The sequence below is a fragment of the Aminobacter sp. J41 genome (assembly GCF_000526635.1).
Classification (GTDB): domain Bacteria; phylum Pseudomonadota; class Alphaproteobacteria; order Rhizobiales; family Rhizobiaceae; genus Aerobium.
In genome coordinates, this window is the sequence record NZ_JAGL01000021.1 from 1 (window position 1) to 56,207 (window position 56,207).

General features: G+C 64.3%; 56 protein-coding genes and 1 pseudogene (1 of these 57 running past the window's edge). 29 read left to right on the forward strand and 28 right to left on the reverse strand.

Annotated features, from left to right (window positions below; genetic code table 11):
- The first annotated feature begins 155 nt into the window (after positions 1–155).
- Entirely contained in the window at positions 156–1,133 is a 978-nt protein-coding gene (locus L630_RS0114210) for a peptidoglycan DD-metalloendopeptidase family protein (RefSeq protein WP_024848913.1), read from the forward strand.
- Between the two features lie 9 nt (positions 1,134–1,142).
- On the opposite strand, the gene L630_RS0114215 is transcribed toward L630_RS0114210, so the two are convergent.
- The 10 genes from L630_RS0114215 to obgE all read right to left on the reverse strand — a co-directional run bounded on the left by L630_RS0114215 (position 1,143) and on the right by obgE (position 10,837).
- Positions 1,143–1,667 (reverse strand): RNA pyrophosphohydrolase, encoded by a 525-nt coding sequence (locus L630_RS0114215; RefSeq protein ID WP_024848914.1) that lies wholly within the window; start codon positions 1,665–1,667, stop codon positions 1,143–1,145.
- A gap of 5 nt (positions 1,668–1,672) precedes the next feature.
- Positions 1,673–2,848, reverse strand: coding sequence for a divergent polysaccharide deacetylase family protein (locus tag L630_RS0114220; protein WP_024848915.1), 1,176 nt, complete (start codon positions 2,846–2,848; stop codon positions 1,673–1,675).
- A 111-nt stretch (positions 2,849–2,959) separates the two neighbouring features.
- Positions 2,960–4,294, reverse strand: coding sequence for a S41 family peptidase (locus tag L630_RS0114225; protein ID WP_024848916.1), 1,335 nt, complete (start codon positions 4,292–4,294; stop codon positions 2,960–2,962).
- A complete protein-coding gene (locus tag L630_RS0114230) occupies positions 4,284–5,588 on the reverse strand; it encodes a murein hydrolase activator EnvC (RefSeq protein ID WP_034330422.1) in 1,305 nt (434 codons plus the stop codon). Before L630_RS0114230 ends, L630_RS0114225 begins: the two co-directional genes overlap by 11 nt.
- Positions 5,589–5,689: 101 nt before the next feature.
- Positions 5,690–6,169: a 23S rRNA (pseudouridine(1915)-N(3))-methyltransferase RlmH gene (rlmH, locus tag L630_RS0114235; RefSeq protein WP_024848918.1), complete on the reverse strand. Its 480-nt coding sequence runs from the start codon at positions 6,167–6,169 to the stop codon at positions 5,690–5,692.
- Between the two features lie 36 nt (positions 6,170–6,205).
- Positions 6,206–6,652, reverse strand: coding sequence for a ribosome silencing factor (gene rsfS / locus L630_RS0114240; RefSeq protein ID WP_024848919.1), 447 nt, complete (start codon positions 6,650–6,652; stop codon positions 6,206–6,208).
- Positions 6,653–6,721: 69 nt separating this feature from the next.
- Positions 6,722–7,309, reverse strand: a complete 588-nt coding sequence (locus tag L630_RS0114245) for a nicotinate-nucleotide adenylyltransferase (RefSeq protein ID WP_084466052.1) — start codon at positions 7,307–7,309, stop codon at positions 6,722–6,724.
- A gap of 29 nt (positions 7,310–7,338) precedes the next feature.
- Complete coding sequence (locus tag L630_RS0114250; protein WP_024848921.1) at positions 7,339–8,628, reverse strand: glutamate-5-semialdehyde dehydrogenase; 1,290 nt, start codon at positions 8,626–8,628, stop codon at positions 7,339–7,341.
- Complete coding sequence (gene proB / locus L630_RS0114255) at positions 8,618–9,766, reverse strand: glutamate 5-kinase (protein ID WP_024848922.1); 1,149 nt, start codon at positions 9,764–9,766, stop codon at positions 8,618–8,620. The genes L630_RS0114250 and proB overlap by 11 nt, the downstream gene beginning before the upstream one ends.
- A gap of 36 nt (positions 9,767–9,802) precedes the next feature.
- A complete protein-coding gene (gene obgE / locus L630_RS0114260; RefSeq protein WP_024848923.1) occupies positions 9,803–10,837 on the reverse strand; it encodes a GTPase ObgE in 1,035 nt (344 codons plus the stop codon).
- Between the two features lie 99 nt (positions 10,838–10,936).
- Here obgE and L630_RS0114265 point away from each other — a divergent pair, with 99 nt between their 5' ends.
- The gene (locus L630_RS0114265; protein WP_024848924.1) at positions 10,937–11,800 is read left to right on the forward strand and encodes an endonuclease/exonuclease/phosphatase family protein; all 864 of its coding nucleotides are present in this window, start codon (positions 10,937–10,939) and stop codon (positions 11,798–11,800) included.
- Between the two features lie 2 nt (positions 11,801–11,802).
- On the opposite strand, the gene L630_RS0114270 is transcribed toward L630_RS0114265, so the two are convergent.
- From L630_RS0114270 to rplU, 3 genes and pseudogenes are all read right to left on the reverse strand, one after another.
- A complete protein-coding gene (locus L630_RS0114270; protein WP_024848925.1) occupies positions 11,803–12,393 on the reverse strand; it encodes a GNAT family N-acetyltransferase in 591 nt (196 codons plus the stop codon).
- A gap of 118 nt (positions 12,394–12,511) precedes the next feature.
- Complete coding sequence (gene rpmA, locus L630_RS0114275; RefSeq protein ID WP_024848926.1) at positions 12,512–12,781, reverse strand: 50S ribosomal protein L27; 270 nt, start codon at positions 12,779–12,781, stop codon at positions 12,512–12,514.
- 36 nt (positions 12,782–12,817) lie between these two features.
- Positions 12,818–13,195: pseudogene (gene rplU, locus L630_RS0114280) on the reverse strand (50S ribosomal protein L21); the annotation flags it as partial.
- A 274-nt stretch (positions 13,196–13,469) separates the two neighbouring features.
- Between rplU and L630_RS0114285 the strand changes: the two are divergent.
- Entirely contained in the window at positions 13,470–13,772 is a 303-nt protein-coding gene (locus tag L630_RS0114285) for an alkylphosphonate utilization protein (protein WP_024848928.1), read from the forward strand.
- A gap of 2 nt (positions 13,773–13,774) precedes the next feature.
- Here L630_RS0114285 and hemN read toward each other — a convergent pair whose 3' ends face one another.
- Entirely contained in the window at positions 13,775–15,115 is a 1,341-nt protein-coding gene (gene hemN / locus L630_RS0114290; protein ID WP_144708698.1) for an oxygen-independent coproporphyrinogen III oxidase, read from the reverse strand.
- A 148-nt stretch (positions 15,116–15,263) separates the two neighbouring features.
- Between hemN and L630_RS0114295 the strand changes: the two genes are divergently transcribed.
- Positions 15,264–15,992 carry a Crp/Fnr family transcriptional regulator gene (locus L630_RS0114295; protein WP_024848930.1) on the forward strand — a complete coding sequence of 243 codons (729 nt, stop codon included), beginning with the start codon at positions 15,264–15,266 and terminating at the stop codon, positions 15,990–15,992.
- Positions 15,993–16,007: 15 nt separating this feature from the next.
- Here L630_RS0114295 and L630_RS0114300 read toward each other — a convergent pair whose 3' ends face one another.
- On the reverse strand, positions 16,008–16,544 hold the full coding sequence (locus L630_RS0114300; protein ID WP_348602195.1) for a hemerythrin domain-containing protein: 537 nt from the start codon (positions 16,542–16,544) through the stop codon (positions 16,008–16,010).
- Between the two features lie 182 nt (positions 16,545–16,726).
- On the opposite strand from L630_RS0114300, the gene ccoN reads away from it, so the two are divergent.
- From ccoN to L630_RS0114360, 12 genes are all read left to right on the forward strand, one after another.
- Positions 16,727–18,343 (forward strand): cytochrome-c oxidase, cbb3-type subunit I, encoded by a 1,617-nt coding sequence (ccoN, locus tag L630_RS0114305; protein WP_024848932.1) that lies wholly within the window; start codon positions 16,727–16,729, stop codon positions 18,341–18,343.
- An 11-nt stretch (positions 18,344–18,354) separates the two neighbouring features.
- Positions 18,355–19,086: a cytochrome-c oxidase, cbb3-type subunit II gene (gene ccoO, locus L630_RS0114310; RefSeq protein ID WP_024848933.1), complete on the forward strand. Its 732-nt coding sequence runs from the start codon at positions 18,355–18,357 to the stop codon at positions 19,084–19,086.
- A gap of 15 nt (positions 19,087–19,101) precedes the next feature.
- Positions 19,102–19,254, forward strand: coding sequence for a CcoQ/FixQ family Cbb3-type cytochrome c oxidase assembly chaperone (locus L630_RS0114315; RefSeq protein WP_024848934.1), 153 nt, complete (start codon positions 19,102–19,104; stop codon positions 19,252–19,254).
- 1 nt (position 19,255) lies between these two features.
- Positions 19,256–20,110: a cytochrome-c oxidase, cbb3-type subunit III gene (gene ccoP / locus L630_RS0114320; RefSeq protein ID WP_024848935.1), complete on the forward strand. Its 855-nt coding sequence runs from the start codon at positions 19,256–19,258 to the stop codon at positions 20,108–20,110.
- Positions 20,111–20,338: 228 nt separating this feature from the next.
- Positions 20,339–21,889, forward strand: a complete 1,551-nt coding sequence (gene ccoG, locus L630_RS21495; RefSeq protein WP_034330427.1) for a cytochrome c oxidase accessory protein CcoG — start codon at positions 20,339–20,341, stop codon at positions 21,887–21,889.
- A gap of 5 nt (positions 21,890–21,894) precedes the next feature.
- Complete coding sequence (locus tag L630_RS0114330; RefSeq protein ID WP_024848936.1) at positions 21,895–22,389, forward strand: FixH family protein; 495 nt, start codon at positions 21,895–21,897, stop codon at positions 22,387–22,389.
- On the forward strand, positions 22,386–24,569 hold the full coding sequence (locus tag L630_RS0114335; protein WP_024848937.1) for a cation-translocating P-type ATPase: 2,184 nt from the start codon (positions 22,386–22,388) through the stop codon (positions 24,567–24,569). Before L630_RS0114330 ends, L630_RS0114335 begins: the two co-directional genes overlap by 4 nt.
- Complete coding sequence (gene ccoS / locus L630_RS22500; RefSeq protein WP_084466044.1) at positions 24,566–24,727, forward strand: cbb3-type cytochrome oxidase assembly protein CcoS; 162 nt, start codon at positions 24,566–24,568, stop codon at positions 24,725–24,727. The genes L630_RS0114335 and ccoS overlap by 4 nt, the downstream gene beginning before the upstream one ends.
- Before the next feature lie 101 nt (positions 24,728–24,828).
- Positions 24,829–25,281, forward strand: a complete 453-nt coding sequence (locus L630_RS0114345; protein ID WP_024848938.1) for a hypothetical protein — start codon at positions 24,829–24,831, stop codon at positions 25,279–25,281.
- Positions 25,278–26,264 (forward strand): tonB-system energizer ExbB, encoded by a 987-nt coding sequence (exbB, locus tag L630_RS0114350; RefSeq protein WP_144702652.1) that lies wholly within the window; start codon positions 25,278–25,280, stop codon positions 26,262–26,264. Before L630_RS0114345 ends, exbB begins: the two co-directional genes overlap by 4 nt.
- A 5-nt stretch (positions 26,265–26,269) precedes the next feature.
- The gene (gene exbD, locus L630_RS21500; RefSeq protein WP_034330429.1) at positions 26,270–26,728 is read left to right on the forward strand and encodes a TonB system transport protein ExbD; all 459 of its coding nucleotides are present in this window, start codon (positions 26,270–26,272) and stop codon (positions 26,726–26,728) included.
- Positions 26,725–27,720, forward strand: coding sequence for an energy transducer TonB (locus tag L630_RS0114360; RefSeq protein WP_051473281.1), 996 nt, complete (start codon positions 26,725–26,727; stop codon positions 27,718–27,720). Before exbD ends, L630_RS0114360 begins: the two co-directional genes overlap by 4 nt.
- A 101-nt stretch (positions 27,721–27,821) precedes the next feature.
- Here L630_RS0114360 and L630_RS0114365 read toward each other — a convergent pair whose 3' ends face one another.
- The 9 genes from L630_RS0114365 to L630_RS0114405 form a co-directional block, all read right to left on the reverse strand.
- Entirely contained in the window at positions 27,822–28,208 is a 387-nt protein-coding gene (locus L630_RS0114365; RefSeq protein ID WP_024848941.1) for a hypothetical protein, read from the reverse strand.
- A gap of 26 nt (positions 28,209–28,234) precedes the next feature.
- The gene (locus L630_RS0114370; protein WP_024848942.1) at positions 28,235–28,624 is read right to left on the reverse strand and encodes a response regulator; all 390 of its coding nucleotides are present in this window, start codon (positions 28,622–28,624) and stop codon (positions 28,235–28,237) included.
- Positions 28,625–28,649: 25 nt separating this feature from the next.
- The gene (locus L630_RS0114375; protein WP_024848943.1) at positions 28,650–29,129 is read right to left on the reverse strand and encodes a chemotaxis protein CheW; all 480 of its coding nucleotides are present in this window, start codon (positions 29,127–29,129) and stop codon (positions 28,650–28,652) included.
- Positions 29,126–31,462, reverse strand: coding sequence for a chemotaxis protein CheA (locus L630_RS0114380; RefSeq protein ID WP_024848944.1), 2,337 nt, complete (start codon positions 31,460–31,462; stop codon positions 29,126–29,128). Before L630_RS0114380 ends, L630_RS0114375 begins: the two co-directional genes overlap by 4 nt.
- An 18-nt stretch (positions 31,463–31,480) precedes the next feature.
- Positions 31,481–31,846, reverse strand: coding sequence for a response regulator (locus L630_RS0114385; protein ID WP_024848945.1), 366 nt, complete (start codon positions 31,844–31,846; stop codon positions 31,481–31,483).
- Between the two features lie 2 nt (positions 31,847–31,848).
- A complete protein-coding gene (locus L630_RS0114390) occupies positions 31,849–32,133 on the reverse strand; it encodes an STAS domain-containing protein (protein ID WP_024848946.1) in 285 nt (94 codons plus the stop codon).
- A 12-nt stretch (positions 32,134–32,145) separates the two neighbouring features.
- A complete protein-coding gene (locus L630_RS0114395; RefSeq protein WP_348602182.1) occupies positions 32,146–33,960 on the reverse strand; it encodes a methyl-accepting chemotaxis protein in 1,815 nt (604 codons plus the stop codon).
- Between the two features lie 55 nt (positions 33,961–34,015).
- On the reverse strand, positions 34,016–34,363 hold the full coding sequence (locus L630_RS0114400) for a RidA family protein (RefSeq protein ID WP_024848948.1): 348 nt from the start codon (positions 34,361–34,363) through the stop codon (positions 34,016–34,018).
- Positions 34,364–34,424: 61 nt separating this feature from the next.
- Positions 34,425–35,306, reverse strand: a complete 882-nt coding sequence (locus L630_RS0114405) for a LysR family transcriptional regulator (protein ID WP_024848949.1) — start codon at positions 35,304–35,306, stop codon at positions 34,425–34,427.
- 145 nt (positions 35,307–35,451) lie between these two features.
- On the opposite strand from L630_RS0114405, the gene L630_RS0114410 reads away from it, so the two are divergent.
- A complete protein-coding gene (locus tag L630_RS0114410) occupies positions 35,452–36,948 on the forward strand; it encodes a CoA-acylating methylmalonate-semialdehyde dehydrogenase (RefSeq protein ID WP_024848950.1) in 1,497 nt (498 codons plus the stop codon).
- 166 nt (positions 36,949–37,114) lie between these two features.
- Entirely contained in the window at positions 37,115–37,480 is a 366-nt protein-coding gene (locus tag L630_RS21505) for a hypothetical protein (protein WP_024848951.1), read from the forward strand.
- On the opposite strand, the gene L630_RS0114420 is transcribed toward L630_RS21505, so the two are convergent.
- Positions 37,481–38,134 (reverse strand): GntR family transcriptional regulator, encoded by a 654-nt coding sequence (locus L630_RS0114420; RefSeq protein WP_034330439.1) that lies wholly within the window; start codon positions 38,132–38,134, stop codon positions 37,481–37,483.
- Positions 38,135–38,236: 102 nt separating this feature from the next.
- Here L630_RS0114420 and L630_RS0114425 point away from each other — a divergent pair, with 102 nt between their 5' ends.
- The 10 genes from L630_RS0114425 (at position 38,237) to pyc (ending at position 51,333) form a co-directional block, all read left to right on the forward strand.
- On the forward strand, positions 38,237–39,130 hold the full coding sequence (locus L630_RS0114425; RefSeq protein WP_024848953.1) for a dihydrodipicolinate synthase family protein: 894 nt from the start codon (positions 38,237–38,239) through the stop codon (positions 39,128–39,130).
- Positions 39,131–39,166: 36 nt separating this feature from the next.
- Complete coding sequence (locus tag L630_RS0114430) at positions 39,167–40,411, forward strand: FAD-binding oxidoreductase (RefSeq protein WP_024848954.1); 1,245 nt, start codon at positions 39,167–39,169, stop codon at positions 40,409–40,411.
- A 5-nt stretch (positions 40,412–40,416) separates the two neighbouring features.
- Positions 40,417–41,418, forward strand: coding sequence for a 4-hydroxyproline epimerase (locus L630_RS0114435; protein ID WP_024848955.1), 1,002 nt, complete (start codon positions 40,417–40,419; stop codon positions 41,416–41,418).
- Between the two features lie 316 nt (positions 41,419–41,734).
- On the forward strand, positions 41,735–42,664 hold the full coding sequence (locus tag L630_RS0114440; RefSeq protein ID WP_024848956.1) for a branched-chain amino acid ABC transporter permease: 930 nt from the start codon (positions 41,735–41,737) through the stop codon (positions 42,662–42,664).
- Positions 42,665–42,667: 3 nt separating this feature from the next.
- A complete protein-coding gene (gene livM, locus L630_RS0114445) occupies positions 42,668–44,026 on the forward strand; it encodes a high-affinity branched-chain amino acid ABC transporter permease LivM (RefSeq protein WP_024848957.1) in 1,359 nt (452 codons plus the stop codon).
- A complete protein-coding gene (locus L630_RS0114450) occupies positions 44,026–45,351 on the forward strand; it encodes an ATP-binding cassette domain-containing protein (RefSeq protein ID WP_024848958.1) in 1,326 nt (441 codons plus the stop codon). Before livM ends, L630_RS0114450 begins: the two co-directional genes overlap by 1 nt.
- Positions 45,348–46,085 carry an ABC transporter ATP-binding protein gene (locus L630_RS0114455; RefSeq protein ID WP_024848959.1) on the forward strand — a complete coding sequence of 246 codons (738 nt, stop codon included), beginning with the start codon at positions 45,348–45,350 and terminating at the stop codon, positions 46,083–46,085. The genes L630_RS0114450 and L630_RS0114455 overlap by 4 nt, the downstream gene beginning before the upstream one ends.
- A 10-nt stretch (positions 46,086–46,095) precedes the next feature.
- Complete coding sequence (locus tag L630_RS0114460; protein ID WP_024848960.1) at positions 46,096–46,458, forward strand: DUF6867 family protein; 363 nt, start codon at positions 46,096–46,098, stop codon at positions 46,456–46,458.
- A 183-nt stretch (positions 46,459–46,641) separates the two neighbouring features.
- Entirely contained in the window at positions 46,642–47,742 is a 1,101-nt protein-coding gene (locus L630_RS0114465) for a branched-chain amino acid ABC transporter substrate-binding protein (protein ID WP_024848961.1), read from the forward strand.
- Positions 47,743–47,874: 132 nt separating this feature from the next.
- Positions 47,875–51,333, forward strand: coding sequence for a pyruvate carboxylase (gene pyc / locus L630_RS0114470; protein ID WP_024848962.1), 3,459 nt, complete (start codon positions 47,875–47,877; stop codon positions 51,331–51,333).
- 3 nt (positions 51,334–51,336) lie between these two features.
- Here the strand turns inward: pyc and L630_RS0114475 are convergent, their stop codons facing one another.
- The gene (locus tag L630_RS0114475; RefSeq protein WP_024848963.1) at positions 51,337–51,981 is read right to left on the reverse strand and encodes an SH3 domain-containing protein; all 645 of its coding nucleotides are present in this window, start codon (positions 51,979–51,981) and stop codon (positions 51,337–51,339) included.
- Positions 51,982–52,333: 352 nt separating this feature from the next.
- Between L630_RS0114475 and L630_RS0114480 the strand changes: the two genes are divergently transcribed.
- Entirely contained in the window at positions 52,334–53,452 is a 1,119-nt protein-coding gene (locus L630_RS0114480) for an MFS transporter (RefSeq protein ID WP_245263748.1), read from the forward strand.
- A 59-nt stretch (positions 53,453–53,511) separates the two neighbouring features.
- Here L630_RS0114480 and L630_RS22505 read toward each other — a convergent pair whose 3' ends face one another.
- Both L630_RS22505 and L630_RS0114490 read right to left on the reverse strand, forming a co-directional pair.
- Positions 53,512–53,670, reverse strand: a complete 159-nt coding sequence (locus tag L630_RS22505) for a DUF3309 family protein (RefSeq protein WP_034330441.1) — start codon at positions 53,668–53,670, stop codon at positions 53,512–53,514.
- A 92-nt stretch (positions 53,671–53,762) separates the two neighbouring features.
- Positions 53,763–56,207, reverse strand: the 3' portion of a protein-coding gene (locus L630_RS0114490; protein WP_024848965.1) for an efflux RND transporter permease subunit. Its footprint extends 732 nt past the window's final position; only the last 2,445 of its 3,177 coding nucleotides appear in the window; its start codon lies beyond the right edge, outside the window; its stop codon occupies positions 53,763–53,765.

Below are 56,207 nucleotides of genomic sequence, written 5' to 3' on the forward strand. Positions count from 1 at the left end.
CTCAGATTCAAAGTGAGAACGGATCGGAATCAACAAGTCTGATTTGAAGGCTCGCGGAACTTTGTCAGCAGTCTGAAGGCCGGCTCTGCCGGCCTTTTTTGTTGTCTGCATGCCGCCCCGCGTTACCTTTGGGAGTAAGGAACAGGGGAGACACCATGCTACCAGTTCGCCTGCTACTTGCCGCTACGGCCTTCGTTGCCTGGATGGGCACGGCCTATGCGACCTCACTGGAGGAGGGCAGGCGGCTCACCGAGGCCTTCATCGGCGGTCAGGCCGACACGCTCATCGACAGGATGACACCGCAGATGCGCGAAGCGGTTGTATCCGCTGAAGCTCTGCACGCGCTGCGCGACGAAGTCGAGGCGACATGGGGCGCGGAAAAGGACGCGTCCGAGCAACTTTTTCGCGAGAACGCCTATTCGATCTACATCCGCCGTGGCGTTCACGAGAAATCGGATGTACCGCTGATCACCCAATTTTCCTTCGACCGCGAAGGAAAGATCGCCGGCTTCTTTGTTCGCGCTGCCACTCCACCCGCTGCATCGCGTTTCGAGGATTACGAGACGAAAGCAAGGCTGCGGCTTCCCTTTAGCGGCGAATGGTATGTCTATTGGGGTGGGCGCACCGTCGAGAACAATTACCATGCCGCCGATCCCGGCCAGCGCTATGCGGTAGATTTCCTCGTCAAGGAGAAGAACTGGTCGCATGCGGGCGAGGGGAAGTCCCCGAGCGACTACTACTGCTGGGGCCGGCCGGTCCTGGCTCCCGCTGACGGAACGGTGGTGACAGCTGTCAACGATCTGCCCGACCAGATGATTGGCGCGGCCGATCCGCAAAATCCGGCCGGCAACCATGTCGTCATCGACCTTGGCAATGACGAATACCTTTTCCTCGCACACATGCGGCGAGGAACGATATCGGTGAAGGCCGGAGACAGGGTGACTTCAGGCCAGCCGATCGGGGTGTGCGGCAACAGCGGCAACACGTCCGAGCCGCACCTGCACATGCATCTGCAGACGACGCCGGAGCTTGGCAATGGCGAAGGGCTGCCGATGCAGTTCGTCAACTATCGGGCGGAAAATCCGGTCGAGCGGGGCGAGCCGCAGCGCGGGGAGCGAGTCTCGTCGCAGTAGGTTTCCCGATCAGGGCGCAAGGTGCCGGAATGCGGCGACCACCTGCTCATAGACCTTGCGCTTGAAGGGGACGATCAGCTCGGGCAGGTCCGCCATCGGCTTCCATGCCCAAGTGTCGAATTCGGCAGTATGCCCACCCGGCGGCGGATTGATCGCGATTTCGCTCTCGTCGCCCTCGAAACGGAAGGCGAACCATTTCTGTGCCTGGCCGCGGTACTTGCCTTTCAGCGCGATGCCCACCAGCTCCGGCGGCAGGTCGTAATTGATCCAGTCTGGTGCCTCGGCAAGCAGCGAGACGGTGCGCATGCCCGTTTCCTCGTAGAGCTCGCGCAGCGCGGCTGGCAGCGGATCCTCGCCTTCGTCAATGCCGCCCTGCGGCATCTGCCAGAGCTTGTCTGAGCCGGCCATCTCGCTGTCCGACAGAACGATGCGGCGCCCGGTCCAGACGAGATCGTCACTGTTCAGCACCATGACGCCGACGCAGCGGCGATAGGGCAGGCTCTCGGGGTCCACCGGCTTTCGGCTCTCGTTCATCGCATTCATTCCATTTCCGGATCGCGCGCCAGCGCCGAGACCGGGACGATCTCGATGCCGCGCCGCTTTGCTTCCTGCGCCCAGACGGAGACGGCGTCAACCGTGGCGCTAAAGGCAGAGCCGGTCGCGACCGCATATCCCTTGGCGCGGGCAGTACGCTCGGCATCGTCGAGCTTCGCCAGCACCGCCGCGTGCTCCCGCTCGGTGTCGATAGTAAGGTCAGCGGCGGCGTAGGGCACGCGCGTGACCAGCGCGAGTTCCGGCGCCAGCGTGCGGGCAGACGAGCCGTCGTCGAGATACATCAGGCCGCGCTTGCCGAGTTCGGCCATGAAGGGGGAGAAAGCGGCTCGATCAGTGACGAAGCGCCCGCCCATGTAGTTCATCACGCCGGTATAGTTGGTGATCCGGCCGAGCGTCGCGTAGAGCCGGTCCCGGTTCTCCTCGGGGCCGGCATCAACCGTCAGTGTATTGCGGCCGGGATCGACCGACGGATAGTCGAACGGCTCCAGCGGCACCTGCAGTACGATTTCGTGGCCCTTCTGGCGGGCTGCCTGCATCCAGCGGTCAAGGCTGTTGCCGCCGCTGGCAAAGGCAAGCGTCACCTCGGGCGGCAGCTTGCTGATCGCCTCCTGCGTGCCGGTCTGCGAGACGCCAAGACCACCGATGACGATTGCAACGCGCGCGCCGCGTGTGCCGGACCATGGCCGGGCATAGACGTCGAACGGACGGCGACCATCGGCGGCGCGGATCGGCAGCAGGCCGTGGTCCGATTCCTCGACGAGGTCGCGGTCGGGAAGATGGGCGACGCGCGGGTCCTGCCCGGTCTTCGCGGTCGGGTCGCGGACGATGATGCCGCCGTTGCCGATCTCATCAGCATTGGGAACCTTGATGATGGCGGGACCGGAAGAAGAGCCGGACGAGGAAGGATAGGCTGCAGGCGCCGCAGCAGCGCCGCTGGCGAGGTTTTCGACCGTTTCCGGTGTGGTCACCACTACCTGCGGCGGCGTGCGATAGGGACGCTCGCGAAAGGCGATGAGCGAGGAGGAAACGACAAGAGCGAGGCCAACGAGGCAGTAGATGATTTCCTCACGGCCAAAGCCGCGGCCGGACGAGGGCCGCTGGCGCTGCCCCGGCAGGCCCAGCGGCTTGTCGATTTCCCGATCTCGAAGACGCTCGTTCACGAAATGCGCTGCCCCCCAAGCCAGGCCGACTCGCGAATCCGCGCCGGAAGTCTGGTGAGACGCCGGCGCGGGTTTAACTCGGGCCGGTCCGGAGACCGGCTGACGCAACTCTTACTGCTGTTCCTGCTCCAGGACCGCGTGGTCCGGGTTCGGCGGGAACGCGGCGTGGCTCTCGACGCCACGCAGGAGGTCGTAGGCGTACTTGAGCTGGACGTCGTCCTTCGGATCCGGCGGGACATAGGCCGCAGAGCCCGAACCTTCCTCGCTCTCCAGCTGACCCTTGATGTGGCCGCGAAGCTCGGACTCGCCGCGCGAGACGTCACGACCGGCAAGATCCTCGGGCAGCGGCTGCTCGACCTTGATGTCCGGCGTGATGCCTTTGCCCTGGATCGAGGTGCCCGACGGCGTGTAGTACAGCGCCGTCGTCAGGCGCAGCGCGCCATTCTCGGCCAGCGGGATGATCGTCTGGACCGAACCCTTGCCGAAGGACTGGGTGCCGACGACCGTCGCACGGCGGTGATCCTGCAGGGCGCCCGCCACGATTTCCGAAGCACTCGCCGAACCGCCGTTGACGAGCACGATCAGCGGCTTGCCGTCGATTGCGTCGCCTGCACGGGCGTCGAAACGGGTGATGTTCTTCGGGTCGCGACCGCGGGTCGAAACGATCTCGCCGCGTTCGAGGAAGGTGTCGCTGACGCTGACCGCCTGATCGAGCAGGCCGCCCGGGTTCAGGCGCAGGTCGAGCACGTAGCCCTTCAGCTTGTCGCCGGGGATCTGCTTCTTGATGTCGGCGATCGCGTTCTGCAGGTCATCGTAGGTCTTCTCGGTGAACGAGTTGATCTTGAGATAACCGATGTCTTCCTCGACGCGGTGACGCACCGCGCGAACCTTGATGACGTCGCGGACAATCTTGAGCTTGATCGGCTCGGTTGCGCCTTCGCGCAGGATCGTCAGCTCGATCGGCGTCTTGACGGCGCCGCGCATCTTGTCGACCGCCTCGGACAGCGTCATGCCGCGGACCTCGACGCCGTCGATCTCGGCGATCAGGTCGCCGGCCAGCACACCCGCACGGGCAGCCGGGGTGTCTTCGATCGGCGCGATGACCTTGACGAGCTCGTTCTCCATCGTGACCTCGATGCCGAGGCCGCCGAACTCGCCGCGCGTCTGCACGCGCATGTCCTTCGCCGCTTCAGGATTGAGATAGGACGAATGCGGATCGAGCGAGCTCAGCATGCCCTGGATCGCGCTCTCGACCAGTTTCTGGTCTTCCGGAGGCGTGACGTACTGGGCGCGGACACGCTCGAAGATGTCGCCAAAGATTGCAAGCTGGCGATAGGTATCCGAGCCAGCTGCATTCGCCATCGTGCCACCGGCGCCGTGAATCAGGCTCATGGCGGAAGCGCCCACCAGCGCACCGGCACACAGAAGCGACAACTTACGTACCATTTTCTGTCCTTCCAACAGTGCTCTCCGTCCACCAAGGGGCCGGATCGACGGGTTTCCCTTCCTTGCGGAACTCGACATAGAGTTCCGGACCGGCATCTGACCCTCCGAAGGCGACGGCGCTTGCAACCCGCGTCTCACCCATCATGCCGACAGGTTCACCTGCTAGGACAGACTGGCCCGGGACCACGCTGATTCGACCCATTCCCGCCAGAACCACATGATAGCCGTCGCCGGCATTCAGTATCAAGAGTTGCCCATAGGAGCGGAACGGGCCGGCGTACAGTACCGAGCCGTTAACCGGAGCAGTAACGATTGCTGTCGAATGTGTCGCGAGCATGTCGCCCTGCAAGGTTCCGCCACTGCCGTCGGGCTCGCCGAAGCGGCGGTCGATGCGGCCGGCGACCGGCAGATTGAGCTGGCCGAGCATAGCGGAGAAGGGCGCTTTAGGCGCCGGCAGTTGCTGGGTCGGCGCGCTCCAGCGCGGCGATTCCGCGGCTTCGCGGCCTGCGGCGGCAGCCTTTTCCTCCGCTTGCCGCGCGGCGATCTCGATTTCGCCTTCGAGCGCGTCGATCAGCTCGCGCAGAGATACGGCCTGCGAGCCAAGCTCCTCGATGCGCGCCTTCTCGGCGAGAAGATTCTGCTCCGACGCCTCCTGCAGCTTCTGCTTTTCTTCAAGAAGAAGTGATAGGCGCTTCTGCTCCTCGGCCTGCTCGGCGACCGTCGCGAGCAGGCGCTTGCGCTCGCTGGTGATCGAGGCGACGAGGCGCGACAGCTCCTCGAGATCGCCCAGCAGGATCTCGGTCTCGCCGCGTAGTTCCGGCACGACGGCAGCGAGCAGGATTGACGAGCGGACGGATGAGAGCGCGTCTTCAGGCCGAACGAGAATGGCCGGCGGCGGGTTCAACCCCATGCGCTGCAGCGCGCCCAGCACCTCGGCCAGCACGCCGCGGCGTTCGTGAAGTGACGCCCGAAGTCCCTGCTCCTGGATGTGCAGGGCTTCCAGCTTTCCTGCAATGTCGTCGGCCTCGGTCGCCAGCTTGCGTTCGGTCTTGGCTGCCTGGACGAGCGCCGCGCTCAGCGAGGCGTGGTCCTTGCGGATCGCGGCGATTTCCTCAGCGATCTTCGCGGCCCGCTCTTCGGAAACCGAAAGCTCCTGCGTGATGCGGGCATATTCCTCGGCGGTCGCCGTGCGCTTCGCCTCGAGCTCGGTCGCGGCGGCGGTTGCTTCCTGCGCACGCACCTGCCCCACGCCGGCCAAAGGGGCCAGCGCGGCGCACGCCGCAGCGAATAGCATCTGCCTTGCCGTTCGGTTCATCGGTCCGCGCTTTGTCCTGCCGCCGAGACTAGAGCCCCATCGTTAACGAAACATCAACCAATCGCCGATGGGTGCGCTCATTAGCTGCGGTGGTAGGGGTGGCCGGAAAGAATGGTCGCAATGCGGTAGAGCTGTTCGGCGAGCATTACTCGCACCAGCTGGTGCGGCCAGGTTTGCGCGCCGAAGGAGAGCACATAGTCGGCGGAGGCGCGGCTTTCGGGCGCGTGGCCGTCCGGCCCGCCGATGGCAAAGACGAGATGCTTGCGCCCGGAATCGCGCAGGGAGGCGACCTTTTCGGCGAGTTCTTCGGAGGTGGGGTTCTTGCCGCGCTCGTCGAGGATGAACAGCGCCGCGTCGCCGCGGTGCTGGGCAAGGCTTGCAGCCTCTTCCCTCTTGCGCTCGTCTGCCGACTTGGCGCGGCTTTCGGCGATTTCGGACACGCCGGAGAATTCGAGCCCGATAGCCGGGCCCGTCTTGGCAAGACGGGTCAGATAGCGCTCAGCAAGTTCTCTCTCGGGGCCGGCCTTCATCCGGCCCACGGCGTGAATGCTCAAGCGCATGCCTGCCTTCTCCATCCACCCCCGCAGGGGTATGCGTCAGTGGACGGTGTCGTCCTCAAGATCCGGCGTAAGCCACATCTTCTCGATGTTGTAGAATTCCCGGACTTCCGGACGGAAGACATGGACGATGATGTCGCCGGCATCGATCAGGACCCAGTCGGCGCTGGTCAGTCCCTCAACGCGCGGATAACCGAGCCCGCCATCTTTCATGGCGGTCATGAGATGTTCGGAGATCGCAGCGACGTGACGGTTGGAGCGCCCCGACGCGATGACCATGTAGTCACCGAGACTGGACTTTCCCTGCAGATCGATTTTGACGATATCTTCGGCCTTGGAGTCTTCCAGACTGGCAAGGACGAGGTCGAGGGCGCGGGAGATTTCGGCGATGCCGTCAACTCCGGCCGTTGAAGGCTTGCTAGAGGCCTCCTTCTGCAATGCTGTTCTCAGTGTCTTTCCTTTCTGACAAGAACAACCTGTGGGCATATTAGGCCCAACAGGAACTAAATAGGCAGAGTCCCGGTCTGGTTTCAAGACCGCCTTATGGTCGCGGGTCTAGGGCCGCCCTTCGCCCCGCAGGGCCGTGGATGAGAGTGACGAGCGCGGACCGTGGATGAAGGTCCACGCTGGTGGCCGCAGGCGCGCCAGCGCCGCTGCATCCCGCTCGTTGATGCGGGCATAGTCGAAGGTCTTCGCCATCTTCGACGAAATCAGCGACAGGGTCGACCCCGGCCGGTCGACCACCGCGATCGGCACGCTCCTGACAATCTGCTGCCAGTTCTGCCAGCGGTGGAACTGAGCGAGGTTGTCTGCGCCCATGATCCAGACGAAGTCGACGCCCGGATTGCGCGACAGCACCAGCGCGATGGTGTCAGCCGTGTAGCGGACATTGAAGCTCGCCTCGAACGCGGTCACCTTGATGCGCGGGTCCTCGGCAAAGGCTTCCGACAGGTCGATGCGTTCGGCGAGCGGCTGGATCGCCTTGCCGGCCTTCAGCGGATTGCCGGGGGTGACCATCCACCAAAGCTGGTCGAGGCCGAGCGTGCGCAAGGCAATCTCGGCGACGAGCGCATGCCCGGCATGCGGCGGGTTGAACGATCCGCCGAACAGGCCGACCTGCATGCCTTTCTCGACATGCGGCATGCGCAGATAGCTGGCGGGGACGTTCGCGATCAACTGGGGCGGACCTGCCCGTTGCCGCGCACGCGGTACTTGAACGACGTCAGCTGCTCGACGCCCACCGGTCCGCGCGCGTGCATGCGGCCGGTTGCGATGCCGATCTCGGCGCCCATGCCGAACTCACCGCCGTCGGCGAACTGGGTCGAGGCGTTTTGCAGAAGGATCGCGGAGTCGATCTCGTTGAAGAAGCGCTCGACCGCGGCCGGGTCCTCGGCGACGATTGCCTCGGTGTGATGTGAGGACCAGCGCTCGATATGGTCGATCGCCTCGCCGACGCCATCGACCAGCTTCACCGAGATGATCGCATCGAGATACTCGGTCGCCCAGTCCTGTTCCTGCGCAGGCACGGCCGCGTCGAACAGCTTCATTACTTCGTCGGTGCCGCGGATCTCGCAGCCAGCGGCATGCAGCTTCTGCAGGATCGGCACGAGATGCGTGGAAGCTGCGGCACGGTCGACCAGCAGTGTCTCGGTCGCGCCGCAGATGCCGGTGCGGCGCATCTTGGCGTTGAGCGCGATCTCGACGGCCATGTCGACCTTCGCCGACTTGTCGATGTAGAGGTGGCAGATGCCCTCGAGATGGGCGAAGACCGGCACGCGCGCTTCGTTTTGTACGCGCTCGACCAGCGAGCGCCCGCCGCGCGGCACGATCACGTCTATGTTGCCGCCGAGGCCCTTCAGCATCTCGCCAACGGCGGCGCGGTCGGTGGTGGGCACCAGCTGGATCGCATCCTCGGGCAGGCCGGCGGCTTTGAGCCCCTTGACCAGGCAGGCGTGGATCGCCTTCGACGAATTGGCGCTGTCGGAGCCGCCACGCAAAATCACGGCATTACCCGCCTTGAGGCAGAGCGCGCCGGCATCAGCCGTCACGTTTGGGCGGCTCTCGTAGATGACGCCGATGACGCCGAGCGGCGTCCGTACGCGTTCGATGTGGAGCCCGTTGGGGCGGTCCCACTCGGCGATGGTCTCGCCAACCGGATCCTTGAGCTCCGCAATCGCGCGGATGCCGTCCTCGATCGCGCGGATGCGGCCTTCGTTCAGCTTCAGGCGATCCATCATCGCCGGCGACAGGCCGGCTGCCTCGCCATTGGCGATGTCAATTGCGTTCGCCTTGATGATCGCCTGCATGTTCTCGCGCACGGCATGAGCCATGGCGATGAGGGCGGCGTGTTTGCGCTCGGCGCTGGCGAGCGCGAGTGGCCGAGCGGCGGCGCGGGCCTTGCGTCCAACCTCCGCCATCACCGCAACCACTTCCTGGGTGTTGGTCTCGCGCTTATCCAGCATGATCCACCTCTACTTCCAGTGCCTGCGACGTCACCATGTCGTCGCGATGCACCATCGCCGCCCGCGCCTGATGGCCGAGGACGGCCTCGATTTCCGCGGTCTTCAGTCCGGCGATCCTTACGGCATCCGCCGCATCGTAAGCAACAAGCCCGCGTGCGATCTCGCGCCCGTCAGGGGCGAGGATCGCCACCGTGTCACCGCGCGAGAAATTGCCGGAGACGAGGGTGACGCCAGCCGGCAGCAGCGACTTGCCCGAGGCGAGTGCGCGCACCGCGCCCGCGTCGACCGTAACGCGGCCAGCCGGCTCCAGATTGCCCGCGATCCACGACTTGTAGCCTCGCACCGGGTGCGGCGAAGCGGCAAAGAAGGTCGCGCGCTCGCCTGCGTCGATCGCCTTTAGTGGGTTCATGCGCGCACCCAGCGTGATGATCATGCTGGTACCGGCAATTGTGGCGATCTTGCCGGCGTCGATCTTGGTGCGCATGCCGCCGCGCGAGAGTTCCGATGCCGCGCCGCCCGCCATCGCCTCGATCTGCGGCGTGATGCGCTCGACATAGGGAATGAACTTCGCGTCCGGATTGTTCGCCGGCGGCGCGTCGTAGAGGCCATCGATGTCGGACAACAGGACCAGCAGGTCCGAGTTCATCATCGTCGCGACGCGAGCGGCGAGGCGGTCGTTGTCGCCGTAGCGGATTTCCGACGTTGCCACGGTGTCGTTCTCGTTGATGACCGGCACCGCCTTGAGCTTCAGCAGCGTCGAGATGGTGGCGCGGGCGTTGAGGTAGCGGCGGCGCTCCTCGGTGTCGCCGAGGGTGACGAGAATCTGGCCCGACTTCAGCCCGCGTTCGCGCAGCTCCTCGGACCAGGCGCCTGCGAGCGCGATCTGGCCGACGGCCGCGGCCGCCTGGCTTTCCTCGAGCGGCAGCGAGCGGGCAGTAAGGCCCAGGATGGTGCGGCCGAGCGCGATAGCGCCCGACGACACGACGAGTACCTCAGTGCCCTCAGCGGCCAGCGCGGCAATGTCGTCGACCATGCTCGACAGCCAGTCCCGCTTGAGGCCCTTCTTCCGGTCAACCAGCAGCGCCGAACCGATCTTCACGGTGATGCGACGGAAATCCTTGAGCGGGCGGGCAGTCATGGTCTGGGGCTTTCGTGGCAGTGAGGGTAGGCTGAACTATTTCTTCCAGCGATCGTCTTCCTTGACCGGCGCTTCCTCGGCGCGGGCCTCCTCGACGACCGAGATCAGTGCGCGCAGCGCCTCATCGACGCCCTCGCGCGAGACGGCCGAGATCATCAGCGGCGTGCGGCCGCTCGCGCGCTTCAGCGACGCCGCCTTCTTCTTGCGGCTCTCATCGTCCAGCGTGTCGACCTGGCTCAGCGCCACGATCTCCGGCTTCTCGTCGAGGCCGTGGCCGTAGGCTTCGAGTTCGGCGCGAACCGTCTTGTAGGCCTTGCCGGGGTTCTCTTCCTGCGCCGAGACAAGGTGCAGCAGCACGCGGGTGCGCTCGACGTGACCGAGGAAACGGTCGCCGATACCGATGCCTTCATGCGCGCCTTCGATAAGGCCCGGAATGTCGGCGATGACGAATTCGCGGGCGTCGATGCGGGCAACGCCGAGGTTCGGGTGCAGCGTCGTGAACGGATAATCCGCGATCTTCGGCTTTGCCGCCGTCACAGCCGACAGGAAGGTTGACTTACCGGCATTCGGAAGGCCGACGAGGCCAGCATCCGCAATGAGCTTCAGTCGCAGCCAAATGGTGCGCTCCTCACCCGGCAGGCCGGGATTGGCGCGGCGCGGTGCCTGGTTGGTCGAGGTCTTGAAGTGCTGGTTGCCGAAGCCGCCATTGCCGCCGCGCGCAAGCAGGAAGCGCTGGCCAACCTCGGTCAGGTCGCAGATCAGCGTCTCGTTGTCTTCCTCGAAGATCTGAGTGCCTGCCGGCACCTTCAGCACAACATCGGCGCCCTTGGCGCCGGTGCGGTTGCGGCCCATGCCGTGCATGCCGGTCTTGGCCTTGAAGTGCTGCTGGTAGCGATAGTCGATGAGCGTATTGAGGCCGTCGACGACCTCCGCCCAGACGTCGCCGCCGCGCCCGCCATCACCACCGTCGGGGCCGCCGAACTCGATGAATTTTTCGCGGCGGAACGATACCGAGCCGGCGCCTCCGTCGCCGGAGCGGATATAGACCTTGGCCTGATCGAGAAATTTCATCTGAGTAACAGTCTGCTGCTTGCTCTGGTGTGAAGTGCCTGCTCTAGCCTAAGAGCAGCACGGAATCACGCCGAAATCGGCGCGGGTGGGGTGAATGGCATGAAATGCGTCAGCTATAACATCCAGTTCGGCTTTGGCGAGGACGCCATGTTCGACCTGGAACGTATCGTCGAACGCCTGCACGGCGCCGACGTTATCGCGCTTCAGGAAGTGACGCGCAACAGCCCCGCCAACGAGCACCGGGATCTTGTCGCGGATATTCGCGCCATGCTTCCCGATTATTTTGCCGTCTACGGCCCGAATTTCGAGGCCGAGGTTGCGTCGCGCTTCGAGAACGGCCGCGCCATCGACGTGCGCCTGCAGTTCGGCAACATGATCCTGTCGAAGACGCCGATCCTCGTCTCGCGCAACATCCTGCTGCCGCGCACGCGCAGCTACGACAAGGTCAACCTGCAGCGGGGCGCGCTGGAGGCGGTGATCGACACGCCGTTTGGCCCGACGCGCTTCTACTCGGTCCATCTCGACCATCGCGGCTCCGACGAGCGCCTGCGCCAGATCGACTTCCTGATGGACCGCGTGATCGGCTACCCGGTCGAGGGCGGCGGCGTCACCGGAATTTGCGAAATGGGCTACGCCGAGCCGCCGGTACCGGAGGGCTACGTGCTGATGGGCGACTTCAACATGCTGCCTGGCTCCGAGGAATACACCGCGGTGACGGGCCGGCCGGACCACGAGTTCGGCACGCCGATGGTGGCGCGCTACGCGGTGGATGCCGCGCTCTTGCCGAACGGCGATACCCGGCCGACCTGCGTCAATCTCGGTGACCCGAAGGACGCGAGCCTGCACAAGCGCCTCGACTACTGCTTCGTCCATCCGACGCTTGTGTCGCGCGTGAAGTCCGTCAGCGTCGATTTCGACGCCGTAGGCTCCGACCACAAGCCGGTCTGGATCGAGCTGGCCTGATTTCACAGCTGGCCCCAGCTTCTGAGGCTCACCCAGGTCCGGCGATCCAGCGCGTAGCGCTCGACGGTGACGCGGCCTGCAGACAACGATTCCAGCATGCCCTGTCCGGCGTACTGGAAGCCGCACTTGTGGATCACGCGGCGCGAGGCCGAGTTGGTGACGCGGCAGGAAGCATTCAGGCGCTCGATCGCGGTCGCGCGGAAGGCAAGGTCGACCAGCGCATGTGCCGCCTCGGTCGCGTAGCCGTTGCCCCAGTAGCGTTCACCGATCCAGTAGCCGAGCTCGAGGCCATGCTCTCCCGCATAGAGGCCCGCGCAGCCGATGAAGGCGCCGGTCTCGGCCAGGGCGATGGCGTAGGAACAGCCGGCGCGCTGGCGGGTACGGGATGCCTCGACGAAGGCATGCGCGTCCTCTTCGTCATAGGGATGCGGCATGCGGCCGAGCATGTTGGCGATGCGGCGGTTGTTCGCGAGTTTTGCCAGCTCCGGCACGTCATCGATGTGCGGCGGGCGCAGAACGAGCCGCTCCGTCACCAGGACGGGGCACTCGATCCTGGGACTTTCGTCTTCGACTTCTTCCTTTTCGGCAACCATGACTTTCCTCCAGACAAAGAAAAAGGGGAGATGGCGACCCATCTCCCCTGATCCTTTTCCGGACTGTCCGGACACCGGTTCCCGAGATGGGGCGCCGGTGTTCTGGTGCGGATCCGGCTTACTCCGCTGCTTCCTTGATCGGATTGACCGATACGTAGGTGCGACCGTTGGCTTTGCGCGCAAACGAAACAGCGCCCTCGGCAGTCGCGAAAATCGTATGGTCCTTGCCAATGCCGACGTTCACGCCCGGGTGCCACTTGGTGCCGCGCTGACGAATGATGATGTTGCCCGGAATGACGACCTCGCCACCGAACTTCTTCACGCCAAGGCGCTTCGATTCTGAATCGCGACCGTTACGCGAGGAACCGCCAGCTTTCTTATGTGCCATGGGATTACTCCTTCAGTTCCCGAATTACTCTGCGTCTGCTGCAGCTGCAGCTTCGGTCTTCTTCGAAGCCTTCTTCGCGGCGGCCTTCTTCGGCTGTGCACCAGCGGTCAGGATCTCAGTGACCCGGACGGTGGTGAGCTCCTGGCGATGGCCGCGCTTGCGGCGCGAGTTCTGGCGGCGACGCTTCTTGAATGCGATGACCTTCGGGCCACGGCCCTGCTCGACGACCTCAACGGCAACTGAAGCGCCCTCAACGAAGGGGGCGCCGATGGTGACGTTGTCGCCTTCGCCGTAAGCGAGAACTGCGCCGAGGGTGACGATCTCGCCAACTTCGCCTGCGACCTTCTCGATCTTCAGGACGTCGTCAGCGGCGACGCGGTACTGCTTACCGCCGGTCTTGATGACTGCGAACATTTTTTGCCTTTCGCTGTTCGTCCGGCCTTGATCACGAAGTGACCTGGCCGTCTTTTTGTCAGTCGGTTTCGGGTGAACGTCTTCGCGCCAGATAAACGCAACAAACGACCGGCGCGGAAATCTCCTCGCCGGATTTGCCGTCCCGATACAGGAGTTGGCAAATCGAGTCAAGGAAACATCGGCGTCGCTGCATTTGCCCTTTCGGCATCGAGAGGCTAAGGGCCGAACAACGGGGCCGTTTGGATCGCCCCCGCGACTATGAAAGGACAGCGAGATGGCCGACGACGAGGAATATGTCTACGACGAAGCAACCGGCGAGTGGCTGCCGGCTTCCGAGATCGCGGCGCGCAACGCTGGCAGCGCCGCAGAGGTCCGTGATGCCCTCGGCAATATTCTGGCCGATGGCGACGCGGTCGTCCTGATCAAGGACCTCAAGGTCAAGGGTGCGGGCCAGACGCTGAAGCAGGGCACGCTCATCAAGTCGATCCGCCTTACCGACAATCCGGAAGAGATCGACTGCAAGCACGACGCGATCAAGGGCCTCGTCCTGCGCACCGAATTCGTGCGCAAGCGCTAAACCTAGACCGCGGCGGAATGGCGGGCGGCGCCGGTCGAGAAGTAACGGTCGAACCGCGCCGCAGCCAGCCGCACCAGAGGCCGCTGCATCTGCGGCACGATATAGAAGTCACCGTCGCGCACGAGCAGGGGATCGTCTTCCTGCGCCACCAGCGCGGCCTCGGCGAGCACCGCACGCGCGGCGACGCCGAACTTCTCGACCGCTTCGCTGGCCGAGAAGCGGAAATCGCACATCAGCCGTTCGATCACCCAGCCGCGCATCACGTCGTCGTGGGTGAAGGCGACGCCGCGGGCGATCGCGAGCGTGCCGGCATCGACGCGGCGCTGGTATTCAGCTGTCGCCGGCACGTTCTGCGCGTAGCCCTGGCGGAAGCGGCTGATCGAGGACGGCCCGAGGCCGATCAGCGTCTCGCAATCATCGTCGGTGTAACCCTGGAAGTTGCGGCGAAGCGTGCCGTTGCGCGCGGCCACCGCCAGCGAATCCTGCGGCAGGGCGAAATGGTCGAGGCCGATGACTTCGTAGCCTTCCTCGGCGATGATGCGCGCGGCCGCGAGCGACTGGGCAAGCCGCTGCTCCGAGTTGGGCAGTGCAGCTTCGTCGATCATCTTCTGGTGCTTCTTGAACCACGGCACATGCGCATAGCCAAACAGGGCGATGCGGTCCGGGCGCAGCGACAGCACCTTGCGGATCGTCGCCTCGACGCTTTCGAGCGTCTGGTGCGGCAGGCCGTAGAGGACGTCGAGATTGACGGATGGCACGCCGCGAGCGCGCAGGCCGTTGACCACCGCCTTGGTGTCTTCAAAGCTCTGGTCGCGGTTGATCGCCTTCTGGACCCGCTCGTCAAAGTCCTGGATGCCGAGGCTGGCGCGGGTAAGCCCGATCGAGGCGAGCGCGTCGAGCTTTTCCTCGGTGATGTCGTTCGGGTCGATCTCGACGCTGATTGCGGCATCCGCGCTGAAGCGGAACTCGCCGCGCAGCGTGTTCATGATCGCGGTGAGGTCTTCGGGTGACAGCAGCGTCGGCGAGCCGCCGCCGAAATGAAGAGCGGCAACCTCGCCACGGCCCCCGACGAGCTTCCCGGCGATGGCGATCTCGGCGATGAGGCTCTTCACAAAGCTGGCGACCGGATCGTAGCGGTTCGTCTGCTTGGTGTGGCAGGCGCAGAACCAGCACAACCGGTCGCAATAGGGAACGTGGATATATAAGGAGAGGCGATCGCCCTCGGGGATCGCTGAGATCCAGCTGGAGACGGTGCCGGCATCGATTCCCGCGTGGAAGTGCGGCGCGGTCGGGTAGCTGGTGTACCTGGGCGCGGTATCTGGACGCATCGGCTTGCCTTTCATGTCCGTTCCATCCCACATTCACGTCAGGAAAGGCTCCCCGCGTTGACCTGGATCAAGGAAATGCCGGGGCAGACAAACTGACGCGGAGCTAGAACAAGGTAAGAGTGCTATAGGCCCGCGTGGGAGGGATGGCACTTGAAGAGCGACAATGGAATTGCGCAAGGACATCCATTCGGACGGCATCCCGCTCCTTTGCGAGTCATGCCAGGCCCGTCATCGCGGCGTGTGCGGTGCGCTTGAACCCGAGCAGCTGATCGCGCTCGCCAAGGCGTCCCACAAACACGTCGTCAAGGAAGGTGAAGAGCTGATCGGTGACGCCGAGCGTATCGACGTCTACTCGAACGTGCTCTCCGGCGTGGTGAAGCTGACGAAGACGCTTTCGGACGGCCGCCAGCAGATCGTCGGCCTCCAGTTCGCGCCCGATTTTCTTGGCCGCCCGTTCCGCAAGGAAAGCTCCATCAACGCGGAGGCGGCGACGGACGTCTCGCTGTGCTCCTTCCCGAAGGCGACGATGGATCGCATGATGCAGGAGCAGCCGGGTCTCGAGCACCGACTCCTGCAGCAGGCGCTGATCGAACTGGACGACGCGCGCGACTGGATGGTCACGCTCGGCCGCAAGACCGCCGCCGAAAAGGTGGCCAGCTTCCTGATGCTGATTGCCCGCAACATCGACCCGTCGCGCGACCCCGAGCGCCGCGCGGTAACCTTCGACCTGCCGCTCACCCGCGCCGATATCGCCGACTTCCTTGGTCTGACCATCGAGACGGTGAGCCGTCAGCTGACCCGCCTGCGCACCGACAACGTCATCCGCATCGAGAACAACCGCCACGTCTTCGTCGACGACATCAGGCGCCTCGAGGCCCGCGCCGGCAACTGACGTTCACCCGCCGGTTTAGTTGTGCTGCGGCCCGTTGCCGCGCTCGCCCAGCAGGATCGGAAAGATGTGCTCCCGCTCGAAGGCGATGTGGCGGCGCATCGACTCGAAGAAGGCGCGCAGCATGAAGCCCAGCGCCTCCGGATTGCTGATCGGCGCGCCACGCCCGATCGAGAGCAAGGTCTCCGTCAGGTCCTGAGCCGAGCACTCGTCCTCAATGTGCTCTTGCTTCAGCCTCTCCACCGTCTTCAGCCGCTGTTCGCGATGCGCCACGTCGTCGACAAAGGCCGGAAAGACGCAATCTTCCTCGAACCGGTGGCTTTCGCGCAGCAGCGGCACCAGCATCGACGCCACGATCAGGCACTGGCGGCGGTCGACGTGAGGCAGGCTGTCAGCGATGTCCTCGAGCTGGCGACACAGATCGAGCTTCAGGTCGTGCGAGCGGCCGACGTGATGGCAGGGCACCTCGCGGCCCGGCATGCACATGTGCGCCACCGGGCACCGGTGCGGCACCTCGCACATGTCGGGCGACATGCCCGTCCCTGCATTGTTCACGTTCTGCAACCTACCCTCCGGAATTTTTCTCTTATGCCGCTAAGGCTGTCGGAAGGATGAACACTCGGCCTTGACATGGATCAAGGCGAAACGCGCGGCAACGTTCAAATGGATGTCTCATGGATGGTCGTGCCCGTGACGGCGCGGCCCTTGCCTTGCAACGTCGCCGATGGGGACATGAAATGAGATACGGTGCAGAGATTGTGGGTGTGGGCATATTTGCCTTCATCGCACTGATTGGAGCCGCACTCGGCGTGGACGAACCGTTCCGCCAGCATATGTGGGTGCTGTTCTTTACGCTGGTCGCCTTTGGCGCGCTCCTGATGCGAAACACCAGTTTCGCTCCGAAGCAGCCGGTCGACCAGTCGGTCTACATGGACGGGCCGATCCGCTACGGTGCGATCGCCACTGTGTTCTGGGCCGTCGTTGGCCTGGGCGCGGGCGTCTTCGTGGCGCTGCAGCTGGCTTTCCCGGACCTCAATCTCGAGCCGTGGTTCAATTTCGGCCGCATGCGTCCGCTGCACACCTCGGGCGTGATCTTCGCATTCGGCGGCAACGCGCTCATCGCGACCTCGCTCTATGTCGTCCAGCGCACGTCCCGCGCACGCCTGTTCGGCGGCAATCTCGCCTGGTTCGTGTTCTGGGGCTACCAGCTCTTCATCATCATGGCGGCGACCGGCTATCTGCTGGGCATCACCCAGAGCCGCGAATATGCCGAGCCGGAGTGGTACGTCGACCTCTGGCTGACGATCGTCTGGGTTGCCTATCTCATCGTGTTCCTCGGCACGATCTTCAAGCGCAAGGAACCCCATATCTACGTCGCGAACTGGTTCTACCTGTCGTTCATCATCACGATTGCGATGCTGCACATCGTGAACAACCTTGCATGGCCGGTCTCCTTCATGGGTTCGCGCTCGTACTCGCTGTTCTCCGGCGTGCAGGACGCGCTGACGCAGTGGTGGTACGGCCACAACGCGGTGGGCTTCTTCCTGACCGCAGGCTTCCTCGGCATGATGTACTACTTCGTGCCGAAGCAGGCGAACCGTCCGGTCTATTCCTACCGACTGTCGATCATCCACTTCTGGGCGCTGATCTTCCTCTACATCTGGGCCGGTCCGCACCACCTGCACTACACGGCGCTGCCTGACTGGGCGCAGACGCTCGGCATGGTGTTCTCGATCATGCTGTGGATGCCGTCCTGGGGTGGCATGATCAACGGCCTCATGACGCTGTCCGGCGCATGGGACAAGATCCGCACCGACCCGATCATCCGCATGATGGTTGCCGCTATTGCCTTCTACGGCATGGCGACCTTCGAAGGCCCGATGATGTCGATCAAGTCGGTCAACTCCTTGTCGCACTACACCGACTGGACCATCGGTCACGTCCACTCCGGCGCTCTCGGCTGGAACGGCCTGATCACCTTCGCGGCGATCTACTTCCTCGTTCCGCGCCTGTGGGGCCGCGCGCGCCTCTACTCGGAGCGCATGGTCATCTGGCACTTCTGGCTGGCGATGACCGGTATCGTTCTCTACGCCGCCACGATGTGGGTGTCGGGCATCATGCAGGGCCTGATGTGGCGCGAGTACGACGAGCAGGGCTTCCTGGTCTACTCGTTCGCCGAAACGGTCGCGGCCATGTTCCCGTACTACGTCGGTCGTGCCACGGGCGGTCTGCTGTACCTCACCGGTGCGCTGATCATGGCCTACAACATCACCCGGACGATCCTAGGTCACCAGCGTGAGGAGGCGCCGATCGGCGGCGCCGCCCGTCAACCCGCGCTGCAGCCGGCCGAATAGGAGCAAGACCCATGTCAATTCTTGAAAAGCACCGCGTCCTCGAGAAGAACGCGACCCTGCTCTTCGCTGGCTCGCTCTTCGTCGTGACCATCGGCGGCATCGTCGAGATCGCGCCGCTGTTCTACCTCGAGAACACCATCGAGAAGGTGGAGGGCATGCGGCCCTACACCCCGCTCGAGCTGGCCGGTCGCGACATCTACATCCGTGAGGGCTGCTACGTCTGCCACTCGCAGATGATCCGTCCGTTCCGCGACGAGGTCGAGCGCTACGGCCACTACAGCCTGGCTGCGGAGTCGATGTACGACCACCCGTTCCAGTGGGGTTCCAAGCGTACCGGTCCGGACCTGGCGCGCGTCGGCGGCCGCTACTCGAACGAGTGGCACGTCCAGCACCTGATCGACCCGCGCTCCGTGGTGCCGGAGTCGGTCATGCCGACCTACGCCTTCCTCAAGGACCGCAAGCTCGACGTCTCAGACTTCGCGACGCACCTCGTCGCGCAGCAGACCGTTGGCGTGCCGTACACCGAGGAGATGGTCCAGAACGCGCAGGGCGACATCGAGGCGCAGGCTGATCCAAATGCCGACACCGCCGATCTGCTGGCCCGCTACCCGAAGGCCAAGGTTGGCGACTTCGACGGCAATCCGAACGAGCTGACCGAGATGGATGCGCTGGTCGCCTATCTGCAGATGCTCGGTACGCTGGTTGACTTCTCGACCTACGACGAAACGGCCGGCTATCGCTAAGGGAGGGCAGGATCGATGGATACCTATACCGCCATGCGCCAATTCGCCGACAGCTGGGCGCTGTTGGGAATGACGCTGTTCTTCGTCGGCGCCGTGCTGTTCGTCTTCCGCCCCGGCAGCCGACAGCTGGCCCAGGATGCCGCACAAATCCCACTCAAGGATGACTGAGATGAGCGAAAGAGAGATCGACGAGATCAGCGGCGTCGAGACCACCGGCCACAGCTGGGACGGGATCAAGGAACTCGACAACCCGATGCCGCGCTGGTGGCTGTGGACCTTCTACGTCACCATCGTCTGGGCCATTTGCTACACGATCGCCTTCCCGGCCTGGCCGCTCGTGACCAAGGCCACCGGCGGCATGCTCGGCTGGGCTAGCCGCAGCGACGTAAAGCAGGAGATGCAGGCAGCGGAAGCCGCCAAGTCGGAGTATATCGCGAAGATTGCGGAGCTGCCGGTCGAGGAAATCCTTGCCGACGACTCGCTGCGCCAGTTCGCGACGGCTGCGGGCGCGGCTGCCTTCAAGGTGAACTGCGTCCAGTGCCATGGCTCCGGTGCAACCGGTTCGGTCGGCTACCCGAACCTGAACGACGACGACTGGCTCTGGGGCGGCACGCCTGAGGCCATCTACACGACCATCTCCCACGGCATCCGCTACGGCGATGACGAGGAGACCCGGTTCTCCGAGATGCCGGCCTTCGGCGAGATGTTCTCGCGCGACGAGATCGGTTCGCTCGCCAAGTACGTCGTCTCGCTCAGCCAGGGCGGCGAGGTCGAGGGCCCGGGCGCACAGATCTTCGCCGACAACTGCGCGGCCTGCCATGGCGATAAGGGCCAGGGCGATCAGTCGGTCGGTGCGCCGAACCTGTCCGATCCGATCTGGCTCTATGGCAAGACCGAGCAGGAGATCATCTCCCAGATCCGCGCACCGAAGCACGGTGTGATGCCGGCCTGGCAGGCACGTCTCGGCGACGTGACGGTCAAGGAGCTTACGGTGTTCGTCCACTCGCTGGGCGGCGGCGAATAAGCAGCCGGATGAACGACAAGGGCCCGGAGCGATCCGGGCCCTTCTTCTTTGAGGCGCACCGCCACGAACCTCCCAGTGTGCCTCACCTTGCACCGCGCCACCATGTCGCGGCCGATCGGGCGTTCCGTCGCGGCGACCTGCCGTGCGCCTTGACGTAGATCAAGGCCCGGGATCTTCCCGTCGGGCAATGGGGCCGGGGTGGGAGGATCCTGCCGTCAGGAGTTTGCAATGTCCGGCATGGTTGAGGTTGAGCGTCACGAAGCTCAACCGGTCAATTCAGCTAAGGTTCGCCAGCCGCTCTACGAGGCGCGCAAGAAGATCTTCCCCAAGCGAGCGAACGGCAACTTCCGCCAGTTCAAGTGGCTGGTGATGGTCGTTACGCTCGGCATCTACTATCTCACGCCGTGGCTGCGCTGGGATCGCGGACCCTATGCGCCGGATCAGGCGGTGCTCGTCGACCTCGCCAACCGCCGCTTCTACTTCTTCTTCATCGAGATCTGGCCGCAGGAGTTCTTCCTCGTCGCGGGCCTGCTTGTGATGGCGGGCCTCGGCCTTTTCTTCATCACATCGGTCGTCGGCCGCGCCTGGTGCGGCTACACCTGCCCGCAAACCGTGTGGGTGGACCTCTTCCTCGTCGTCGAGCGCTTCATCGAGGGCGACCGCAACCAGCGCATGAAGCTTGATGCCGCGCCGTGGACGGCGCGCAAGGTCATGCTGCGCACGATCAAGCACACGATCTGGCTGCTGATCGCGGTTGCCACCGGCGGTGCGTGGATCCTCTATTTCGCCGACGCGCCGACGCTACTCGTGGACTTCTTCAAGGGCCATGCCGCTCCGGTCGCCTACATCACCGTCGCCGTCCTGACCGGCACGACCTACGTGTTCGGCGGCCTGATGCGTGAACAGGTTTGCACCTACATGTGCCCGTGGCCGCGCATCCAGGCGGCGATGCTCGACGAAAACTCACTTACCGTCACCTACAATGAGTGGCGTGGCGAACCGCGTACGCGTGGTGCCAAGCGCGCCGCTGCCGAGGGCATTGCGGCTGGCGACTGCGTCGACTGCAATGCATGCGTCGTCGTCTGCCCTATGGGCATCGACATCCGCGACGGCCAGCAGCTCGAATGCATCACCTGCGCGCTCTGCATCGACGCCTGCAATGGCGTCATGGACAAGCTTGGCCGCGAACGTGGCCTGATCTCATACGCAACGCTCGCCGACTACCAGCACAACATGGACATCGCCACCGGCAACGGCGCGCATGCGATCAACCCGACGCTGGTGCGCGACGAGAAGGGAAAGCTGAGCGATAAGCTGCGCCACTTCCACGTCCGCAAGCTGTTCCGCCCGCGCAGCCTGGCTTATTTCGCCGCCTGGTTGCTGGTTGGCGTGCTCCTCCTCTATGGCCTGGTCACGCGTGACCGCCTGGAGGTCAACGTGCTGCACGACCGCAACCCGCAGTTCGTGGTGCTGTCGGACGGCTCGATCCGCAACGGCTACACGGTCAAGCTGCTGAACAAGATTCCGGAGGTCCGCACGGTTACTCTGGCGATCGACGGCCTCGAGAACGGTGCAATGAGCATCGTCGGTGTCGACGAACCCGAGGCGCAGACCTTCACCGTCGAACTCGAACCGGATAGGCTGAAGACGCTGAAGATCTACGTCCGCCAGCCCTTTGAGAACGTTGCCGGCAAGAAGCAGAGCTTCTCCTTCCTCGTCGAGGATAAGGAGAACGCCGAAGCCGACCAGTATGTCGCCAATTTCGAGGCCCCGGAGTGAGCATCATGCAGAACCAACGCGTTTCCGCCGGACAGTTCACCGGGCGCCACATGATCGCCGTGATGGTCGGTGCCTTCAGCATCATCATCGCCGTCAACCTCGTGATGGCGACGATGGCGAGCCAGAGCTGGACCGGGCTGATCGTGAAGAACAGCTACGTCGCTGGGCAGGAATTCACCAAGAAGACCCAGGAAGCGCGCGCGCAGGATGCGCTCGGCTGGAATCCGTCGCTGACGATCAAGGACCGCGTGCTGACCTACGCGCTGACCGACAAGGAGGGCCGCGCTGTCACGCTGCGAGGCGGCACCGCCACCTTCTGGCGCCCGACCAGCGACCGCGAAGACGTCACCGTCGAACTGAAGCTGGATGGCACCGGCCTGTCCGCTCCGCTCGATGTGCATGATGGCGTGTGGATCATCTCGCTGGTGATCGACGCCGATCTCGACCACGCCTACCGCGACACGCGGCGTGTCCAGATATACGGAGGTACGCTGAGATGAGCTGCTGCGCACCCGGGCTTGACGGCGCGGCGGATGGCGCGATCGCGCTGCCTTCCGACGACGAGGTCCTGTTCAGTGCGCGCGATCTCGGCGACGGCGTTCGCCAGGTAGAGTTTTCCGTACCGCAGGTGCATTGCGCAGCCTGCATCGCAACGGTCGAGAATGGCCTGAAGGCGCTGCCCGCCGTCGAGGCCGCGCGCGTCAACCTTTCCACCAAGCGCGTCACCGTGCGCTGGAAGGGCGAGGATCTGCCGCCGCTCGTCTCGACGCTTGCCCGGCTCGGCTACGCGCCGAACCTGTCTGACGACGCGGCCGCCGGCCGCGACGGAACGCTTTCCGAACTCCTGCGCGCCGTTGCCGTTTCCGGCTTTGCCGCCGGCAACATCATGCTCCTTTCGGTTTCCGTCTGGTCGGGCGCCGAGGGCGCGACCCGCGACCTGTTCCACTGGGTGTCTGCGCTGATCGCGCTGCCGGCGATGCTCTATGCCGGCCGCATCTACTATCGATCCGCCTGGTCTGTGCTGAAGCATGGCCGTATGAATATGGACGTGCCGATCGCGATCGGTATCACCATGGCTTATGCGCTGTCGCTCTACGAGACGATCTACAGCGGCCCGCACGCCTATTTCGACGCGTCTGTGACGCTGTTGTTCTTCCTGCTGATCGGCCGCTCGCTTGACCATGTGATGCGCGAACGCGCACGCACGGCGGTGGTTGGTCTTGCGCGCCTGCAGCCGCGTGGCGCGCTGGTGGTCCTGCCGGATGGGGGGCGCGAATACCGTCCGGTCTCGGAGATCGAGCCCGGCATGACGGTGCTGGTCACAGCCGGCGAACGCATACCGCTCGATGCGGTGGTCACGGAAGGCCGCTCGGACCTCGACTGCTCACTGGTCAACGGCGAAAGCGCGCCGCAGACGGTGGCGGAGGGGGCGACGGTGCGCGCTGGCACGCTCAACCTCACCGGACCGCTGACGCTGCGCGCAATTGCGCCGGCATCCCAGTCATTCCTTGCCGAGATGCTGCGGATGATGGAGGCCGCCGAGGGCGGCCGTGCCCGCTACCGCCGCATCGCCGATCGTGTTTCGGCGATGTACGCGCCGGTGGTGCATCTCACCGCGCTCGTCACCTTCTTCGGCTGGCTGATCGCCACCGGCGACTGGCACCTTGCCGTTACCATCGCCATTGCCGTCCTGATCATCACCTGCCCGTGCGCGCTGGGTCTTGCCGTGCCGATCGTGCAGGTGGTTGCCGCGCGCCGGCTGTTCGAGAACGGCGTGATGGTTCGCGATGGTGCCGCGATGGAGCGTCTAGCCGAAGCCGACATGGTGGTGTTCGACAAGACGGGCACGCTGACGCTCGGTCAGCCGCGCCTCGTCAACACGCACGAGATCGATCCGGACGCGCTTGAAGCTGCGGCCGAACTTGGTGCACATTCGCGCCACCCGCAGTCGCAGGCGATCGCCGCTTTCAAGGGTGCGGGCGGCAAGCCGATCAAGTTCACATCCATTACCGAATACCCCGGCCAGGGAGTCGAGGGCCATACAGCGGGGGCAGTATGGCGCCTCGGTCGCGGGGGTTGGGCCGGGGAAGGCGAGGGGACGCTTATCGGGCGGGATGGCGTCTCCCTCGCTACCTTTTCCTTTGAGGACAAGCCGCGCGCCGACGCGCGCGAGGCAGTCTCGATCCTCAAGCGCGAGGTCGGGCCGGTGGTCATGTTGTCCGGCGACAACGAGGCCGCATGCCGCACCGTCGCCAGGGAACTCGACATCGACGTCTACGCTTCGGGGCTGATGCCGGCCGACAAGGTCGCTCGCATCGAGGAAGCGACGAGCCAGGGCCGCAAGGTGCTGATGGTCGGCGACGGCCTCAACGACGCGCCGGCCTTGGGGGCTGCCTACGTCTCGATGGCGCCGGCGACGGCTGCGGATGTTGGCCGCAACGCCGCTGATTTCGTCTTCCTGCACGAGAGCCTGAAGGCTGTGCCGGTCGCGGTCGAGGTTGCCCGCCGCGCGGGACGGCTGATCCGTCAGAACGTCGCCATCGCGATCGTCTACAATATCTTTGCGGTGCCGATCGCGATTTTGGGCTATGTTACGCCGCTGATCGCGGCGGTAGCCATGTCGACATCCTCGATCCTGGTCATCGCAAATGCTCTCCGGCTAGGAAAGGCTGGCAGATGAGCATGCTCATCTATCTCATCCCGGTAGCGCTGCTGCTCGGCGGCGGCGCGCTCGTGGCGTTCCTGTGGGCGGTGCGGACCGGGCAATACGAGGACCTCGACGGCGCAGCGGCACGTATCCTGCTCGATGATGAGGACGACAAGCCACTTTTAAAGTGAACGCGTGGGCGAAAACGGCGTCGCGCTTTCGCCCGCATTAAATCTTGATCAAAATTATCAAGAATGATAGTCCGGCCGTGAAGGGTTTACAGGACCGGGTCATGGCTATCGAGACATTGTATTCGCGGGTACGACTGGTTGCGCTGGCGCTTGCCGTGTCGGGTGTTCCGGCAATTGCGCAGGAAACGTCCCAGAGTGGCGGCGACAAGTCGTTGACCGTCGAGCTCAATGCCCTGCAGCCCAGCCAGCGCGGCTGCCGCTTCACCTTCGTGGCGACCAACAGGCTCGGCGCCGAACTCAAGAGCGTCGGCTTCGAGCTGGTGCTCTTCAACAAGGCTGGAATGGTGAGCCGCATCATCATCGTCGACTTCAAGGACCTGCCGGAAGGCAAGACCAAGGTCCGGCAGTTTGACTTTTCCGGTATCCAGTGCGCCGATCTCGGCCGTGTCCTCGTCAACGATGCGACGGACTGTGCCGGTGACGGCGTAGAACCGAAGGCGTGCATCCGGTATCTTAAGACAGACACCCGAGCCGAAACCGAATTCGGGGTATAAACGTGCAGATCATCAAGAATCTCGTCGCCGCCTCGCTGGCGGCTGGCCTCGCGCTGGCTCCGGTGGCCGGCATTGCCCAGGAGGCGCAGCCTCAGCAGGCTGAGCAGGCGCCGGTGACTGTTCCGGACGCTGAAGCCGCTCCGGTCGCGCCCGCGCCGGTGGCGGAAGCTCCGTCTGCGCAGCCCCTGGCGGCCCCGGCCCCAGCAGCAACCGCTCAGGCTGACGAGGCGGACGTGACGGTCTTCGATCAGGTCGTCGAGCGCGACGCCACGCTGCCGCACAATCTTTCGCCGTGGGGCATGTTCATGGCGGCCGACTGGGTGGTCAAGGCCGTGATGATCGGCCTTGCCTTCGCTTCGTTGGTCACCTGGACGGTGTGGCTCGCCAAGTCGCTCGAGCTCGCCGCCGCACGCCGCCGTCTGGGCGCGCATCTCGACCGCATCATCGGCTCGAAGACGCTGGATGAGGCCGCCGGGGCGCTTGAGAACCGCTCGGGTCCCGCTCCGCTTCTGGTGCGTGCCGCGCGCCATGAAATGCAGATGTCGTCCGACATGCTGCCCTACGGCGGCAGCGCTGGCCTCAAGGAGCGTGTCGCGTCGCACCTGTCGCGCATCGAGGCGCAGGCCTCGCGCCGCATGACCCGCGGCACCGGCGTGCTCGCGACCATTGGTTCGACTGCCCCGTTCGTCGGCCTGTTCGGCACGGTCTGGGGCATCATGAACTCGTTCATCGGCATTTCGGAATCGCAAACGACCAACCTCGCAATCGTCGCCCCCGGCATTGCCGAGGCGCTGCTGGCAACGGCGATCGGCCTTGTCGCAGCTATCCCGGCCGTCGTCATCTACAACGTGTTCGCGCGCTCCATCGCCGGCTACAAGCTGCTGCTGGGCGATGCGTCGGCCGCCGTCGAGCGCCTGGTGAGCCGTGACATTGATCGCCGCGCGCTGCCGCAGGCGGTTCGCGCAGTGCGCGCCGCGGAGTAGAACCCATGGCAGGCGGCATCCGCAAAGGCGCTGACGACGACGAGCTGTCGGAAAACCACGAGATCAACGTCACGCCGTTCATCGACGTGATGCTGGTGCTGCTGATCATCTTCATGGTCGCGGCACCGCTGGCGACGGTCGACATCAGTGTTGACCTGCCCAATTCCACGGCGACGCCGCAGCCGCGGCCCGACAAGCCGCTCTACGTGACTGTGCAGGAAGACCTCACCGTTTCGGTCGGCGAGAACCAAGTCGCGCATATTGACCTGCGCAGCGAGCTCGATCGCGCGACCAACGGCGACAAGGACGCCCGCGTCTTCCTGCGCGCAGACAAGTCCGTCGCCTATGGCGACCTCATGAACATCATGAACCTGCTGCGCATGGGCGGCTACACCAAGATCGCGCTGGTCGGTCTGGAAACCGTCGGCGCGAATGCGGAAGGCGCGGCCCAGGGGACGGAATGAGCGGCTATTCGGACATAGCCTGGTCGCGCAATCTGAGCCGCACCTCTGCGGGCCAGATCGCCCTGTGGTCGGTCGCGGCGCTTGCGATGGTCACGGTCCACGCCGGTGCTGCCTGGTTCGCGATGCAGGAACGTCCCGTGGTGATGGAAGACGACGCCGCTCCGGCGATCATGGTCGACCTCGCCTCGCTGACGATGGCTCCTGCCGCAGAGACCGAACAGGTGGCGGCCGATGCCGTCGACGCGGTTGAGGCGGAGAAGGTCGAAGCCGTCGAGCCTGCCGAGCAGGTCGAAGAGGTCGAGCCGGTTGAAGCCGAACCGGTAGAGGAGACAGCAGAAACCGTCGAGCCAGAGGTCGTCGAGGCTGAGCCCGTCGAGACGGCGATGGCCAACATGCCGGTCGATCCGCTGCTTGCAGATGAGGTCGAGCCGGTGGAGGAGCCTGAAGTCGCAGCCGTCGCCTCGGAGGTTGTCGAGCCGGAAGAGGTCGAGGAAGTGCTTCCCGAGGTCGCGATGATCCCGGAACCGCGTCCCGAGCCGAAGATCGAGCGCCCGAAGGTTGAAAAGCCGAAGCGCGAGAAACCGGTCGAAGAGCGCAAGAAGCCGCGCCGTCAGGAAGCCTCGCAGCAGCAGGTGAGGGCGCAGGTGAAGACGGCGCAGAACGCGCCGCGTGCCGCAGCCCCGCAGGCCGCCGCCGGTTCCGGCTCGTCAATGAGCCCGGCGCGCTGGCAGTCAAAGGTCATGGCGCATCTCGAGCGCCGCAAGCGCTATCCCGCCTCAGCCAAGCGCGCGCGCCAGCAGGGCATCGTCCAGGTGCGCTTCACCATCGACGGTGACGGCAATGTTGGTTCCGTGTCGCTGAGCCGTTCGTCGGGCGTTTCGGAGCTCGACGAGGAGGTGCTGTCGCTCGTCCGCCGTGCCTCGCCAGTGCCGGCTCCGCCTCCCGGCGTGGGCCGCACCATCGTGGTGCCGATCAAGTTTAGCCTGCGCTGACAGCGAACATCAGACAGAAAACGAGCCGGTCCGGAACTTCCGGATCGGCTCAAGTTTATCAGCCAGTCGCTGACGATTTATGTGAGCTAGGAAAACGGCTTCTAGAAGAAGTCGACCTCGCCTGCGGCTTCCTCGTCCTTCATCTGGATCTCGAGACCTGCGGAGCCGATGGAACGGACGAGTTCGCTGAGCTTCAGCGTTTCGGTCGCGGCGCTGGTGTCGATGTACCAGTGCGGCTCACTCGCTTCGCCGAGCGCGCGCAGAAAATCGGCCACGCCGGCAATGCGCTGCGCACTCAGGTCCGCATCCTGCATGGCGCGGACATAGTCCTCGTCGGAGGAACCGACGTCCCAGGTGGCGCGCGCAATCGCCGCCTGGTTGCGGTCGATGCGCGCCGAGATCTCCTCAAGCTCGGCATGGATCCTCGCCAGAACGTCGATCAGGCGCTCCGGATTTCCGCTTTGCGCAAGTTGCTGGGTCAGGATCATGCGAGGCTCGATTCCGGGTCTTGCTGTCAGTGCAGCTTGCCGACGATGGCCTCGAGGGCCCGGCGCAGCTGGTCGGTGTTGAACGGCTTCGTCAGGTAGTTGTTGAGGCCAAGCTTGCGCCCTTCCTCAAGCACGGCGCGGTCCGGGCTGCCGGTCAGAATCATGAACGGCACGCGCGAGGTCGGCTTGTAGGTACGGATGGCGTGCAGCAGCTGCAGGCCGTTCATCTTCGGCATGTTCATGTCCGAGATGATCAGGTGCGAAGGCTGCGTCATCATCATCTTCATGGCCTGTTCGCCATCCGACGCTACCTGGATGTTGCGGAAACCAAGCGACTCCAGAGCTTCACGCACGAGCAGGCGGCTGGTGGTCGTGTCGTCTACGACGAGAATCCTGAGTTGTGCTAGCAGCGACATTGCGCGAATTCCTTTGTATGTATCGTCAGTTCAACAGGCCCGACCCGGACTGGTTGTGGGTCAGGACGCTGTCGAGCGCGATCAAGCTGATCATTCGTCCTTCCATCGCGATCACTCCCTTCATGAAGGAGCGCGCGAGCTCCGAGGCGACATTCGGAGTTGCCTGGATGGACGAAGATTCGACCGTGAGAATGTCGGACACCGCATCGACCAGAAGGCCGATGGTCTGGCGCCCAACCTGCGTAATGATGATGACGTGGCGCGGTGTTGGATCAGCTGGCGTAAAGCCGAGTCGCGCAGCCAGATCAACGACCGGAAGCACCGCGCCGCGCAGGTTGATCACACCCTTCACATAATGTTCGGAGTGTGGCAGCGGCGTCGTCGGCGTCCAGCCGCGGATGTCGCGGACCGACATGATGTCGACGCAGAACTCCTGCTGGCCAAGACGGAAGGCGATGAGCTCGTTGTTGGCACCGGCCACGCTCTGTTCGTGCAACTGGGTCATGCTGCGTTCCTCTTGCGGTTGGCGTCGATGCGAGCCATCTCGGTGCGCGAGCCGGCGACAATGGCATCTACGTCAAGGATGACTGCAACGCGGCCATCGCCAAGGATCGTGGCGGCCGCCACGCCGAAGACATGGCCGTAATTGGTTTCGAGGCTCTTGATGACCACCTGCTGCTGGCCGATGATCGCGTCGACCATCAGTGCGCACTGCGACTGGTTCTCGGTCTCGACCATGACCGCGACGCTCTGGACCGGATCGGCCTCGACCTCGCGATAACCAAGCACGGCACCGACGTCGATCAGCGGGATGAACGAGCCACGGATCGCGATGACGCGGGCCTTTTCGCCGAGGCCGTGGATGTCGCTTTCCTTCGGCTGCAGCGTCTCGACGATGGTCGAGAGCGGCACAACAAGGGTCTGGCCGGCGACCGTGACGACCATGCCGTCGAGTACGGCCAGCGTCAGCGGCAGCGACAGAGTGAAGGTCGTGCCCTGGCCGGGGCGCGACGAGATCGAGATGCGGCCGCCGAGCGCCTGGATTGAGCGGCGGACAACGTCCATGCCGACGCCGCGGCCCGACACGTCCGAGATCTTCTCCGCGGTCGAGAAGCCCGGCGCGAAGATCAGGTCATCGATCTCGGCGTCGGTGAGCTGAGCGTCGGGCGAGATGATGCCCTTCTTGACGGCGATATCGCGGACGCGCTGGCGGTTGATGCCCGCTCCGTCGTCGGCAACCTCGATCACCACGCGGCCCGAGCGATGTGCCGCGATCATGCGGACGACGCCCTGTTCAGGCTTGCCCTTGGCGATGCGGTCCTCGGGCTTCTCGATGCCGTGGTCGATCGCATTGCGGATCATGTGGGTGAGCGGGTCGGCAAGGCGCTCGATGACGGTCTTGTCGACTTCGCAGTTTTCACCCTCGGTGATCAGGCGCACCGACTTGCCGGTCATGTCGGCAACTTCGCGCACCACACGCGACATGCGCTGGAAGATCGGGCGAACCGGCTGCGCGCGAATTGCCATGACGGAGTCCTGGATCTCGCGGGTCAGGTGCTCAAGGTCGTCGAGGCCAACCGCAACGTCGGAGAGGCGGGCAATGCCTGCCTCCATGACGCGCTGCGCCAGCATCGACTGGTTGATCACCAGCTCGCCGACGAGATCGATCAGGCGATCGACGCGATCGAGATCAACGCGGATCGTGGCGCTCGGAGCAGGGGCCGATGCGGCAGCCGCGGCGTTTGCCGCCGGCGCTGCCGGAGCCGCGGCAACAGCGGGAGCCGCCTCCTGAACTGGGGCTGCGACCGGTTCGGGCGCCGGAGCTGCCGGCTTGACCTCGAAGACCGGAGCGGCGGCAACCGGAGCAACGGCCTTTTCAGCCTGTTCCTCGGCAGCGACCTGCGCAAGGACTTCCTTCACGACCTTCTCGGCTTCTTCCGGAGCTTCGACGAAGCCGGAAATCAGCGGACGGACTTCCAGATCGCAGTCGAACTCGACGAACTCGAAGATTTCGCGAACGGCAGCTTCGGTGCCGTCGGTCTTCAGCTTGATGGTCCAGTCGAAATAGGCGCCTTCCGGATCAATCGCGTCGAGATGCGGCAGCGAGGAGTAGTCGCAGGTGACTTCCATCTCGCCCATGCGGCCGAGCTCGCGCAGCAGGCGCAGCGCGTCGTTCGCCTTGGCGTAGAGCTCCGGCTTCGGACGGAAGCGAATTTCGAAGCCCTCGGTGTGGGACGCGTCCTCGGCGAGCAGCTCATCGAAGTCGATCTTGACCGGTGCGAAGCCGAACTCGTCGACCTGCGGCTCTTCCGGCTGCTCGTCGGCGAAATCGAAGTGAACCGGGGTCGGCACGAAGCCGAACTCGTCGGGCACAAGTGCGGCGCCTTCGACCGGCTCGATTGCGACAGGGGCAGCCGCAGGCGCGGCCGCTGCCGGAGCCGCAGGAGCGGGCTCGATGCCGCAGGCCTTCTGCAGTTCCTCAGTCATCTGCGCGACACGAGCCTCGTCGGCCGCACCGCCATCACGGGAGATGCGAACGAGGTCGGACAGGACGTCCGCCGAGCGCAGCATCAGCTTGATGATCTGCTGCGTGATCTCGATGCGGCCACTGCGCATGCCGTCGAGCGTCGTCTCGAAGGTGTGGGCGAACCGCACCAGGGCGTCGAGGCCGAATGCGCCGGCGCCGCCCTTGATCGAATGAACCGCGCGGAACACCGCATTGATGGTCTCGACGTCGCCTTCCTCACGCTCGATGGTGAGAAGGCCGTCCTCGAGTTCGGCAAGCTGCTCCTCGCATTCCTGGAAGAAGGTCTGCTTGATGGCTGCCATGGTATCCATGGGGCGATTCCTCTGGCCTCAGGCTGCGACTCGGTTGATGGCGGAGACGAGCTTGACCGGATCGAACGGCTTGATGATCCAGCCGCTGGCGCCGGCACGGCGCGCGCGATCCTTCTTGTCGTCGGTGCTCTCGGTGGTCAGCACCAGGATCGGTATGGCCCGGTGCTTCTCGCTGCCGCGGACGGCCTCGATGAAGCCGAAGCCATCGAGCCGCGGCATGTTGATGTCGGTGATGATGACGTCCGGGGCGCAGGTCTCCAGCACCTCGAGGCCGTGGATGCCGTCTTCGGCCTGAACGACTTCCATGCCAGCATCGATCAGCGCCGCCTTCAGCATCTCGCGAATGGTCCGCGAATCATCGACGGTCAGAATGGTCTTCGGCATCGTCAGTGGTTCCTTGCCGTAAAGTTTGAAATTTCAAGACCGGCAATTTCGATGGCGTCCGTGAAAGCGGGCGATGGTTCGGAAATCGTCAGTTCAGAGCCGTCAGCGGTCCAAGTAGCGGCCGCCGACAGCAGGATCTGCAGGCACTGTGCGCCGACGCGTTCGATGTGCGATGCATTCAGCATCACATCCTTGCCGCGCAGAGCCAGCAGCTGGCTGGCCAGCGGCCCGGCGGCCTTGATGTCGAGCTCCGTCGGGAGCGTTATGCACTCAGCGGCATTCCCCATTGCCACTCTCCCTTAGAATTCTTCCCAGTCATTTGCGTCCGGTGCGGCGGCAAGCGCGGCTGCACCCTGGCTGCGGTAGGTCGTCTGGCGCGGCGAGGGCAGCGGCGCGACGGCCGGACGGGCCGGCTTCTCGACGCGGCGAGCCCTCTTCGCGCCTTCGCCAAGCATGAAGGCGGAGACATTCTGGGCGAGCGTCGCGGCCTCGTTGCGCAGCGAATGCACGGCAGCCGTCGTCTCCTCGACCATGGCCGCGTTCTGCTGCGTGCCCTGATCCATCTCGCTGACGGCGGTGTTGATGTCGGAAAGGCCGATCGATTGCTCGCGGGACGAAGAGGCGATGCTGGCGACCAGCTCATCGATCTCGATCACGCTTGCGATGATGCGCTCGGACACCTCGCCGGTTTCCGCCATCAGCTTCACGCCCTGCTCGACCTGTGCGGAGCTGGTGGAGATCAGGCCCTTGATCTGCTTGGCAGCCTCGGCGGAACGCTGCGCCAGCGCGCGGACTTCCGAAGCAACAACCGCGAAGCCGCGGCCAGCCTCGCCGGCGCGGGCTGCCTCGACGCCGGCGTTGAGCGCCAGCAGGTTGGTCTGGAACGCGATCTCGTCGATGACGCCGATGATCTGCGAGATTTCCTGCGAGGACTTCGCGATCTCGCTGATGGCGTGGACGGCGTTGCGGACGATCTCGCCCGAATGCTTGGCCTCGTCACGGGTCGACACCACCTTGGCGGCGGCCTGCGAAGCGCCCTCGGCGGCGCGCTTGACGCTTGCGGTCAGCTGATTGAGCGCGGCAGCGGTCTGCTCGAGACGCATTGCCTGGTGCTCGGTGCGCTGGGCGAGGTCATCGGCGGCATTGCCGATTTCGGACGAGCTCGAACCGATGCTGTCGGCCGACTGCGCAACCTGCGACAGTGTCGACGACAACGAGGCGATCGCCGCGTTGAAGTCGTCCTTGAGCTGGCCGAATTCCGGCGCAAGGTCGCCCTCAAGGCGGGTGGTAAGATTGCCGGCGGCGACGTTACGCAGCGCCGCGGTGATGGCTGCGACGGCCTCCTGCTGGCGGCGCTCAACTTCCTTGCGCTCGGCCTCGGCCTTCTGGCGCTCTTCTTCCTGCGCCTCAAGGTAGGTCGAGATGGCCAGATCCATGTCCAGCATGACCGCCTTCATCACGGCGGTGAGCGACTCGCTTACAGCCTCCGGCGTGGAGCGGCGCGCAAACAGCGTCGGCCACTGCTCCTGCACGATGGCTTTGATGAGATGTTCAAAAACCAGCGCGTAGCCGCCGATGTACCAACTCGGCTCGAGGCCGAGGCGCGCGTGCGCACGGCCGATTCGGGTGCTGGCTGCTTCGTAATCCGGGCCGAAATTTCCGTCGGCGATGACGTTCCAGTGCGACTCCTGCAGGCGCTTGGCCGTCGCCATGTGGGCATCGGACTTGAAGAAGTGCGAAATCTGCGGAGTCCGGCTGATCTTGCCATAGAACTCGGTCAGGGCAGGACCGATCGCGCGGGCGAGCGTCGGCTTCAGGTCCCGAATCTTCTGACGCATGGAAGAATCAAGAGCAATGAACGCAAGACGGTCTTCGAGCGACGTCCGGTTGGCATGCGAAACGGCCATATCCTGATAGTCCCGAGCCGCCGGGAAGCGGCTTAATGCTGAATGAAAGTTCGCATTCCGGCGAATCCGGATCGGGTGCGCGGCATCATGCCTTTGGTATCCCCACCAAGCCCCTCCTGAGGGAATAGAGAGGATTTGTTTCTCCATTCTTAACGCAAGCCCTTGGCGCGCAAGGGGTTGGGTGCCCAAGGGGAAGGCTGGCAGCATAAAAAAGAGGCCGGATGTGACCCGGCCTCTTCGGTGTCAGCGTGTCGAAAGGAGCTTACGCGTTCTGCGCGGCGACGACGATGATCTCGACGCGGTATTCCGGCGCTGCCAGCGGCACCTGGCCGGTTGCACGCGCCGGGGTGTTCGCCGGGTCGACCCAGGCTTCCCATGCCGCGTTCATCTCGGCGAAGTCGTTGATGTCGGCGAGCCATACCTGGGCCGACAGGATGCGCGACTTCGACGAGTTCGACAGAGCTAGCAGACGGTCGATCTCGGCCAGCGCGGATTCAGTCTGCTCCTTGACGGTCTTGCCCTCGCCAACCTGGCCAGCGAGGTAGACGATGCCGTTGTAGGCAACGGCCTGGCTCATGCGGGGACCGACTTCGTGACGGATGATGCTCATGAAACTCTCCTGATTGGGCGCCATCTACTACTTAATTTGAGGCCGCTTCCGCAACGGCTGTTCAGACGAAGCTGGATCTTTTGCCATCGACGGCATCGGCGATGAAGGCGGCGACGGTCTGGATGCGGCGCAGCGTGCGGACGGACTCGTGGTAGACCAGCCAGTAGGCGCGGCGGATCGGCGGCGTTACCGGCACCTGCACCAGTTCGTCGTGCATGCGGGCGATAAAGGTGTGGAGGATGCCGATGCCTGCGCCCGAGCGCACCGCCTCGACCTGACCGAGTGCCGAGGAGACCGCAAAGCTCGCGTGCCAGTCCGGCAGGATTTCCGGGCCATAGTCGAGCGACGGGCTGATGACGAGGTCGGGTACGTAGCCGATCAGACGATGCTGCCGCAGCTCCGCGCGGTTCGCCGGGAGACCATGCTTTTGCGCATAATCCCGTGAGGCGTAGAGGCCGAGTGTGTAGTCGACCAGCTTTGAGGCGACCAGCCGGCCTTCGGTCGGACGTTCCACGGTGATGGCGATGTCGGCCTCGCGTCGCGACAAGGAAAACGAGCGAGGCACCGGAACCAGCTGGATCGACAGCGAGGGAAAGCGCTGGGTGAGCGCGCCCAACCGCGGGGCCAGGAAGGCGACGCCGAAGCCGTCCGGAGCGCCAACGCGGACGGTGCCGGAAACGTCGTCGCTTTCTCCGGCGATCTCGGATCGCGCGGCGATCATGTCGGCCTCAATGCGCTCGGCGACGGTGAGGAAGCGTTCGCCCTGCTCGGTCAGCTCCGAACCAGTGGTGAGGCGGCGAAACAGTTTTGCGCCGAGGCTTTCCTCAAGCGCTGCGATCCGGCGCGAGACGGTCGCGTGGTTGAGCTCGAGCCGCCGCGCGGCACCAAGGATCTGACCGGCCCGCGCCACGGCGAGGAATATACGAACGTCGTCCCAGTTCATCGGCACCTCACGTCAGGCATTGCAGCAGATCATGTGCCGCGACGCAAGGAAATCGAATTTTTGCACAACGGATGCGAACTTCCTGACGTTGCATTGCCCGAGGGTAAGCATGACAATGCGGGTAACTTTCGAGGGAGAACGCACCATGATCGAAGTCGGTCACTTTATCGGCGGCAAGCGAGTCGCGGGCACCAGCGGCCGCAGCCAGGATTTTCTGCAGCCGCTCGACGGCACCGTGCGCGGCCGCGTCGCGCTGGCATCCGCAACCGAGGTTCGCGCCGCGGTCGCAAACGCCAAGGAGGCGCAGCCGGCCTGGGCGGCCACCAACCCGCAGCGCCGCGCGCGCGTCCTCATGAAGTTCCTTGAACTCGTCCACGCCGAGTATGACGAGCTTGCCGAGACGCTCGCCCGCGAGCACGGAAAGACCATCGCCGACGCCAAGGGCGACATTCAGCGCGGCCTCGAGGTTGTCGAGTTCTGCATCGGCGCGCCGCACCTGCTGAAGGGCGAGTACACCGACGGCGCGGGTCCCGGCATCGACACCTTCTCCATGCGCCAGCCGCTCGGCGTCGTCGCCGGCATCACCCCGTTCAACTTTCCGGCGATGATCCCGCTGTGGAAGATCGCGCCGGCGATCGCCTGCGGCAACGCCTTCATCCTCAAGCCGTCGGAGCGCGACCCGTCCGTGCCGATGCGCATTGCCGAGCTCTTCATCGAGGCAGGCCTGCCGGCCGGCGTCCTCAACGTCGTCAATGGCGATAAGGAAGCGGTGGACGCGATCCTCGACGATCCGGACATCAAGGGCATCGGCTTCGTCGGCTCGACGCCGATCGCGCAGTACATTTATGCGCGCGGCTGCGCCAACGGGAAGCGCGTTCAGTGCTTCGGCGGCGCCAAGAACCACCTCATCATCATGCCGGACGCCGACATGGACCAGACCGTCGACGCGCTGATCGGCGCGGGATACGGCTCTGCCGGCGAACGCTGCATGGCGGTGTCGGTCGCGGTTCCGGTCGGCCAGGAGACGGCGGATCGTCTCATCGAGAAGCTCGCCCCGCGCGTCGAGGGCCTCAAGGTCGGCCCGTCGACGGACTCTTCCGCCGACTTCGGGCCGCTGGTGACCAAGGAAGCGCTCGCCCGCGTCAAGAATTACGTCGACATCGGCGTGCAGGAAGGCGCGAAGCTGGTGGTCGATGGCCGCAACTTCACGCTGCAGGGCTACGAGAACGGCTATTACATGGGCGGCTGCCTGTTCGACCATGTCACGCCGGACATGCGCATCTACAAGGAAGAGATCTTCGGGCCGGTGCTGTCGGTCGTACGCGCCAATACTTACGAGGAGGCGCTGCGTCTGCCGACCGAGCACGAATACGGCAACGGCGTCGCGATCTTCACCCGAGACGGTGATGCGGCCCGCGACTTCGCCTCGCGCGTCCAGGTCGGCATGGTCGGCATCAACGTGCCGATCCCGGTGCCGATCGCTTACTACACCTTCGGGGGCTGGAAGGCCTCGGGCTTCGGCGACCTCAACCAGCACGGTCCGGACGCCTTCCGCTTCTACACCAAGACGAAGACCGTCACCGCGCGCTGGCCGTCCGGCATCAAGGATGGTGCAGAGTTCGTCATCCCGACAATGCGGTAATCCTCCGAAAAGACTTGAAGATGCGGGCGCCCACGTGGCGCCCGTTTCGCTTCAGCATGTTCCATTGCGCCGCGTCATAAAATCGTGATGGAACGGCACACCCGTCGCTGCCTTTCCACTCCATGACGACTCCCGCTATGCGGGTAGAGAAAGTGGAGGCGTAGCGATGAAACGCATTCCGATATTTGTGGCGATGATCGCGGCAGGCGTGACCCTGGGCGCCTCCCCGCTTGCCTCGGCGGACAACCAGCAGCCGCAGCAGGCACAGCCCGCACCCGCGGGTGAAGCAGCCGATATGATGTCGCTGTCCATGTGCGGCGAGCGCGAGCAGGTTCTCTCCGCGCTCAAACAGCAGTTCAGCGAGGACCCGATGGCCGTCGGCCAGGTCGACGATCAGGCGGTGATGGAGATCCTGGTCTCCGACACCGGCACCTGGACAATACTCGCGACCGGTACCGATGGCGTCAGCTGCATTCTGTCGGCCGGCGAGGGCTTCCAGAGCAACATGCTCGTGCGCGGTGTGGATATCTGATCAGCGGCGAGCGGCGGCTTCCGCAAGCTCGCGCAGCATGACCATGAGCTTTTCCGCTTCGAGTGCGGCGCGGATTTCGTCGCGGTCAAGCACCGCATGGATGAGTGCGACGTGATGGCCGGCGGCGCGGGCAAGTCCCGCCTCGCTGTGGTAGCGGTACCAGAAGCGGCGGCTGTGGGTCTGCAACGGGGCCGCGACGCGGGTTGCGAAGATGTTCTCTGATGCCTCGCCAATGATCTCATCGAGCATCTTGTCGGCTTCGAGGAAGGCGAGCACGTCCGCCTGGACGACCGCCGCGTGCATGGCGCGGGCGGCTTCTTCGAGACGCAGACGATTGGTCGGCGAGGCGTGTCGGGCGGCGGCGCGTGCCAGTACCGTTTCAACTCCCCGGCGTGCTTCCACGATCAGCACCCAGTCCTGTGCACGCAGCGGAGCGATCGCAAGACCCGCGCGAGGTCGGATCTCGATCAGCCCCTCCCAGGCCAGACGCTGGATCGCCTCGCGCACAGGTGTGCGGCCAAGATCGAGGCTGTCGATCAGGACGCGTTCGGTGACCACCGCAGCCGGCGGCAACTCCAGAGTGACGATCATTTTTTCAAGCGCACGATAGGCGCGCTGCGCAGCCGGCTCGGCCACCAGGTTGCGGGTAGGCACTGCTATCTCCTTTACTGCGCAATGATATATCAGAGTCGAGTTGTGCTTGACAGGCATATCAGCGGCGCGATATCGATCTGATATATCAGAGGAGGCATCCCCATGTGGTCTGGCGTATTTCCCGCGGTAACGACGAAATTCACGGACGTGGACAAGCTAGACCACGCTGAGATGGAGCGCTGTTTTGGGCTGTTGATGGAGGCCGGTTGCGATGGGCTGATCGTCGCCGGCTCGCTCGGCGAAGGGCCGATGCTGACCCATGGCGAGAAGCTCGACCTTCTGAAAATCGCCCGCAGCGTTGCCGGCGGCAAGCCGGTGCTGCTGACTGTGAATGAGGCTGCGACGCGCGATGCCTGCATGCTGGCGCAGGCCGCTCGAGTGGCGGGTGCCGACGGCATCATGCTCGTGCCATCTCCGATATATCACACCGATCCGGACGAGACGGTCGAGACGCTGAGGGCGGTCGCGGCGGCCAGCGATCTGCCGATCATGATCTACTCGAACCGCATCGCCTATCGCGTCGATGTCACCGTGCCGGTCCTTGAGCAGCTAGCCGGCGTCGAGAACATTGTTGCGATCAAGGAATCGTCTGACGACATCCGCCGCACAACCGACATCATCAATGCCTTCGGCGACCGCTTCGATGTCTTCACCGGCGTCGACAACCTCGCCTTCGAGGCGCTGGCGCTGGGTGCTGTCGGCTGGGTGGCGGGCCTTGTCACCGCCTTCCCGCGCGAAACAGTCGCGATCTACCAGCTGATGAAGCAGGGGCGCTACGACGAGGCGCTGAAGATCTACCGCTGGTTCCGGCCGCTGCTCGACCTCGATGTTTCGACCTACCTCGTCCAGAACATCAAGCTCGCCGAGGTGCTGGCGATCGGTTCGAACGACCGGGTGCGCATGCCGCGCAAGCCGCTGTCTGGGGAACGTCGCGCCGCGGTGGAGAAGATCATCACGCAGGCCCTTGCGACGCGGCCCGAACTGCCGTCATTCTGAGGCACCCCCAACCGCTTCCAGATTGCGTGCATCTCGATGAGTTACAATGAAATTGCGGTGGTCGGTGCCGGCGTCGTTGGCATCTGCGCCGCAACCTATCTCGCCGAAAGCGGCCAGCGCGTCGTCCTGTTCGACCGCACTGGCGTCTGCGAGGAAACCAGTTCCGGCAACGCCGCCGCCCTTGCCTTCTCCGACGTGCTGCCGCTCGTGCAGAAGGGCATGATGCGCAAGCTGCCGCAGTGGCTGAAGGACCCGCTCGGCCCGCTTTCCATCCCGCCGGCCTATCTCCCGAAACTGATGCCGTGGCTGTGGCGCTTCTGGCGTGCCTCTGCCGACGAACATTACGAGGCAAGCCTTTCGGCGCAGACGGCGCTGATGGGTGTGGCCGAGCGCGAGTGGATGGCGCTCATCAACCGCTCCGGAACGCGTGCCATGCTCAACGAGCACGGTTCGCTCGATCTCTATGAGAGCCAGGCCGAGTTCGCGGCCGAGCTGCCGGGCTGGGAAGCCAAGGCCCGCCACGGCATCGAGTTCCGCCATCTCGACATGGAGGAAGCGGCTGAGATCCAGCCGGGCCTGTCGCCGAGCTTCGTGCGCGCGACCTTCGTGCCGGGCTGGAAGAATGTCAGCGACCCGAAGCTGTTCAGCAAAGCGATCTATGCCTACGCCGAAACCACCGGCCGGGTCCTCTTCGACCGAAAGACGATCACCGGGATCGTCCCCGGCGTCCAGGGCGCGGCGGTGCGGTTCGATGACGGCGGCAGCGAGGACTTCAAGGCGGTCGTGGTCTGCGCAGGCGCCTGGTCGAAGAACCTTGCGGCCCAGCTCGGCGACCGCGTGCCGCTCGAAACCGAGCGCGGGTACAACACGACGCTGCCGCCCGGTGCCTTCGACGTGCGCTGCCAGCTGATCTTCCCGGCGCACGGCTTCGTCATCACGCCGCTGTCGACGGGCCTACGCGTTGGCGGCGCGGTCGAGCTCGGCGGCCTCAAGCGCCCGCCGAACTATGCGCGCTCGCGGGCCATGCTGGAAAAGGCGAAGCGTTTCCTGCCCGGCCTTCGGGCCGAGGGAGGACGCGAATGGATGGGCTACCGCCCGTCGCTGCCGGATTCGCTGCCGGTCATCGGCAAGTCGACCGCATCGCCGTACGTCACCTACGCCTTTGGCCACGGCCATCTTGGACTGACGCAGGCCGCCGCCACCGGCGCGCTGGTGCGCGACCTGGTGCTTGGCCGCACGCCGCCCATATCGCTCGATCCATACTCACCTCAGAGGTTCTGACCAACATGGCGCGCCACTCCTTCTTCTGCCTTGACGGACACACATGCGGTAATCCGGTTCGGTTGGTAGCAGGAGGAGGCCCGCTGCTGCAGGGCTCCACGATGATGGAGCGGCGCGCCCATTTCCTCGCCGAGTATGACTGGATCCGCAAAGGGCTGATGTTCGAGCCGCGCGGACACGACATGATGTCGGGCTCGATCCTCTATCCGCCGACGCGGCCCGACTGCGACATCGCCATCCTCTTCATCGAAACCTCCGGCTGCCTGCCGATGTGCGGCCACGGCACGATCGGCACCGTGACGATGGCCTTGGAGCATGGGCTCGTCACGCCGAAGGAGCCGGGCAAGCTGCGCCTCGACACGCCGGCCGGCCTCGTGCTGGCTGAGTACAAGCAGGAGGGGCAATATGTGGAGGAGGTGCGCATCACCAACGTGCCGTCCTTCCTCTATGCCGAAGGCCTCGAGGTCGAGTGCCCGGACCTCGGCATGCTCAAGGTCGACGTCGCCTATGGCGGCAATTTCTACGCGATCATCGAGCCGCAGGAGAACTTCCGCGACATGGCCGATTATTCGGCCGGCCAGCTGGTCGCCTGGAGCCCAATCCTGCGCGAGCGGCTGAATGCGGCCTACAAGTTCGAGCACCCCGAAAACCCCGCCATCAACCGGCTGACCCACATTCAGTGGACCGGCAAGGCGCAGACGCCTGAGGGCGACGCACGAAACGCGGTGTTCTACGGTGACAAGGCGATCGACCGTTCACCCTGTGGCACCGGCACCTCGGCGCGCATGGCGCAGCTCCACGCCAAGGGCCGCCTGAAGGTCGGCGACACATTCATGCACGAATCGATCATCGGCTCGATGTTCGCCGGCAAGGTGGAAGCCGAAACCGCCGTCGGCGGGCGCAAGGCGATCATTCCTTCGATCGGCGGCTGGGCGCGAATGACCGGCATCAACACCATTTTCATCGACGACCGCGACCCGTTCGCGCACGGCTTCACGGTGCTCTGAAAGCACCGCTTCGCACTTCCCTTGCGTCACGGCGCCGCGTCGTTTGATGTCGCACAGAGGACAATGAAACCAGATAATCGTGAGATGTTTTGGTTTCCAATTTCCTTTTGCGAATAACGCCTTAGCAATAGCTGAGGCGCAGGGAGTCAATCATCTTGTCAGTTCCCGACACGTGTGCAGAAACGCGCCGAAAGTGCGTGTTTTTTTACATGAAGCCGAATTGGGGAGTTGCAATCCGATAGCCGCGTAATAGGACTAAGGAACCAAAGAAAAAGAATGCGCCTCTCGCGGCGACATTCTCGGGGAGCACATACTGATGGAGTATTTTGTCCAGCAGCTTATCAACGGGCTGACGCTCGGCTCGATTTATGGCCTGATCGCGATCGGCTACACGATGGTGTACGGCATCATCGGCATGATCAACTTCGCCCACGGCGACATCTTCATGATCGGCTCGTTCATCGCCCTGACGATGTTCCTGGTGCTGACGTCGGTCCTGGGCTTCACCTTCCTGCCGGTTGTACTTCTGATCGTCTTGATTGTGGCGATGCTGTTTACTTCCGCATGGGGATGGACGGTCGAGCGCCTGGCCTACCGACCCTTGCGCGGCTCGTTCCGCCTCGCGCCGCTGATCACCGCGATCGGCATGTCGATCCTGCTGCAGAATTTCGTGCGCGTCACCCAGGGCGCGCGCGTCAAGCCGTTGCCGCCGCAGATCCAGGGCGGCATCACCCTTTTTGAAGGCAATGCGGAGACGGGCGCGATCGTCGTGCAGCTCTCCTACATGCAGCTGATCATCATCGTGACCACTGTCGTCCTGATGACGATCTTCTCGCTGATCATCGCGAAGACCCCGCTCGGTCGTTCACAGCGTGCCTGCGAGCAGGACCGCCGCATGGCGGCGCTGCTCGGCGTCAATGTCGACCGCACGATCTCGCTGACCTTCCTGATGGGCGCAGCGCTCGCGGCGGTCGCCGGCCTGATGTTCCTGCTTCTCTATGGCGTGATCGACTTCTACATCGGCTTCCTCGCCGGCATCAAAGCCTTCACCGCGGCCGTTCTCGGCGGCATCGGCTCGCTGCCCGGCGCAATGCTCGGCGGCCTGCTGATCGGCCTGATCGAGGTGTTCTGGTCGGGCTACTTCACCGTCGAGTACAAGGACGTCGCGGCGTTCTCTATCCTCGCCATTGTGCTCATCTTCCTGCCGTCAGGTCTCCTCGGCAGGCCGGAAGTGGAGAAGGTCTGAGCCATGGCAACCGCTACAGACAACCGTATTGCGGATTCCGTCCGCGACGCCTTCATCGCCGCGCTTCTGGTTGGGGTGCTGGGTTTCTTCTTCCTGGCGCTTCGCACCGAGATCGCGCCCGGCGGCCTTGCGCTGTCGACGCGCTGGGGGCTCTGGTTCTCGGCCATCGCGATCGTCTTCGTCATTCGCCTGGCGCTGAACCTGTTCCTCTTTAAGGCCAACCGGCCGGTGAGGACGGGTCCAAGCACCTTCGCGAAGATCGGGGCCAGCCTGCCTGACCTCAGCGGCTGGACCGGCACCATTATGCTGGTGGTGGCAATCGCGTTGCCGTTCCTGGTCACGACGTTCCTGCCGGCACAGCAGCGTCAGTTCATCGACCTGATGATCCTGATCCTCACCTATGTGATGCTGGGCTGGGGCCTGAACATCGTGGTGGGCCTTGCCGGCCTGCTCGACCTCGGCTTCGTCGCCTTCTACGCGATCGGCGCCTATTCGTTCGCGTTGCTCGCGCACTACTTCGATTTTTCGTTCTGGATGGCGCTGCCGGTCGCCGGCATTCTTGCCGCGTTCTGGGGCATGATCCTGGGCTTCCCGGTTCTGCGCCTGCGCGGCGACTATCTGGCGATCGTTACGCTCGCCTTTGGTGAGATCATCCGCGTCGTGCTGCTCAACTGGTACGACTTCACCGGCGGCCCGAACGGCATCTCGGGAATTCCGAAGCCGACCTTCTTCGGGCTCGACTTCGGCCGGGGCGAAGGCAATTTTGCCGCCGTCTTCGGCATGCCGTATTCGACGATCCACCGCTTCATCTATCTCTACTTCATCATCCTCCTTCTCGCCGTCATCACCTATTTCGTGACGAACCGCCTGCGCCGGCTACCCATCGGCCGTGCTTGGGAGGCGCTGCGCGAGGATGAGATCGCCTGCCGCTCGCTCGGCATCAACACCACCAACACCAAGCTGACGGCATTCGCCATCGGCGCGATGTTTGGCGGCTTTGCCGGTGCGTTCTTCGCCACCCGTCAGGGCTTCGTATCGCCCGAGAGCTTCACCTTCATCGAGTCAGCGATCATCCTCGCCATCGTGGTGCTGGGCGGGCTCGGCTCGCAGTTCGGCGTCGTCGTGGCGTCGACCGTGATGATCGGCGGCATGGAGATCCTGCGAAATCTCGGCTTCCTGAAGGGCGCCTTCGGGCCTGACTTTGACCCGGTTCAGTACCGCATGCTGATCTTTGGCCTGGCCATGGTGCTGATCATGGTCTGGAAGCCGCGCGGTCTGGTCACGACCCGCGAACCTACCGCCGTCCTCAAAGAGAAGAAGAAGATCGGAGCCGATCTGGTTGCACAGGGCGAGGGGCACTGATGAGCGTAATCTCGCAAGACATCACGAACGGCGAACTCGCCAACTGGGACAGGGATCCGGTGCTCAGCGTCGAGCATCTCACCATGCGGTTCGGCGGCCTCGTCGCCATCGACGACCTTTCCTTCAATGTCGGCCGCGGTGACATCACCGCGCTGATCGGGCCGAATGGCGCAGGCAAGACCACCGTCTTCAACTGCGTCACCGGCTTCTACAAGCCGACCGAGGGGCGCATCGTCATGCGGCACGGACCCGGACGCCAGCAGGAGGCGGTCGACGCCGTCACTGCCGGTGACGGAGCCTGGGCGCGCAGCGCGGAGGGGGCCGTGTTCCTGCTCGAGCGCATGCCGGACTTCGAAATCTCCCGGCATGCCAAGGTGGCGCGTACCTTCCAGAACATCCGCTTGTTCGGCGGCATGACGCTGCTCGAAAACCTGCTGGTTGCCCAGCACAACAAGCTAATGGCCGCATCCGGTTTCACGGTGGGCGGCATCTTCGGCATCCCCCGCTTCCGGCGCGAGGAGAAGGAAGCGGTCGAGAAGGCCGTCTACTGGCTGGAGCGCACCAAGCTGATCGACCGCGCCGACGATCCGGCCGGCGACCTGCCCTATGGCGACCAGCGCCGTCTCGAAATCGCCCGCGCGATGTGTACCGAGCCGCACCTGCTCTGTCTCGACGAGCCCGCGGCGGGCCTCAATCCGCGTGAATCGGCGGAACTCAACGAACTGCTGCAGTTCATCCGCCGCGAGCACAACACGTCGATCCTGCTCATCGAGCACGACATGGGCGTGGTGATGGAAATCTCGGACCACGTCATCGTGCTCGACTATGGCGTGAAGATTTCGGACGGCAGCGCCGAGTTCGTCCGCACCGATCCGCGCGTCATCGCCGCCTATCTCGGCGTCGAGGACGAGGAGATCGAGGACAAGCCGGAGATCGCCTCGCTTGTGGTCGAGGCACTGGGCGAGGAAGCGGCGGAAGAGGCCGGCATCGACGTTCCCACGGATGTAACCCCGGAAGACGTCGCGGCACTTGCCGAAACCGCGTCGCCCGAACAGGCCGCGCATCCCGGCAGGCGTCCCGGCGGCATTGAAGGGCCGCGAGAAGGCGGCTCCGACAAGCTGACCATCATCCAGGGCATTGGACCGGTCAACGAACGCAAGCTCAACGAACTCGGCATCTGGCACTTCGACCAGATCGCTGCTTGGACGCCGGAGGAAATCGAATGGGTAGGGTCCTACCTTGCCTTCCCCGGCCGGATCGAGCGGGAGAACTGGGTCGGACAGGCTCAGGAACTTGCACGTAAGAAGTCGGGGGCGGGCGAATGAACGCGCAACAGGAACAACCGCTCCTGAGTGTGAGGGGCGTGGAGACTTACTATGGCAAGATCGTCGCCCTGCGCGGCGTCGATCTCGACGTGATGAAGGGCGAGATCGTCACGATGATCGGCGCGAACGGCGCCGGCAAGTCGACGCTGATGATGACGATCTGCGGCGACCCGCGCGCCCGCACTGGCCAGATTATCTATGACGGCACCGACATCACCGGCATGCCGACGCACGAGATCATGCGGCTCGGCATCGCCCAGTCTCCGGAAGGCCGCCGCATCTTTCCGCGCATGACGGTGCTGGAAAACCTGCAGATGGGCGCGCAGCTGGTCGACCCGAAGTATTTCGACGACGACATCAAGCGCGTCTATGACCTCTTCCCGCGCCTCAAGGAGCGCGCGATGCAGCGCGGAGGCACCCTGTCGGGCGGCGAACAGCAGATGCTGGCGATCGCCCGCGCGCTGATGAGCCGGCCGAAGCTGCTTCTGCTCGACGAGCCGTCGCTGGGCCTGGCGCCACTGATCGTCAAGCAGATTTTCGAGGTCATCAAGGAACTCAACCGCAACGAGGGCCTGACGGTGTTTCTCGTCGAGCAGAACGCGTTCCACGCGCTCAAGCTCGCGCACCGCGGCTATGTGATGGTCAACGGCAAGATCACCATGAGCGGCACCGGCGCCGAACTCCTGAAACGCGAAGAGGTGCGCGCGGCCTACCTCGAAGGCGGAAGGCACTGAGGAGCGCGACATGGAAACAGTCGAACATCAGAACTCGCTGATCTGGGAAGTCACTTTCTGGGAATTCGCGCTCGTCACCGTCATCCTGGCGGGCGGCGCGGCGTTCCTCACCGGACGGGCGATGGGCCGGACCTGGCAGAGCGACAAGGTGCTGGTCATCTACATGATCCTGCTGGCGGCGGCGACGCGGTTCATCCACTTCGCGCTGTTCCGCGGAACGCTCCTTTCGCTCCATTACTACATTGTCGACCTGATCGTGCTGCTCGTCATCGCCTTCATCGGCAAGCGGATGATGCGGGCACGCCAGATGGGCCGCCAGTACAGCTTCATCTACGAACGGTCTGGTCCGTTCGGATGGCGGCGAAAGGCCTGAAAGCTAAAGGCGGCCGCTCTACTTCGGCCGCTTCATGAAAATCGGCTAAAACTTCTTCCCTAAGGGACAGAATTGAGATTTGATGCCGATCAAGCGGGGTGAAACCCGCGCTTTGCGGCAACCGGAACAGCAACACCGTCCGGAACCGCTACGGGAACATCAGGGTGTTTAAAGGGAGTAGTCATGAAGAAACTTCTTCTTGCAGGTGCAGCGCTGGGCCTTCTGATGTCCGGCTCCGCATGGGCAGATATCAAGATCGGCACGGCTGGTCCGATGACCGGTCAGTATGCGACCTTCGGTGCCCAGATGAAGGCCGGTGCTGAACTGGCGGTCGAGCACATCAACGCCGCTGGCGGTGTGCTCGGCGAGAAGCTGGTCCTGGAGATCGGCGATGATGCCTGCGACCCGCGCCAGGCGGTGAACGTCGCCAACCAGATGGCCGGTAACGGCGTGGTCTTCATGGCTGGTCACTTCTGCTCCGGCTCGTCCATTCCGGCATCGCAGGTTTATGCCGAGGAAGGCATCATCCAGATCTCGCCGGGATCGACCAACCCGACCTTCACCGATGAGCGTCCGGGCGACGGCATCTTCCGCATGTGCGGCCGCGACGACCAGCAGGGTGAAGTGGCGGGCAAGTACCTGCTCGACAAGTTCCCCGACAAGAAGGTCGCCTTCATCCACGACAAGACCGCGTACGGTCAGGGTCTCGCTGACGCGACCAAGGCTGTCTACGAGGCCAACGGCGGCAAGCCGGCCCTCTACGAAGCCTACACCGCCGGTGAAAAGGACTACACCGCGCTGGTCTCTAAGCTGAAGTCGGAAGGCGTCGGCGTTCTCTATGTCGGCGGTTACCACACCGAGGCCGGCCTGATCCTGCGCCAGATGCGCGAGCAGGGCATGGACACCATCCTCGTCTCGGGTGACGCGCTCGTGACCGACGAATACTGGGCAATCACCGGCGACGCGGGCGAAGGCACGCTGATGACTTTCTCGCCGGATCCGCGCAAGAACCCGGATGCGACGGACATCGTCGAGCAGTTCCGCGCCAAGGGCATTGAGCCGGAAGGCTACGTCCTCTACACCTACGCTGCCGTTCAGGCATGGGCGCAGGCAGCCGAGAAGGCTGGTTCGATCGACTTCGAGCCGGTGGTCGAGAAGCTCCATTCCGAGACCTTCAAGACCGTGCTGGGCGACTCCTCCTTCGACGACAAGGGCGACAGCCGCCTGCCGGGCTACGTCTTCTACGAGTGGAAGGGCGGCAAGTACGACTACGTAAGCGAATAATTCTGCTCTCATAGGCAGAAATGATGCCCGGCCCATGCGGCCGGGCATTTTATTTGGCACCTGCGCAACAACTATTGCGATGCAGCATTTTCGGACTAATCTCGGCCGGTCGACTTTGCCGGAGTGAAGTTCTTGAAGATCCGCAAGCTGCTTGTTGCCAATCGTTCCGAGATTGCCATCCGCGTCTTCCGCGCAGCCAATGAGCTGGGCATCAAGACGGTCGCCATCTGGGCCGAAGAAGACAAATATGCGCTCCACCGGTTCAAGGCAGACGAGAGCTATCCGATCGGCCGCGGCCCGCATCTGAAGAAGGATCTCGGCCCGATCGAGAGCTACCTGTCGATCGACGAGGTGATCCGCGTCGCCAAGCTTTCCGGTGCGGACGCCATCCATCCTGGCTACGGCCTCTTGTCCGAAAGCCCCGAATTCGCCGACGCCTGCGCCGAGGCCGGCATTGTTTTCATTGGTCCGAAGCCAGAGACGATGCGGCGGCTGGGCAACAAGGTGGCCGCGCGCAACCTCGCGATCGAGATTGGCGTGCCGGTGGTTCCGGCAACCTACCCGCTGCCCGACGACATGGACGAGGTCGCGAAGCTTGCCGCCGAGATCGGCTATCCGCTGATGCTGAAGGCGTCGTGGGGCGGTGGCGGGCGCGGCATGCGCGCGATCCGCTCCGAAGCCGACCTTGCCCGCGAGGTGATGGAAGCCAAGCGTGAGGCCAAGGCCGCATTCGGCAAGGACGAGGTCTATCTCGAGAAGCTGGTCGAGCGCGCGCGCCACGTTGAGGTGCAGGTGCTGGGGGACACGCACGGCAATGCCGTGCACCTGTTTGAGCGTGATTGCTCGATCCAGCGCCGCAACCAGAAGGTCGTCGAGCGCGCGCCAGCGCCGTATCTCAACGATGCGCAGCGGCAGGAGCTGTGCGGCTACGCGCTGAAGATCGCCCAGGCCACCAACTATGTCGGCGCCGGCACCGTCGAATTCCTGATGGATGCCGATACCGGCAAGTTCTACTTCATCGAGGTCAACCCGCGCATCCAGGTCGAGCACACCGTCACCGAGGAGGTGACGGGCATCGACATCGTCAAGGCGCAGATCCGCATTCTCGAAGGCGAGGCGATCGGGACGCCGGAATCCGGCGTGCCGGCCCAGGAGGAGATTGGTCTGCATGGCCACGCCCTGCAGTGCCGCATCACCACTGAGGACCCGGAGCAGAATTTTATCCCGGACTATGGCCGCATCACAGCCTATCGTTCGGCGGCAGGCTTCGGCATCCGCCTCGATGGCGGCACCGCCTATACCGGTGCGATCATCACCCGCTACTACGACCCGCTGCTGGTCAAGGTGACGGCATCGGGCGGCACGCCGGATGAAGCGATCGCGCGCATGGACCGTGCGCTGCGCGAGTTCCGCATTCGCGGCGTCGCGACGAACCTCACCTTCCTCGAGGCAATCATCGGCCACCCGAAGTTCCGCGACAATTCCTACACGACGCGGTTCATCGACGAGACTCCAGAGCTGTTCAGCCAGGTCAAGCGGCAAGACCGCGCGACCAAGCTGCTGACCTATCTCGCGGATGTCACCGTCAATGGCCATCCCGAGACGAGGGGCCGTCTGAAGCCGAACAGGGATGCCGCGCGGCCGCGCGTACCTTACATCGAAGCGCCGGTGCCGGAGGGTACCAAGCAGCTGCTCGACCAGCTGGGCCCGAAGAAGTTCGCCGAGTGGATGCGCAACGAAGAGCGTGTTCTCGTCACCGACACGACGATGCGCGACGGCCATCAGTCGCTGCTGGCGACGCGCATGCGCACGTTCGACATCGCCGGGATCGCTGGGGTCTATGCCCGTGCGCTGCCGCAGTTACTCTCGCTCGAATGCTGGGGTGGTGCCACCTTCGACGTGTCGATGCGCTTCCTCACGGAAGATCCGTGGGAGCGCCTGTCGAACGTCCGCGAGGCAGCGCCAAACCTTCTCCTGCAGATGCTGCTGCGCGGCGCGAACGGAGTCGGCTACACCAACTATCCGGATAATGTCGTCCGCTACTTCGTCAGGCAGGCGGCACAGGGCGGCGTCGACCTTTTCCGCGTGTTCGACTGCCTCAACTGGGTCGAGAACATGCGCGTCGCGATGGACGCGGTGATCGAGGAAGGCAAGCTCTGCGAAGCGGCGATCTGCTACACCGGCGACATCCTCGATCCGAACCGTGCCAAGTACGACCTCAACTACTACGTCAATCTGACGAAGGAGCTCGAGGCCGCCGGCGCGCACATCATCGCGGTGAAGGACATGGCGGGCTTGCTGAAGCCTGCGGCCGCGAAGGTGCTGTTCAGGGCACTGCGCGAGGCGACGGATCTTCCGATCCACTTCCACACGCATGACACCTCCGGCATTGCGGCCGCCACCGTGCTGGCCGCTGTGGAGGCAGGTGTCGATGCGGTCGATGCGGCGATGGACGCATTCTCGGGCGGTACCTCGCAGCCCTGCCTTGGCTCGATCGTCGAGGCCCTGAAGGGCGATCCGCGCGACACTGGCCTCGACACCGAGTGGATCCGCCGCATCTCGTTCTACTGGGAAGCGGTGCGCAACCAGTACGCCGCCTTCGAAAGCGACCTGAAGGGGCCGGCCTCTGAAGTCTATCTGCACGAGATGCCGGGTGGCCAGTTCACCAACCTCAAGGAGCAGGCGCGTTCGCTCGGCCTCGAGACGCGCTGGCACGAGGTGGCGCGCGCCTATCACGACGCCAACCTGATGTTCGGCGACATCGTCAAGGTGACGCCGTCGTCGAAGGTGGTCGGCGACATGGCGCTGATGATGGTCTCGCAGGAGCTGACCGTCGAGGACGTACTGAATCCCGCTCGCGACATTGCCTTTCCGGATTCGGTCGTGTCGATGCTGCGCGGTGACCTCGGCCAGTCGCCGGGCGGCTGGCCGGAAGCGCTGCAGAAGAAGGCGCTGAAGGGTGCGCAGCCGATCACGGTGCGTCCGGGCTCGCTGCTCGCCGATGCCGACCTTGAGGCCGAGCGCAAGCAGATCGAGGAAAAGCTCGAGCGCGAATTGAGCGATGCCGAGTTTGCCTCGTTCCTGATGTACCCGAAGGTGTTCACCGACTTTGCCGCCGCGCAGGCCGAGTACGGCCCGGTGAGCGTGCTGCCGACGCCGTCCTACTTCTACGGCATGGCACCGGAGGAAGAGATCTTCGTCGACCTCGAGCGCGGCAAGACGCTGGTCATCCGCTGCCTCGCCATCGGCGAGACCGATGATCAGGGCATGGTGACGGTGTTCTTCGAACTCAACGGCCAGCCCCGCCGCGTCAAGGTGCCAAACCGCAACGCCGGTGCGAGCGCCGCCAAGGTTCGCCGCAAGGCGGAACCCGGCAATGCCGCGCATGTCGGTGCGCCGATGCCGGGCGTCATCTCGACCGTTGCGGTGGCTCAGGGCCAGAGCGTCAAGGCAGGCGACGTGTTGCTGTCCATCGAAGCGATGAAAATGGAAACGGCGCTGCACGCCGAGCGCGATGGCGAGATCGCCGAAGTGCTGGTCAGGACCGGCGAGCAGATCGACGCCAAGGACCTGCTGATCGTCTATGCCTGACGATCAGCGATAGTCGACGAAGTTCTTATAGATGTAGCCGGTCTTGCCCTCGTAGCTGACGGCGCACCAGCTCTTGCAGTCGGGCTCCGCCTTGATCTCGGCGTTGGCCGGGACGATGGCGAGAACCTCGGCTTCGTCGCTTGGGCCTGCACGCATATTGACCGACGCCGAGGCGACAGCTGTGCGCAGCGGATCCGCCTCCGCCGGAGCGTTCCCTGACGGCTGGCGCTGTTCACGCGTGCCTTCATTCTGCTGCAACTGCATCTCCTCCAGCCGCTCGATGTCGTCCTCCGTCTCGGCGACCGGCACCGGCGGCACGAATGTGCTTTCGTGCGGCATCGCCTGAAGGATGGAGTTGGTCTGGGCCGGATCGGCGAGTTGCAGCGGCTTGGCGGACTGGATCAGCCGCGCGGCGGTCTCGACCGGCGGCGAAACCTTTGCCGGCTCCGTGGCCTTTACGGGTTCTGCCGGAGCAGCGGCGGGCGCATCAGGAAGGATGGTTGCCGTCGCGGGCGACGCCTCGACGCTTGCTTCGGGTGCGGCGGCTTCCCCGGCAACGTCGCTGCCGTCCGACAGGGCTCCAAACAGGAAGAACAGGGCGACGGCGCCAAAGACCGTCACCGCGAGCGGGGCCGCGGCAGGTGGCAAGTCATCGATGAAAATCTGGGTTCTCTTACGGGGCCGGCCCTCGGATGTGAGTGGGGCGAGGAAAGGTTCGGGCTGCTGGCGTTTGCGCCAAGGTAACTTTTCCACTGGGCTACTCCTTGCGAAGCGATCAGCCGCGCTGCGCAAAACTCTGGACGCGGAATCCATGGAATCTGAATGTGGCCTCGTTTGGTCGCCTTTGTGGCAGTTGATCCGGCTCCCCCGGAAATTGGCCCCTGTGGCCCATTGACCGGCCCCGCGAACGCTTTAGGTTCCGCGCGTCACGCAGGGATTTCACTGAACAATGCAGGATCAAAGACAAGCAGCGCGCCTCGGTCGCTGGGCGGTTGCAGCGATGTTTTTCGCGAACGGTTTTGTCACTGGCAGCTGGGCGCCGCAGGTGCCGGTTCTCCTGTCACGCTTTGACATTGCCGAGACGGTGGTCGGCCTGCTGATCCTGATCTTCGGCATTGGCGCGCTGGTGGCGATGCCGACCTGCGGCTGGCTGATGGGCCGCCATGGTTCGCGCGCGGTCCTGCGCGGGTTTGCGGCGCTGCTGGGGTTGGTGCTGCCAGCCGTGGCACTGGCGCCCAATCTCGTTCTCGTCATCCCGGCGATCTTTGCGCTCGGGGCGATCGTCGGCGGCATGGACGTCGCGATGAACACGCATGCGGTGGAGACCGAGCGCCAGCTGGGCAGGGCAATCATGTCCTCTTCGCACGGCTTCTGGAGCCTCGGCGGCTTTGCCGGAAGCGCCACCGGTGGCCTGCTCATCCAGAACACGGGACACATCATGCAGGCGCTCATCGTCGGCGCGATCGCCTACGTCCTCGTCGCCGGCGCCTGGCTACGGCTCGTCGACGGCGAGATCCGCACAACGTCAGGCAAGCGCGAGCCGTTCTCCTTCCCGAAGGATCCGCTGATTTACTTGGTGGGCATCGTCTCGCTGTTCTGCATGATCCCGGAGGGCTCGGTGCTCGAATGGGGCGCGCTGCATCTCCAGCGTAGCCTTGGCGCGGAGATCGGCCTTGCCGGCTTTGCCTTCGGCGGCTTTGCCGTAACGATGGCGATCATGCGCTTTATCGGCGACGGCATCCGCAACCGCTTCGGCGCGGTGAAGACGCTGCGCGTCTCGGCGCTGATTGCCGGCGTCGGCGTCTTGATGGCTGGCCTTGCGCCCAATCCCTACATGGCGATCGCGGCGTTTGCCTTCGCAGGCATTGGTGTTGCTAACCTTGTGCCAATCGTCTTCTCGGCCGCGGGAAACCATGCAGGCGTTGCTTCGGCGACCGCGGTGAGCGTCGTCACTACCATGGGCTATTCCGGCATGCTGGTGGCGCCGTCCGCCATCGGCTTCATCGGCGAGCATCTCGGCTTCCCGGTTGTCTTCGCCGGCCTGTCGCTGTTCCTGTTCGTCGTCAGCGCGATGGCCCGCATCGTCAAGCGCGCGGACTTCGTGCACTCGCAAGAGTAACCGCCAAAACGGAAGAGGCTGCCCGCAGGCAGCCTCATCACGTTACGCAATAATCAAAGCTATAGCCGTCCCATAAGGACCAGTATCAACACGATGACAAGGACCACGCCGAGGATGCCGGAGGGTCCGTATCCCCATCCGCGCGAGTAGGGCCAGGCCGGAACCGCGCCCAGCAAAATCAGGATGAGGATGATGATAAGAATTGTACCGAGGGTCATCTCGTCGCCCTTTCATGACCAATCACGCATCAACAATGTGATCTTCACGATATTGTTCCCGAACGAGTTTTTCGGGCGGCGCTGGCGGCGGATTACTCCGCCGCCCGGCTGTAGGCAGGAGTGGCGCCGACAGGTTCGTCATTCGAGGCCTTGTCGCCGCCGGCGCTGCGGCGCCGCCAGAAGAACAGGCGTCCGAGCAGGCTGCGGTTTTCCTCGCCCTCACGTGGCGTCTCGCGGGTAAACACCATCAGCGCCGCCGGGGTTACTATCAGCGTCAGGACCGTCGCGAAGGCGAGGCCGAAGACAATCGCCGAGGAGAGCGAGATCCACCACTGTGTCGACGGCGCGTTGATCGTCGTCTCATGGTGGAAGAGCTCGAGGCCAAGGCCCATCGCGATCGGCAAGACGCCGAGGATCGCCGCCGCCGCCGTCAGCACGACGGGGCGTGCACGCTCGCGGCAGGTCTGCAGCACCGCGTCCATCTTGCTCCAGCCCTCGTGGCGCAGACGGTCGTAGGTGTCGATCAGCACGATGTTGTTGTTCACCACGACACCCGCGAGTGCGATGACGCCGATGCCCGACATGATGATGCCGAAGGCCTGACCGGTGATCAGCAGGCCGAGGAACACGCCGATCGTCGCCATCACCACAGTCATCAGCACCAGGAACACGCTGGTGAACTTGTTGAACTGGGCAAGCAGCACGATGAAGATCAGGAACACGGCCGCGCCGAATGCCCGCGAAAGGAAGGCGCTGGCCTCATCGCTTTCTTCGCTCGAACCGGCGAGCTTCCAGCGTGCGTTGCCGAGGTCCATCTCGCCTACAGCCTTCGCCACTTCCGCCTGCACGGCGGCGACCTGGAAGCCGTTGGCGACATTCGCCTGAACCACGATCGTCCGCTGGCCGTCGATGCGGTTGAGGACGCCCGTGCGCGGCTCCGCCTTACGCGAGACGAAGTTCGAGATCGGCACGGAGCCCTGCGGGGTCTCGACGCGCAGCTGGTCGAGGGTCGAGAGCGTGCGCCGGTCCTCGGGCAGCCGCAGCCGGATATCGACCGCGTCATCCGCGCCGGCCGGGCGGTAGTCGGTCAGTTTGAGGCCCGTGGTGACGAGCTGGACGACTGTGCCGACCGCGATGGGGCTGATGCCGTACTGCGCGGCCTTCGTGCGGTCGACCGTCAGTGCCCAGTCCACACCGGGGGGCGGCAGACCGTCGGCAATGTCGATCACGCCGGGGACCTGTCCGATGCGCGCAGCCACTTGCCGCGCCTTGTCCTCAAGGCCGGCCGGATCCGCCGCGGAGATGCGAAGCTGGATCGGCTTGCCGGTCGGCGGGCCAGCATCCGGGACGCGCACCTCGACGTCGACGCCGGGAATGCCGGCCATCGTAACGCGCAGGTCATCCAGAATCTCGTTGGCAGGCTTGCGCTCACGCCAATCGACGAACTCGTACTGGATCACGCCGACCACGTCTTCGGGGACGTCCTGCCCGCCGCCGCGCGTCTGGCCCACCGTCGTGTAGACGGACTTGATGCCCGGCCAGCCGAGCAGCCGGTCCTCCGCAACGCGGGTCGCCTGGTCCATTTCCGCGAGCGAAAGGTTGCCGCGTGCGTGGACGTACAGCAGGCCATAGTCCGGCTCGACGTTCGGGAAGAACTCGACGCCTGCGCCATAGTGCGAATAGGTGTACATGACGCCGAACAGCAGGGCGACCGCGCCCACCAGCACCGTCTTCGGGTAGCTGACCGCCTTCTTGACGAGCGCCATGTAAGCGCCGTCGCGGCGCTCTTCCTCTGGAATGACGTGCGCGTGAGCGAACTTCGCGCCAATGGTCGGCGTGAAGACCAGCGCGTACAGCATCGAAGCGGCCAGCGTCACGATCAGCGTGATCGGCATGTACATCATGAAGCTGCCGACGATGCCGGGCCAGAACAGCAGCGGCGAGAACGCCGCAATACGCGTCAGCGTCGCGGCCGCGACCGGGCCTGCCATGCGCTTGGCGGCAAGCTCGAACGCCTGCTCGCGCGGCATGCCTTCCGACATGCGCCGCTCGGCGAACTCAACGACGATGATCGCGTCGTCGACCAGCATGCCGACCGCAAGGATGAGGCTGAACAGCACGATCATGTTGATCGTGAAGCCCATCAGTGCCAGCAGCAGGATGCCCATCAGGAACGATGACGGGATCGCCAGGCCAATGATGAGCGAGGACCTTCCCGACAGCGCATAGAGGATCACGATGAAGACGAGGATGACCGCGATCAGCACGTGGTTCTGCAGGTCGCCAAGCAGCTGGATGATGAAGGTGGACTTGTCCTGCGTGTAGGTGACCTGCATCCCCTCGGGCAGGTTCTTCTGGAACTCGTCGGCAAGCGCCTTCACCTGATCGACCGTCTCGACGAGGTTCGAGCCGATGCGCTTCTTCACCTCGATCGCGATCGCAGGTTTGCCGTCGATGCGGCTGATCGTTTCCGCGTCCTTGTGGGTCGAGCGGATGGTGGCGAGGTCCTGCGCGCGCACGATGGCGTTGGGACCGGC

What these genes read in the sequence shown, in the direction of transcription:
- L630_RS0114400 (WP_024848948.1), bottom strand. Translation starts at nt 34,363, where the DNA reads ATGAGCATCATCCGTCACGAAGTCGGTCCCCGCATGAGCCAGGCCGTT.
- L630_RS21505 (WP_024848951.1), top strand. Translation starts at nt 37,115, where the DNA reads ATGAAACGCATTCCGATATTTGTGGCGATGATCGCGGCAGGCGTGACC.
- L630_RS0114480 (WP_245263748.1), top strand. Translation starts at nt 52,334, where the DNA reads ATGTTTTTCGCGAACGGTTTTGTCACTGGCAGCTGGGCGCCGCAGGTG.
- L630_RS0114285 (WP_024848928.1), top strand. Translation starts at nt 13,470, where the DNA reads ATGGCCGACGACGAGGAATATGTCTACGACGAAGCAACCGGCGAGTGG.
- rsfS (WP_024848919.1), bottom strand. Translation starts at nt 6,652, where the DNA reads ATGCCCACAGGTTGTTCTTGTCAGAAAGGAAAGACACTGAGAACAGCA.
- rpmA (WP_024848926.1), bottom strand. Translation starts at nt 12,781, where the DNA reads ATGGCACATAAGAAAGCTGGCGGTTCCTCGCGTAACGGTCGCGATTCA.
- proB (WP_024848922.1), bottom strand. Translation starts at nt 9,766, where the DNA reads ATGACTGCCCGCCCGCTCAAGGATTTCCGTCGCATCACCGTGAAGATC.
- livM (WP_024848957.1), top strand. Translation starts at nt 42,668, where the DNA reads ATGGCAACCGCTACAGACAACCGTATTGCGGATTCCGTCCGCGACGCC.
- L630_RS0114390 (WP_024848946.1), bottom strand. Translation starts at nt 32,133, where the DNA reads ATGGGGAATGCCGCTGAGTGCATAACGCTCCCGACGGAGCTCGACATC.
- L630_RS0114295 (WP_024848930.1), top strand. Translation starts at nt 15,264, where the DNA reads ATGGAATTGCGCAAGGACATCCATTCGGACGGCATCCCGCTCCTTTGC.
- L630_RS0114215 (WP_024848914.1), bottom strand. Translation starts at nt 1,667, where the DNA reads ATGAACGAGAGCCGAAAGCCGGTGGACCCCGAGAGCCTGCCCTATCGC.
- L630_RS0114395 (WP_348602182.1), bottom strand. Translation starts at nt 33,960, where the DNA reads ATGCTGCCAGCCTTCCCCTTGGGCACCCAACCCCTTGCGCGCCAAGGG.
- L630_RS0114455 (WP_024848959.1), top strand. Translation starts at nt 45,348, where the DNA reads ATGAACGCGCAACAGGAACAACCGCTCCTGAGTGTGAGGGGCGTGGAG.
- L630_RS0114450 (WP_024848958.1), top strand. Translation starts at nt 44,026, where the DNA reads ATGAGCGTAATCTCGCAAGACATCACGAACGGCGAACTCGCCAACTGG.
- L630_RS0114360 (WP_051473281.1), top strand. Translation starts at nt 26,725, where the DNA reads ATGAGCGGCTATTCGGACATAGCCTGGTCGCGCAATCTGAGCCGCACC.
- L630_RS0114330 (WP_024848936.1), top strand. Translation starts at nt 21,895, where the DNA reads ATGCAGAACCAACGCGTTTCCGCCGGACAGTTCACCGGGCGCCACATG.
- L630_RS0114435 (WP_024848955.1), top strand. Translation starts at nt 40,417, where the DNA reads ATGGCGCGCCACTCCTTCTTCTGCCTTGACGGACACACATGCGGTAAT.
- ccoP (WP_024848935.1), top strand. Translation starts at nt 19,256, where the DNA reads ATGAGCGAAAGAGAGATCGACGAGATCAGCGGCGTCGAGACCACCGGC.
- ccoS (WP_084466044.1), top strand. Translation starts at nt 24,566, where the DNA reads ATGAGCATGCTCATCTATCTCATCCCGGTAGCGCTGCTGCTCGGCGGC.
- ccoN (WP_024848932.1), top strand. Translation starts at nt 16,727, where the DNA reads ATGAGATACGGTGCAGAGATTGTGGGTGTGGGCATATTTGCCTTCATC.
- obgE (WP_024848923.1), bottom strand. Translation starts at nt 10,837, where the DNA reads ATGAAATTTCTCGATCAGGCCAAGGTCTATATCCGCTCCGGCGACGGA.
- L630_RS0114270 (WP_024848925.1), bottom strand. Translation starts at nt 12,393, where the DNA reads ATGGTTGCCGAAAAGGAAGAAGTCGAAGACGAAAGTCCCAGGATCGAG.
- L630_RS0114440 (WP_024848956.1), top strand. Translation starts at nt 41,735, where the DNA reads ATGGAGTATTTTGTCCAGCAGCTTATCAACGGGCTGACGCTCGGCTCG.
- L630_RS0114335 (WP_024848937.1), top strand. Translation starts at nt 22,386, where the DNA reads ATGAGCTGCTGCGCACCCGGGCTTGACGGCGCGGCGGATGGCGCGATC.
- L630_RS0114385 (WP_024848945.1), bottom strand. Translation starts at nt 31,846, where the DNA reads ATGCCGAAGACCATTCTGACCGTCGATGATTCGCGGACCATTCGCGAG.
- L630_RS0114250 (WP_024848921.1), bottom strand. Translation starts at nt 8,628, where the DNA reads ATGCTGGATAAGCGCGAGACCAACACCCAGGAAGTGGTTGCGGTGATG.
- L630_RS0114460 (WP_024848960.1), top strand. Translation starts at nt 46,096, where the DNA reads ATGGAAACAGTCGAACATCAGAACTCGCTGATCTGGGAAGTCACTTTC.
- L630_RS0114230 (WP_034330422.1), bottom strand. Translation starts at nt 5,588, where the DNA reads ATGCTATTCGCTGCGGCGTGCGCCGCGCTGGCCCCTTTGGCCGGCGTG.
- L630_RS0114430 (WP_024848954.1), top strand. Translation starts at nt 39,167, where the DNA reads ATGAGTTACAATGAAATTGCGGTGGTCGGTGCCGGCGTCGTTGGCATC.
- L630_RS0114210 (WP_024848913.1), top strand. Translation starts at nt 156, where the DNA reads ATGCTACCAGTTCGCCTGCTACTTGCCGCTACGGCCTTCGTTGCCTGG.
- L630_RS22505 (WP_034330441.1), bottom strand. Translation starts at nt 53,670, where the DNA reads ATGACCCTCGGTACAATTCTTATCATCATCCTCATCCTGATTTTGCTG.
- ccoG (WP_034330427.1), top strand. Translation starts at nt 20,339, where the DNA reads ATGTCCGGCATGGTTGAGGTTGAGCGTCACGAAGCTCAACCGGTCAAT.
- L630_RS0114410 (WP_024848950.1), top strand. Translation starts at nt 35,452, where the DNA reads ATGATCGAAGTCGGTCACTTTATCGGCGGCAAGCGAGTCGCGGGCACC.
- L630_RS0114370 (WP_024848942.1), bottom strand. Translation starts at nt 28,624, where the DNA reads ATGTCGCTGCTAGCACAACTCAGGATTCTCGTCGTAGACGACACGACC.
- L630_RS0114425 (WP_024848953.1), top strand. Translation starts at nt 38,237, where the DNA reads ATGTGGTCTGGCGTATTTCCCGCGGTAACGACGAAATTCACGGACGTG.
- L630_RS0114265 (WP_024848924.1), top strand. Translation starts at nt 10,937, where the DNA reads ATGAAATGCGTCAGCTATAACATCCAGTTCGGCTTTGGCGAGGACGCC.
- exbD (WP_034330429.1), top strand. Translation starts at nt 26,270, where the DNA reads ATGGCAGGCGGCATCCGCAAAGGCGCTGACGACGACGAGCTGTCGGAA.
- L630_RS0114375 (WP_024848943.1), bottom strand. Translation starts at nt 29,129, where the DNA reads ATGACCCAGTTGCACGAACAGAGCGTGGCCGGTGCCAACAACGAGCTC.
- rlmH (WP_024848918.1), bottom strand. Translation starts at nt 6,169, where the DNA reads ATGCGCTTGAGCATTCACGCCGTGGGCCGGATGAAGGCCGGCCCCGAG.
- L630_RS0114245 (WP_084466052.1), bottom strand. Translation starts at nt 7,309, where the DNA reads ATGCCGCATGTCGAGAAAGGCATGCAGGTCGGCCTGTTCGGCGGATCG.
- L630_RS0114225 (WP_024848916.1), bottom strand. Translation starts at nt 4,294, where the DNA reads ATGGTACGTAAGTTGTCGCTTCTGTGTGCCGGTGCGCTGGTGGGCGCT.
- L630_RS0114345 (WP_024848938.1), top strand. Translation starts at nt 24,829, where the DNA reads ATGGCTATCGAGACATTGTATTCGCGGGTACGACTGGTTGCGCTGGCG.
- ccoO (WP_024848933.1), top strand. Translation starts at nt 18,355, where the DNA reads ATGTCAATTCTTGAAAAGCACCGCGTCCTCGAGAAGAACGCGACCCTG.
- L630_RS0114380 (WP_024848944.1), bottom strand. Translation starts at nt 31,462, where the DNA reads ATGGATACCATGGCAGCCATCAAGCAGACCTTCTTCCAGGAATGCGAG.
- hemN (WP_144708698.1), bottom strand. Translation starts at nt 15,115, where the DNA reads ATGAAAGGCAAGCCGATGCGTCCAGATACCGCGCCCAGGTACACCAGC.
- L630_RS0114365 (WP_024848941.1), bottom strand. Translation starts at nt 28,208, where the DNA reads ATGATCCTGACCCAGCAACTTGCGCAAAGCGGAAATCCGGAGCGCCTG.
- L630_RS0114315 (WP_024848934.1), top strand. Translation starts at nt 19,102, where the DNA reads ATGGATACCTATACCGCCATGCGCCAATTCGCCGACAGCTGGGCGCTG.
- L630_RS0114465 (WP_024848961.1), top strand. Translation starts at nt 46,642, where the DNA reads ATGAAGAAACTTCTTCTTGCAGGTGCAGCGCTGGGCCTTCTGATGTCC.
- L630_RS0114405 (WP_024848949.1), bottom strand. Translation starts at nt 35,306, where the DNA reads ATGAACTGGGACGACGTTCGTATATTCCTCGCCGTGGCGCGGGCCGGT.